Origin of the sequence: Vandammella animalimorsus (genome assembly GCF_002285285.1) — a bacterium.
In the GTDB taxonomy this organism is placed as follows: domain Bacteria; phylum Pseudomonadota; class Gammaproteobacteria; order Burkholderiales; family Burkholderiaceae_C; genus Lampropedia; species Lampropedia animalimorsus.
Genome location: NZ_NSJF01000002.1, coordinates 450,816 through 508,486 on the forward strand (window position 1 = coordinate 450,816; position 57,671 = coordinate 508,486).

A 57,671-nucleotide genomic window follows, 5' to 3' on the forward strand; every position below is an offset into this window, starting at 1 on the left:
AGAGCACGCACAGGCTGCGCGGCCCGCTGGAGTGAGGTGAAGCTGTTGCGGTACTGGCCTGTGGCAGCAGTTGTTGTTGCGCCAGCCATTGCGCCAGCGGCGTGGCGTCCGGCGCCAGACTGAGCAGCAGGCGCGTGCCAGGCAGGGCAGGGTCACGCAGCAGCTGGGCCAGCGTGGTGGGCTCGGCAATGGCGGGCACGCGGTTGCGGCCGCATTGCTCACAGGCGGCGATGGCGATGCCTTGCCAGTGGGCGCGTTTTTTGTCGGCGCGCTCGCCCTTGAGGCGCAGCACGCTGCGCTCGGTCATCACCGGCAGGATGCTGGCCACGCCCAGCTCGGTGGCTTTTTCTATCAGCCAGTCCATGCGTTCGTTGCTGGGCATGCCCACGGCCAGGTGCAGGGCCAGGGCGTTTTCGCGCGGGCGCTGGGTCTGGCCGTCGATGCGCACCTGTACGTGGCTGCGGCCCATGGCGGTGATGGTGGCCTGGTATTCGCTGTGGCTGTCCGCGTCGGCGCCGGGGAACAGGCACAGTGCTTGGCCGGGCTGCATGCGCAGCACCTGTACGTGGCGCACGGCGCGCGCGGGCAGGGTCAGCTCGGCGCCGGGCGTCAGCGGCTCGGGCACGTGGATGCGTGGGGCGGTGGCGCTCATGGGCGGTTCGAATAGGTTCTTACATCCGACCGAAGGAAAAGGCCTCGGTCTGTGGCGTTTGCTCGATGGCGTCGACCAAGCGCAGCAGCGGTCGCAGTTCGCGGTAGCGGCTGGCGGTGCTGCGGATGTAGTGGATGAAGCGCGGCGTGTCGGCCAGGTACTGGGGCTTGCCGTCACGCAGCGTCAGCCGCGCAAAGATGCCGGCGACCTTGAGGTGGCGTTGCAGGCCCATCCACTCCACGGCGCGGTAGAACTCGCCAAAGTCGCTGGCCCAGTCCGGCCGCGCGGCCAGCAGGCCGGCCTGGCGCGCGCGCTCCCAGTAGCGCACGGCCAGGTCGATGACGAAGTCCTCCTCCCAACTGTGGAAGGCATCGCGCAGCAGGCTGGCCAGGTCGTAGGTCAGAGGGCCGCGCAGCGCGTCCTGGAAGTCCAGCAGCCCGCTCAGGCGCGCGGGCGCGCCGGCCTCGGCCGGGGCCACCATCAGATTGCGCAGCATGTAGTCGCGGTGCACGAACACGCTGGGCGCCTGCAGGTTGTGCGCCACCAGGGTGTCGAACACGCCCTGCAGCTGCTGGCGCTGCGCATCGCTGAGCTGCACCTGGCGGTGTGCGGCGATGTACCAGTCGGGGAACAGTTGCAGCTCGCGCTGCAGCACGGCGGCGTCGTAGGCGGGCAGGGCATCGGGCCGGGCGCGGGTTTGCATTTGCACCAGCCAGTCCAGCGCCTGCAGCATCAGCGGCTGGGCGCGCTCGGGGGCGTAGTCCGGCGCGAGGTGTTGCAAGGCGGTGTGTTGGCCCAGGTCGTTCATCAGCAAAAAGCCGGCGGCTTCGTCCACGGCCAGCAGCTCGGGCACGGCCAGGCCGGCCTCGCACAGCAGCGCGGCGCTGGCCAGAAAGGGCGCCAACGGCTCCTTGTCCGGCGGGGCGTCCATGATGACGCGGCTGCGCCCGGCGGCGTCCTGCACGCGCAGATAGCGCCGGAAGCTGGCATCGGCCGAGGCGTGCCGCAGGCTGGCGGGCAGCAGTTGGTGCTCGGCGGCGGCGCGCTCCAGCCATTGTTCGAACAGGGCCTGGCGGGCCGGATCGGGCCAGGCGATGGGGGTGCTGGTGGCAGTCATGGGCGGCGATTGTAGGGATGCTGGGCATGCGCCGCAGCGCTGATGTCGCGCCGCTTCGTGCAAGGCGTGCACAGGCCCTGCTGGTATATTCGCGCCTTTGTTTTTGACGCTGCAACGCCGGGCTGCGGCCCGCACGGGATACAGGGGATTTTTGTGACACACGCCGCCGTGCCTGCGCGGCAGCGCCTGCGAGGCGTTGCTGGCGCCTTGTCTGCCGCTGCTGCGGTGCTGACATCTGCGGCCCATGCGCAGGCCGTATCGCCACAGCCGGCCGGGGCGGGCGATTGGAATGGCCCGCTGCGTGCGCCGCTGCAATTGCAGGGCACGGCGCAGCTGCAGGAGCAGGTGCCGCCCGAGCAGGCTGCGCGCCGCCCGGTGCATCTGAGCGGTCAGTCCATCGAAGGCAGCCAGAGCGGGCCAGTGCGCGTGCGCGGCAATGCCCGGCTGCGGCGCGCCGATGCGCTGATCCAGGCCGATGAGCTGCATTACGACCAGGCCAGCCAGACGGCCACGGCCAGCGGCCAGGTGCAGATCGAGGCCGACAGCGGCAGCTACCGGGGCAGCGCCTTGCAGCTGAACGTGCAGACCTATCAGGGGCATTTCGACGATGTGCGCTACCAGCTGCGCGAAAACCGGGCCCACGGCCAGGCGCGGCGCGTGGATTTCCTCGACCGCGAGCGCTACGTGGTGCACGAGGGCGACTACACCACCTGCCAGCGCAGCGAGTACGACCCCGACTGGCGCCCGGCCTGGCGCATCCGCGCGCGCGAGCTGCGCCTGGATCGCGTGGCCGATGTGGGCGTGGCGCGCGGCGCGGCGCTGGAGTTCATGGGCGTGCCGGTGCTGCCCGTGCCTTATTTGAGCTTTCCGCTGTCGGATCGGCGCAAGACCGGCCTGCTGCCGCCCACGCTGGGGCTGGACAGCGTTTCGGGCCTGCAGTACACGCAGCCCTTTTACTGGAACATCGCCCCCAACCGCGATGCCACGCTGAGCCCGACGCTGATGGCGCGTCGCGGCATCGACCTGGGCGGGCAGTTTCGCTATCTGGAGCGCAGCTTCAGCGGCGAGCTGGCGGCGCGCTACATGCCCAGCGACCGGCTGCGCGATCGCGACCGCTGGAGCATGGCCGCGCGCCACCGGCACACGCTGCATTCGCCGCTGGGCGACATCCAGCTGGGCGCGCAGCTCAACCGCGTCAGCGACAACGACTATTGGCGTGACTTCCCGCGCAGCGGCTACGGCCTCAACGAGCGCCTGCTGCCCAGCGAACTCAACGCCCACTGGCAGCGGGGCGATTGGCAGCTGAGGCTGCGCGCGCTCAAGTGGCAAACGCTGCAGGATGCGGACGCCATCATCCTGCCGCCCTACGACATGCTGCCGCAGCTGAACCTGCGCTACCAGCCCTGGGCGCTGGGCCACGGTCTGGATCTGCATGTGGAGCTCGACAGCACGCGCTTTCGCGCCGACCGCAACTTTGCCACCCAGCTGACCGATGGCCAGCGCAGCTACGCGCTGGCGCGCCTGAGCCGGCCCTGGGTGGCGCCGCAGGGCTTCATCACGCCGGCCGTGCAGTTGCACGCCAGCCAGTACCGCTTCGATGCGCCGCTGAGCGGGGGGCTGCGCCGCCACAGCCGAGTGCTGCCCACTTACAGCCTGGATGCAGGGCTGGTGTTCGAGCGCGAGCTGCGCTGGCTGGGGCGCGATCTGCTGCAGACGCTGGAGCCGCGCGCCTTCTACACCTATACGCCTTACCGCGACCAAAGCATGCTGCCGATGTACGACACGGCAGAGCTGGACTTCACCTTCGCCAGCATCTATGCGCCCAACTCCTTCGTCGGCCACGACCGCATAGCCGACGACAACGTGCTGACGCTGGGCCTGAGCTCGCGCTTTCTGGGCGCTGGCGATGGCGCCGAGCTGGCGCGGCTGAGCATCGCCCAGCGCCTGCGCTTTGAAGACCAGCGCGTGACCGCGCCGGGCGTGGCGCCCTACACCGCGCGCTGGTCCGACATCCTGCTGGGCGGCGCGGTCAACTGGTCGCCGCGCTGGGCCAGCAGCGGCATCATCCAGTACAACCTGGACGAGCGCCGTACGGCGCGCTACACGCTCACCGGCCACTACAAGCCCGGCGATTACCGTGTGCTGAGCATGGGCTACCGCATGAAGGCCGACGCCAGCAAGCACGCCGAGCTGGGCTGGCAATGGCCGCTGGCCTGGTGGGGCGATGCGCCCGGCCAGGGCGGGCGCTGGTACAGCGTGGGCCGGCTCAACTACAGCATGCGCGACAAAAAGCTCGTCGATACCGTGGTTGGCGTGGAATACAACGGTTGCTGCTGGATTGGCCGCGTGGTCGTCGAGCGTCTGCAAAACAGCGCGCGCAACGCCAATACCCGCTTGCTGCTGCAGCTGGAGCTGGCCGGCATCTCGCGCATCAACATTGGCTCCAACCCGTTAAACTCGCTGCGCAATCACGTGCCCTACTACCAGGAAATCCGCCCGCAAAGCCTGCCGCCAGCGAGCCGCTTCAGCGAGTACGGCCAGTGATTCGGGCCGCGCCGCCATCGCGTCTGCCACTGCCTGCCGCTGCCCGCTACTGTGACCGCCAGCCGGCGCTGAGCGCACTTTGCACCGCCGCATGCGCCGCCCCGGTCTTTCCCCCATCTCCTCTTGCCATGGCCTGTTGATGATGACCGACCAGCCCCGCTCCCTGCCGCGCCTTGCCCCTCCCCGCGTACACCATGCCCCCGCCAGGGCGCGCCTTCTGCCCAGGCTGCTGAGCTTGGCTGCGTGCTGGCTGGGCGCAGCGGCTTTGCTGCTGCCCAGCGCCCAGGCCCAGGGCCTGCGCATGCCGGGCGCCAGCGGCAGCGGCTTGCAAATGGGCGGCATGGCCGGAAGCGCCAGCGCTGGCCGCCAAAGCGGGCCGGTGCCATTTGCCAATGATTTGCGCGATGCCGCCTCCAACGCAGTGGCCTCCTCGGCTGGCCAGGCATCGGGCGGCCAGCGCCAGGCCGACTTCATCGTGGCCCTGGTCAACTCCGAGCCCATCACGCACGTGGAGCTGCAAAACCGCATGCAGCGCGCGCGCGCCGTGCTGGCCCAGCAGGGCCAGGCGCCCAGCGAATCGGTGCTGCGTCAGGAAGTGCTCAACCTGCTGATTGCCGAGCGCCTGCAATTGCAGGAAGCCAAGGAAAGCAAGCTGCAGGTCGATGACTACACGCTCGACCAGGCCGAGCAAAACGTGGCCGAGCAAAACGGCGTCAGCCTGGCTGCCATGCACCAAGAACTGGCCGCAGCCGGCATTGGACGGGCGCAGTTCCGCAACCAGCTGCGCAACCAGATCATGCTCATGCGCGTGCGCGAACGCGCCGTCGAAGCGCGCGTGCGCGTCAGCGACCAGGAGCTGGATCGCTACCTGCGCGAGCACCCCATCGACGCCGGCCAGCAGCTGCCAGATGCCATCAACCTTGGCCATGTGCTGGTGATCGTGCCTGAAAAGGCCACGCCCGCGCAGCAGGCCCAGTACAAGCAGCGCATCGAGCAGGCCGCCAGCCAGCTGGCCCAGGGGCGTGACTTTGCCGAGGTCGCGCGCGAGTTCTCCGACGCAGGCGAGGCCAGCCGTGGCGGCGAGCTGGGCCTGCGCCCGGTGACGCAATACCCGGAACTGTTCCTGCAGGCCACCGAAGGCCGCGCCATTGGCGAAGTGGCCGGGCCGATCCGCTCGGGCGCGGGCTACCACCTGCTCAAGGTGCTCGAACGCCAGGCCGGCGGCGCGGGCATGGTGGTGCAAAACCATGCAAGCCACATCCTCATCAAGCCCGCGCCAGGCCGCAGCGCGCAAAGCGCCGGGCAGATGCTGCAGGAAATCCGCCAGCGCGTCGTGCAAGGCGGGGAGGACTTTGCCGTACTGGCGCGCGAATACTCCGAAGACGGCAGCGCCGCCCAGGGGGGCGATCTGGGCTGGGCCGGGCCGGGCATGTTCGTGCCCGAGTTCCAGGCCGTGCTCGACGAGCTGCAGCCCGGCGACATCAGCCAGCCCGTGGTCTCGCGCTTTGGCCTGCACCTGATCCAGCTGCTCGACCGGCGCCAGCGCAAGGTCAGCCAAAGCGAGCTGCGCGAAATGGTGCGCGGCGAAGTGCGCGAGCAAAAAGTGCAGGAGGCCTTCGTCAAATGGATCGACGGCTTGCGTGCGCGCGCCTTCATCGAAATGCGCGACGAGCCCGTGCGCGACTAGGGCAGCAGCAACTTGTCCCCAAAGGAGCGCTCCATGCGCCACATCCCTCGCAAGCGCTTTGGCCAGCACTTTTTGATCGACGACGCCGTCATCGCGCGCATCGTCTCGGCCATCGACCCGCAGCCCCAGCAGGCCGTGGTCGAAATCGGCCCGGGCATGGCTGCGCTGACGGCGCCACTGCTCGAGCGTCTGCCGCGCCTGACCGTCATCGAACTCGATCGTGACCTGGTGGTGCGCCTGCGCCTGAACCCGCGCCTGCACGTTGTGGCCAGCGACGTGCTGCAGGTGAACTTCACCGCGCTGGCCCAGCAGCTGGGTCAACCGCAGCAGCCAGCGCGGCTGCGCGTGGTGGGCAACCTGCCCTACAACATCTCCTCGCCGCTGCTGTTTCACCTGCTGGGCGCCATCGATGTGGTGCAGGACCAGCACTTCATGCTGCAAAAGGAAGTCATCGACCGCATGCTGGCCCAGCCCGGCAGCTCCGCCTTTGGCCGCCTCTCGGTGATGCTGCAATGGCGCTATGCCATGGAGCGCATCCTGGACGTGCCGCCGGCGGCCTTTGACCCGCCGCCCAAGGTAGACAGCGCCGTGGTGCGCATGGTGCCGCGCAGCGACTGGGCACGCGTGCCCCAACCTCTGCTGGAGGAGCTGGTCAAGACCGCCTTCAGCCAAAAGCGCAAGCTGGTGCGCCACACCCTGGGCAAATGGTTGCAGGCGCGCGGCTTTGCCGGGCAATTCGACCTGCAGCGCCGCGCTGAGGAAATTCCGGTGCATGAATACACCGCATTGGCCGCGCAGTTGGCCGCACAACAGGCCGATCCGCAGCCTGGCGCCGCCGGGCAGACATGAAAAAGCCCTGCCAAGGCAGACCTTGGCAGGGCTTGAGGCAAAAGACTTGAAGCAGCCTTGCTGCGGCCTTACTGCGCGGGCGGAATGCGCAGCTTCTGGCCCGGATAAATCTTGTCCGGATGGCTGAGCATGGGCTTGTTGGCCTCGAAGATTTGCGGGTACTTGTTGGCATCGCCGTAGTACTTCTTGGCAATGGCCGAGAGCGTATCGCCCTTGACCACGTCGTGGTACTGCGCTTCGGGTTCGGGGTTGAGCACCGTCATCTGGTTGTCCACCTCCGTAACCTGGGCCACGTTGCCGCAGCACAGCGTGACCTTCTCCAGATCCTGCTGAGTCTGTGCCTGGCCCTTGACCGTGACCTTGCCCGAGGCGCTGTCGAACGCCACCTGCACATCGCTGACGTTGAGCTTCTGCGAGGCAATATAGGCCTCGATGGCCTTGGCCGCCGTGGCGTCGAGCGTGCCCTGGGCTGCATTGCCGCTGTCAGCGGTTTCGGCCTTGGCAGCCTGGCCGCCAAACAGCCTCTCGCCAGCCTCTTTGATGAATTTGAACAGACCCATGGTGTTCACTCCTTGAATAACGAAAAGAAACGGCCCGCACTGGGCAAAAGCCAAACCCGCCGCCAAGGCGGCGGGCAACAACTGCCGTATGCGGGGCTGGGGGCAGTGTAGCGTTTTTGCTAAGCCCCGTGTTTTCGGGGCGCGGTTATGATCGGCGCCCGCTGCTGCCTGCCCCCTGGGCGGGTTTTTTCTGGCCCTGCGCCTGCGCCAAGTCTTGGCCGTGTTGGCCTGTTTGTTTTTTTCCCATGCCCTTTCTTGCAATCGATATTGGCAACACCCGGCTCAAATGGGCGCTGTACAGCCAGGCGCGCTGGGGCGCCAGCCTGTTGGCGCAGGGCGTGGAGTTCCTCGACCATGTGGACCGCCTGTCCGAAAACCACTGGGCCAGCCTGCCTGCGCCCAGCATGATGCTGGGCTGCGCCGTGGCCGGTGATGCGGTGCGCTACCGCGTCATGGAGCAGTTGGAAATCTGGGACGTGGAGCCCGCCTGGGTGCACGCCAGCCGCGAAATGGCCGGCCTGGTCAACGGCTACGACCACCCAGGCCGCCTGGGCGCAGACCGCTGGGTGGCCATGATCGGCGCGCGCAACCGCATGCTGGCGCGCGGCCAGTGCAGGCCGCTGATCGTGGTCATGGTTGGCACGGCTGTGACGGTCGAGGCCATCGACGAGCGCGGCCACTTTCTTGGCGGCCTGATCCTGCCCGGCCACGGCATCATGCTGCGCGCGCTGGAATCGGGCACGGCCGGGCTGCACGTGCCCACGGGCGAGGTCTGCCCCTTCCCGACCAACACCAGCGATGCGCTGACCAGCGGCGGCACCTATGCCATTGCCGGCGCAGTCGAGCGCATGATCCAGCATTTGCAGCAGCGCACCGGCCAGGAGCCGCTGTGCATCATGACCGGCGGCGCAGGCTGGAAGATGGCGCCCAGCATGACGCGCCCCTTCGAGCTGGTCGAAAGCCTGATCTTCGACGGCCTGTTGGCCATCGCCCAGCAGCGCGCCGAGGCAGCGCGCGGGGCGGCTGGTTGACAAACCCGGCGGCAGGGCAACAATGCCCGCCATGAACCGCTGGCTCCACCTCACTCCGCGTCGCGCCGCAGCCGCCGCTCTGGCGGCCTGCGCCCTGTGCACGGCCACGCTGGCCCAGGCTCAAGCGCGCGCGCCCATCAAGACCATCGACATCTACGTCAGCCCCTATTACGAGGCGGCTGCGCAGCAGGGCGGGCGCCCGCGCGTGGCGGTGTTTGCGCCGCTGGATGCGCTGCTTTCCTCCAGCGCGCGCAAGGATGTTGAGCGCGCTCGCGATGCCATTGCCAAGGAGCCAGGCAGCCTGACGCCCATGACCTTGATGGTGCTGGCCATCCGCCTGTACGACGTGGGCCTGCGCGATGAGGCGGTGTTTTGGTTCTACGCGGCCAAGTACCGCTACGTGACGCTGGAGGAGGTGCTGGATTTGGATCACCCGAGCCTGTCGCAAGCCGGCCACGCCTCGCGCAGCTTCATGTCGCTGGCTGGTCCCTACATCAACAGCTACGCCTTTTGCGACCTGGACAAGCAGCAGCGCCTGCTGCGCCAGAGCATCGCCTGGACGCAGCAGCACCCCTATGCCGCACTGTGGATGGAGCAGCTGCCGGCGCGGCCTGGCGATCGCCGGCAGAACTTCGCCAAAAGCCTGCAAGGCATCCGCGACGCGGCCCAGCAGGAGCAGGATTACCTGGCCGACCCCAAGCGCCGGGCCGAGTACCAGGCCCAGCGCAAGGCCCGGCATGTGAACGAGCAGTTCTGCTGGAAGGATTGAGGGCTCAGCCTGGCCGCATCTGCAAAAGCAAGTCACTGCTGCAGCACGCTGCGCAGCGCCTCGAAGGCGCTGTCCGAGCCTTTGAAGGCATTGACTGGCGAGAGAGAGAACGGGTTGGCGCGGCGCTCGACGGGCCGCTGCTGCCAGACGGGCTCCAGGAAGAACGAGAAGAACGCCGCGCCGCTGCGCCGGTGCAGCTCCAGCGTCTCGTGCATTTGCCCGGCGCTGATGGGCTTGAGCGGGTGGAACTCGGTGATGCCGTAGCTGCGATGGCCTTGCAGCAGCAGGCCGTCGATGAAGTCGCGGCGCATGCCTGGCTCGCCGTACAGGCTCACGCCCAGTTGCAGGCCGGGCAGGGCCTGCAGGCTGTGCTGGATGGCGAATTTCTGCGGATCCCAGCCGGGGTTGGTGTGCGGCACGATCTGGTGCAGGTACAGCGGCGTGTCGGCCAGGCAGCGGTGCTGGCGCAGCTGCGTGGCGAAATGGCGCAGGTAGCGCACCACCTGTTGCTGACGGAAGGCGTGCCATTGCTCGGCCAGTGGGTTGTACAGGTAGTGGCGCTGGCCCAGGGGCAGATCCACATAGGCCTGCAGCTGCGTGGCCGGGGCGGCTGCGGCCGGGATGCTGCGCGGCAGTGCGCCGCCATCGGGGCGGCTGGCGTCCGCTTCGCTGTGGGGGGCGTGGCGGGTGTGGACGTGGATGTGGCGCGTGTCCAGGTGGCGCAGTGCTTGGCCGGGCGTGTGCAGGTAGAAGTCCAGCCGCTGCGGGCCGCTGGGCCAGTGGCGGTAGTCCAGCTGGGCCTGCCAGCCGACGGCGCGGCCGGCAAACTCGGGCCGGGCTTCGAGCACGTCCTGCCGGCCCTGGGTGATGGGCAGGCGCGCCAGCTGCCGGCCATTGGCATAGACGAGGATGCGGCTTTGGGCGTGCTGCGCCTCGTCGGCCAGGTAGGCCCAGCCGCTGACGGGCAGCTGGCCGTGGGCGTAGGCGTCGATGTGGCTGTGCAGGCGCGCGGGCCATTGCGTGGCCCATTGCGCGCGCGGCAGGGTCAGCAGATCGCTGCGCGGCGCGTCGATCTGCGCCCAATCGGTATAGGCCGAGTGCAGGGCGCGGTTGAGCGCGCGCAGGCTGCCAAAGCGCTGCTGCAGGAACTGACGGAACTGGGCGACGGAGGCGTCGCTGTAGTCGCTGATGCGGTAGGGCTGGGCGTAACCAGGGTTGGTCTCGAAGTCCGGAAAGAGCTGGTGCACCTCGCCCAGCAGGGTGATGCCGCGCAGCTTGCGCAGCGCTGGCTCGCCCGCTTCGCACAGGGCCTGGGCAACGGCGTCGATGGCCTGGGCGCGGTAATGGCTCAGCGCGTTGTCGGTGCGCGCCACCGACCAGGGGTACAGCGGGCTGCCCAGGTATTGGCTGGCAGGCAGCGGGCCGTCCTGGGCGTGGGCGAGGTTGGCGCTGTCCTGCGCCAGGGCTTGCTCCAGCGGGGCGTGGGCGCTGAAGTGGGTGGAGAACAGGTACAGAATGGCCGGTTGCGGCGCATCGCGCAGGGTATGCACGAAGCGCTGCACGCGCTCGGGCTGGATGCGCCACTGGCCTTGCGCGTCCTGCGCGAACAGTTGCAGCAGCGGGATGGGCAGCGTGTAGCCCAGCGTGTAGCGCTGGCCTGCGGCTGTGCCGGGCTGTGGTTGGGGCAGTTGGGCCAGGGTTTGCTCCACCAGCGCGGCGGCCGAGGGTGCAGCGCCACGGGTGCAGGCCGCTTGCAGGCTTTGCGGCACCGTGGCCTGGGCGCTGCCCGGCAGCACGCAGGTGTCGGTCAGCTCCAGCATTGGCGCCAGCAGCAGCGTCTGGGGCGGCTGGGCCTGCCGGGCCGAGGCCAGCAGGGCGGCTGCGCCCAGCACCAAGGCGCAGCCAAGGCCTGTGCTCAGCAGGGCAAGTGCGCGCATGGGCAATGAATGCCGGCCGGGGCAGCCTCAGGATGTCAGAAGGTCAAAACTCGAAACCGCTGGGTTCGGCAAAGCCCTGCAGGCGCGGCAGGTTGAAGTCCCAGGGCGTGCTGCTGTGCAGGCGGCCCTGTTCCTTGCGGATGAGCTGCATGCGCATCACAGGCTCCTGGCCGACGCAGGCCAGCAGGCGGCCGCCTTCGTTGAGCGCGCCCAGCAGTTGCTGCGGCACTTCGGCCACGGAGCCGCTGAGCACGATGACATCAAAGCCGCCGGCGGGCAGGCTTTGTGCGCCATTGGCGTGCAGCACCTGCACGTTGGCGCTGCGCTGCTGTTGCAGGTTGGCGCGGGCCAGCTCGGCCATGTCCGGCGCGATCTCCAGCGTCACCACCTCATGGCCCAGCGCGCCCAGCAGTGCGGCCATGTAGCCCGAGCCGGCGCCGATTTCCAACACGCGCTCGTGGGCCTGCACGTCCAGGGTGTTGAGCATGCGCGCCTCGATCTTGGGCGGCAGCATGCAGCAGTCCGGGCGCGCCAGGGCCTGCTGCTCGGGCAGCAGCGGCACGCTGATGTCCATGAAGGCCAGGCTGCGGTAGGCCTCGGGCACGAAATGCTCGCGCTTGATGCGCGCCAGCGTGGCCAGCACCACGGGGTTGTCCACGTTCCAGGGGCGGATTTGCTGCTCGATCATGTTGAAGCGCGCGGCTTCGTCAGGGTGGGTGAATTCGTGCAGGCGGTTCAGGGGCAGGGTCATCGTGTACTCCGGGCGTGCTGTAGTGGCGCCGCGTTGGGGCGGCGCGGGCCGCCTGGCGCTGGACAGCCCGGCATTTTAGAGCGTGTTGGCCAGCTTTCCGGGGCCTGTGGCGCTGCGGCGATCAGGTGCGGCTGAGCGGGCTATTTGAACAGGCTCTTACAAATGCGTGCGCTGCCACAGGCGCTGGCACCAGGCGCTCAGGTCGTCGAGGTAGCCGTAGACCACGGGCACGACCACCAGCGTCAGCACCGAGGAGGTGATGACGCCGCCGATGACCGACTGGCCCAGCGGGCCCATGGCCTCGGAGCCTTCGCCGCTGGACAGAGCCAGCGGCAGCATGCCGAAGACCATGGCCAGCGTGGTCATCAGGATGGGGCGCAGGCGCACGCGCGCGGCCTTGAGCAGGGCCTGATCGCGCGGCAGGCCGGGCACGCGCCTGCCGTCCTCGTCGTCGTGCGGCTGGCGGGCGCGGTTGGCGAAGTCCACCAGCAAGATGGCGTTCTTGGTCACCAGGCCCATGAGCATGACGATGCCGATGACCGAGATCATGGAAATGCGCGAGCCGAACACCAGCAGGGCCGCGGCTACGCCGATGAGCGTCAGCGGCAGCGACATCATCAGCGTGATGGGCTGCAAAAAGCTCTGGAACTGGCTGGCCAGCACCATGTAGATGAAGACCACGGCCAGCGCCAGGGCCATCAGCGCGTACTGGAAGGATTCGGCCATGTCCTTGGCGGCGCCGCCAAAGCTGTAGCCGTAGCCCGGTGGCATGGGTGTGGCCTGCAGCACGCGCTCGACGTCGGCGGAGACTTCGCCCAGCGAGCGCAGCGCGGTGTTGGCGGTGATGCGCACTTCGCGCTGCATGCTGTGGCGGTCGATGACGTTGGGCGCGCTGCTTTCGTGCAGTTGCGCCACCTGGCCGAGCGTGACGACCTGGGGCTGGTCGCCAGCGGTGGCGCTGCGCACGTTCAGCGGCAGCTGGGCCAGGTCTTGCAGGTGCTGGCGCGCCTGTGGCGCCAGGCCCAGGCGCAAGTCGTAGGTCTGGCCGTCGGGGGCGCGCCAGTTGCCCACGCTCTGGCCGGCCAGCAGCACGCGCAGTGGCGCGGCAATGTCCTGCAGGTGCAGGCCCAGGGCGGAGGAGGCCTGGCGCTGCACCTGCACGCTGACGATGGGCACGCGCTGCTGGGTGCGCGCGTCCAGATCGACCAGGCCGGGGATGCCTTCGAGCTCGCGCTGCAGCTGCGCGGTGATGCGGCCGAGCTCGCCCAGATCGGGCCCCTTGAGGGAGAACTCCAGCTCTTTTTGCCCGCCCACGGGGTCGAGCAGGCCCACGTGCGTGACGCGGATGCCGGCGACTTCAGCCAGCTGGCGGCGCAGCACCAGCGCCATGTCGTTGACGCTGCGCGTGCGCTGCTGGCGCTCGACCAGCCGCACGTACATGCTGGCCTGGTGCTTGCCCGAAGTGTTGCCGATGCGGGTGACGGTGTAGCGCACCTCGGGCAGGGCGCGCACGATGGCGTCCACCTGGCGCGCCTTGGCCTGGGTGTGCTCGATGGACGAGCCCATTGGGGTGTGGAACTCGATGGTGGCCTCGGAGTAATCCGAGGCGGGCACGAACTCCGTGCCCAGCAGGCGCAGCATGAACAGGCTGAGCGCGAACACCAGCGCCGCCAGCGCCAGCGTCAGCAGGCGGTGGCCCAGCGCCCAGCGCAGCGCATCCTGGTAGAGCTGCGAGAGGGCTTCGGTAACGCGCGCAAACCAGCGCGTCAGCCGCCCCAGCGTGGCCTGGTACAGCCGCGCGATGCGGCCGGTGACCGGGCCGTGGCGCTGCGGCGGCAGGCTGCGGCGCAGCGCGGGGCTGACTTGCGGATCGTGCCAGACGGAGGAGAGCATCGGGTCGAGCGTGAAGGCCACGAACATGGAGATCAGCACCGCTGCGGCGATGGTCAGGCCAAACTCGTGGAAGAACTTGCCGATGATGCCGCCCATGAAGCCGATGGGCAGGAACACGGCCACGATGCACAGCGTGGTGGCCAGCACCGCCAGGCCGATCTCCTGCGTGCCCTGCAGCGCCGCGTCGTAGGCGCTCTTGCCCATTTGCAGGTGGCGCACGATGTTCTCGCGCACCACGATGGCATCGTCGATCAGCAGGCCCACGCTCAGGCTCAGCGCCATCAGCGTGAGCATGTTGATGGAAAAGCCCAGCAGGCCCATGAACATGAAGGTGCCCACCAGCGCGATGGGCAGGGTCAGGCCGGTGATGATGGTCGAGCGCCAGGAGTTGAGAAACAGATAGACGATCAGCACCGTCAGCAGCGCGCCTTCGAGCAGCGTGCGCTGCACGCTGGCCACGGCCACGCGGATGGGGCGCGAGTCGTCGCTGACGGCCTGCAGGCGCAGCCCGGCGGGCAGCTGCGCCTGCAGCTCGGCCACGGCGGCGTTCAGGCCATCGACCACTTCGATGGTGTTCTCGTCCTGGGCCTTTTGCACGCTCAGCAGCAGCGTGCGCTGGCCGTTGAACAGCGCCAGAGAATCGAGCTCGGCGGCGCCGTCGCGCACCTGGGCCAGCTGGCGCAGGTACACGGGCGCGCCGCCACGGCGCGCGACGATCAGCTCGCCAAAGTCGGCCGGCCAGGCCACGCGCGCGTCCAGCTGCACCAGGCGCTCGCGCTCGGGCGAGCGCAGGCTGCCCAGCGGCAAGTCCTGGTTTTCGCCTTCGAGGGCGTCGGCCACCTGCTGCGCGCTGATGCCCCAGGCGCGCAAGGCCTGCGGCTGCAGCTCTATGTGGATGCGCCGCTGCACGCCGCCCAGGACCTGCACCGCGCCCACGCCGCGCACGTTTTCCAGCCGGCGCTTGAGCACCTGCTCGGCCCAGTTGGTCAGGGCCACAGGGTCGTGCAGCGCCAGCGCGGCATGGGCGCTGGCGGCGTGTTCTGCGCCCGCCCCCGCTGGCCCATCGGCGGCGGCGCTGGGCGCTGCCGGCTCGGCCACCAGCGCCAGCGACCAGATCGGCCGATCCTCGGGGTCGAAGCGCTGCACGGCCGGGTCCTCGACCTCCTCGCGCAGCTGGCTGCGCATGCCGGCGATCTTCTCGCGCACGTCCTCAGTGGCGCGCCGTCCGTCCATGCTCAGCGCGAACTGCACGATGACCACCGAGACGTTGTCGTAGCTGCGCGAGCTCAGCTGGCTGATGCCGGCAATGGTGTTGACCGCCTGCTCGATTTTTTCCGTGACCTCGCTCTCGACGATCTCGGCCGAGGCGCCGGGGTAGCGCGTGACCACCACCACGACCGGAAACTCGATGCTGGGGAACTGATCGACCTTGAGCCGCTGGTAGGAAAAGCCGCCCAGCACGATGAAGGCCAGCATGACCATGGTGGCCATGACCGGGTTGTGCAGGCTGACGCGCGTGAACCACATGGCGCGTCACGGCCCGGGCTGCGAGGCGGCGTGGCCGGGCGCATCGGCGCTGGCAGCAGCCCCAGCCTCGGCTTCGGCCTGGGCATCGGCGCTGGCCTCGATCTGCACCAGCGTGCCATCGGCCAGCAGGCCGGCCGCGCCACTGAGGATGGGCGTGCCAGCGGCCACGCCCTCTATGGCCTGCCAGGGCTGGCCGTCCAGCAGCGCGCGCGGGCCGAGCGTGACGCTGCGCTGCTGCACGCGCTGGCCCTGCAGCACCAGCACATAGGGCTGGGGCCGCTCGGTGCGGATGGCCGTCTGCGGCACGGCCAGCACCTGCTGCGCGCCCGTGCGGATGTGGCCGTGCGCGAACAGGCCATCGCGCAGCAGGGCGGCATCGCCCGCCTGAGCGCCTTGGGCCGCGTCGGGCGCGGCTTGGCCTGGAGCTTCGCCTGCGCTTTCACCCGTACCTTCACCACCCGCCCCGGGCGGCAGCAGGCGCAGAAAGACCGCCACATTGCGGCTGCCGGCCTGCGTGGCCGGGCCGATGCGCTCCAGCTCTGCCTGCCAGGGCGCGCCTCCGCCTTCGATCCACAGCTGCGCGCGCTGGCCGGGGGCCAGGTGGCGGGCATCGGCGGCGGCCACCTCGGCCTGCCACTCAAAGGCCTGCGGCGCGACAATCTCCAGCACCGCCTGGCCAGGCGCGACCACCTCGCCCGGTTGCACGTGGCGCGCCGCCACCAGTCCATCGATGGGGCTGTGCGCCTGGGTGTCGCCCAGGCCCTTGCGCGCCACCTCGACCGCCGCCAGCGCCGCCTGGTGCTGGGCGCGCGCGGCCTGCAGCTGCGCGGCGCTGCTGGCCCGCGCCGTGGGCGAGACAAAGCCCTGCTCGGCCAGGGCGCTGTCGCTGTCGGCTGTGCGCTGCGCCATGCTCAGCTGCGCCTGCGCGGCGCGCGCCTGTTGCTGGGCCTGCTGCACGCGCGCGGCGGCATCGGGCGCGGCGATGACGAACAGCCGCTGCCCGGCGCGCACCGCCTGGCCCTCGCGCAGCTGCAGCTGCTGCACCCGGCCGCCGGCCTGGGCCTTAATGCTCAGGCGCTGCGCGGGCCGCAGCGTGCCGCTGGCGGGCACCTGCTGCGGCAGCGCCAGGGCCTGCACGGTGGTGATCTCGCTGGGCAACAGGCGCACGCGCAGCGCCTGGCGCTGCTGCATCTCCTGCTGCAGGGCCTGGGCCCGGGCCTGCTCGCGCTGCCAGGCCCGCGTGCCGCCCCAGGCCAGCAGCGCCAGCGTGGTCAGCACCAGGAACCAGAGCAGGGGTTTTTTCATGGCATCAATGGGGGCAGGGCGGGCGGCGCAAGCGGCCGGGCGCGGGCAGTGTAGTGCAGCGGTTGAGAGTCTGTTCAGAATCTTGGCGCGCGAGTGGGCAAGAAGCAGTTTGGGATGGCCTTGCAACGTCGCAGGCCTCCCAAATCCGATTCATTGCCTGCGGTGCAGCGATTGTGAACGGTTCGGGGCGTGCAGCCCCCTGTGGGCAGCCACTGGCAGGCCAGGCCCCAGGCTGGGCGCGGATGGTTTGCCGCTAGAATGGGGCGCTTTTTTGTTCGCGCAGGGCATGGCCTGCGCATCGTTTGCGTTCCACCGCCGCCGCGCCGCGCTTGATTTTGTTTTGCACGTGCGAGCGGCCTGCGGCATCGGGCGCGGTCACTGGAGACGTTCACACATGACTTACCAGCACATCAAAGTGCCTGCCGAAGGCCAGAAAATCACCGTCAACGCCGACAACTCGCTGAATGTTCCGGACAACCCCATCATCCCCTACATCGAGGGCGACGGCACCGGCATGGACATCACCCCGGTGATGATCAAGGTGGTGGACGCGGCCGTGGAAAAAGCCTACGGCGGCAAGCGCAAGATCCACTGGATGGAGGTGTACGCTGGCGAGAAGTCCACCAAGGTCTATGGCCCGGACGTCTGGCTGCCCGATGAGACCCTGGACGCCGTGCGCGATTACGTGGTCTCCATCAAGGGCCCGCTGACCACGCCCGTGGGCGGCGGCATCCGCAGCCTGAACGTGGCGCTGCGCCAGCAGCTCGACCTGTACGTCTGCCTGCGCCCGGTGCAGTACTTTGCCGGCGTGCCCTCGCCCGTGAAGGAGCCGCACAAGACCGACATGGTGATCTTCCGTGAGAACAGCGAAGACATCTACGCCGGTATCGAGTTCGAGGCCGAGAGCGACAAGGCCAAGAAGCTCATCAAGATCCTGCAGGACGATTTTGGCGTCAACAAGATCCGCTTCCCCGAGACCTCGGGCATCGGCGTCAAGCCCGTCTCGCGCGAAGGCACCGAGCGCCTGGTGCGCAAGGCCATCCAGTACGCCATCGACAACGACAAGCCCAGCGTCACCCTGGTGCACAAGGGCAACATCATGAAGTTCACCGAAGGGGGCTTCCGCGACTGGGGCTATGCCCTGGCCAAGAAGGAGTTCGGCGGCGAGGAGATCGACGGCGGCCCATGGCTGAAGGTCAAGAACCCCAAGACCGGCAAGGACATCGTCATCAAGGACAGCATTGCCGACGCCTTCCTGCAGCAAATCCTGCTGCGCCCGGCCGAGTACAGCGTGATCGCCACGCTCAACCTCAACGGTGACTACATCTCCGATGCGCTGGCCGCGCAGGTCGGCGGCATCGGCATCGCCCCGGGCGCCAACCTCTCGGACACCGTGGCCATGTTCGAGGCCACGCACGGCACCGCGCCCAAGTACGCCGGCAAGGACTACGTCAACCCCGGCAGCGAAATCCTCAGCGCCGAGATGATGCTGCGCCACATGGGCTGGACCGAGGCCGCCGACATCATCATCAGCGCCATGGGCAAGGCCATCTCCAGCAAGAAAGTCACCTACGACTTCGCCCGCCTGATGGAAGGCGCCACCCAGGTCAGCTGCTCGGGCTTTGGCCAGGTGATGATCGATCACATGTGATCGCGACAGGGCCGCGCGCAGCTGGCGCGGCTTCCTAGATCGTGACTGCCGGGGCAGCCCGGCAATGCAAAACCCCCGCACTGGCGCATGCCAGGCGGGGGTTTTGTCGTGTGGGGCGTGTAGCTGTTGGGCCTCTCGGGCCTCTTTTATCTTGAGCATCTTCTCTCTTGAGCCTCTCTCTTGGGCGTGATGCACATGCGCCCTGCGCAACATGGCGCGCGGCTGCTGCGGCCTGCGTCGGTGAAGGGCCTGGGCGGGGCAGAGAAAGGGGCGTTGGCCAGACCATTGCTGCGCCCGGCCCTTGGTCAGGCCGCAGGCCCAGGGTTTTCCTGAGGCAAATTGTGAAAAAAATGCGCTGTCGCGCAAATTACAACTGATTGCACCTGGCTACAATTTCCGCCCTATGAATACTTGGGGAACTTTTTTTGCTGCAGCACGTAACGCAGCCCGTCTATGCGGGCGGCGAGATACACCCTGCCGGGCGCGGTTTTTGCGCCCTGGCCCCAGCCCGGCAGGCGGCTTGCCGCCGCCTGCGTCTGCTTTGCATCGTTTTCTTCGCCAGCCCGGCAGTGCCTCGTGCACTGGCCGGGCTGTTTGCATGCGGCCTGCGCCATGCAAGGGCCGCGTGCTGCGCCACCGTTCTGCCATCGAACTTCAACAACAAGGAGCTGAGCTATGTCATCCACCCTGCGCCAGCGCGCCCTGCGCTGGTTGAGTGCCACCGCGCTGGGCGCGGCCCTGGCCCTGCCGCTGGCAGCCCAGGCCGCGCCCATGCAGCTTGATTTCTATTTCGACCTGGACAACAGCGCCAGCAGCGGCTGCAGCACCCACGCCGCAGGGCAGAACATCCAGGGCTTCGAGCGCGCCGTGCGCATCCGCTACGACGACGCGGCCCACACCGTGGACGCCGCCAGCGTGGCGCAGTGCAGCGGCGGCAGCCTGCAGGCGCCCAGCGCGCTGGACGTCAGCCTGTGGCGCGTGGCCCCCGACCCAGGCAATGCGGCGCAGGTCGTGCTCAGTGGCAGCATCCCCGCTGCGGTGTTCCCCGCCGCGCCCAGCGGCGTGGTCGTCACCAGCTCGGCCAGCGGCAGCGTGCTCAGCGTGCTGGGCGGCAACCCCGGCTTTGCCAGCCTGCGCGGCCTGCACGGCATCGCGGTGCCCAGCAGCGGCCCCGTGCCCGTGCCCACGCTGGGCCACTGGGCGCTGCTGGCCCTGGCCCTGGCCCTGGCCGCGCTGGCCTGGCGCAGACGCCAGGCCGCCGGCCAACTGCTGGGGCTGACGGGCGCATCGCTGCTGGGCCTGCTGATGCTGGGCAGCCCAGGCCAGGCCCAGGCCGGCAGCGTCACCATCACCCCGCCTGCAGGCGGCACGGCCCAGCCAGGGCAGGTGCTGCGGGCCGAATTCCAGCAGGACAGCCCGCAATCGGATATGCGGGTGAAAGTGGTGATTCAAAAAGCAGAAAAACCTATGCTCAAAGGGCGGTTTATTGATGCGCCCGTTGAAAACCTGCACTACGTCACGGCCAGTGGTCACAAAGGGGTCACCGGGAAAAATGGGGAGTTTCACTACGCCAAGAGTGGCGAAATCGTTAATTTCATGCTTTCCGGGAAACAGCCGGTCGGCTTTGCTCCGGCAGCCCCTGAGATTCATGTTTTCGATTTGAAAAACCCATTGACATTGCAAGCCAAGTCGCACGAGCTGTACGCCAACCGCGTTGCGCAGCTGCTGCAATCGCTGGATTTGGATAAAAACCCGGAAAATGGCATTCAACTTGCGCCGCGCGCCCTGAGCGTGTTTGAGCAAGGGGAAACATTGGATTTTTCAATCACCCAAGAGCAATGGGATGAAAAGCTCAAGGCCGTTGCCAGCCGGAGCCAGACCGGCTTTCGCACCATCGAACAGTCCCATGAGCATGCCAAGAAAACACTGCGCAGGCGGGAAAATTCGTGCAGCAGCTTCCCCGATGTGACTTATTTGCACATTTTTGGCAGCCGGACTTCTGTGGCCAACCGGACTTGTCAGCAAAAAGCGGAAGCCCTGGCCTTTTATGAGTATACGCTGCCAGAGATGCTCAATGGCGCGCAGCAAGTTCTGGATAATGAGTTGCTGACCCGTGGGGATCAAATCTTCAAGGAAGATTTGGAGGAATTGAAGAAAAACAATTTTGCCAGCCGGGTTGCAGGCGCTGTAGCAGATTTTGCCGAGGTCTTGAGCAAGGCCCCGGAAAATGCCCTTGAACACCGCAGTCAAATGGCCAAAATTTCGGCGGCGGTGCTTTCCCTGGAGTTGCCAGTCAAAGGGCATTTGCAGACTTGCAAGAATCACGACGCGGCATGCAGGGCTGCACAGGAAGAAATCAACAGCAACGCATTGTTGGCTGTTGTCAGTGCGCGGGGGGATGTGCTGGAGTGTGCACAGCAAAAGTACGCTGCATGCATGAATGCCGTCGTGCGCATTCTGGAAGAAGGCCCTTACAAAGAGCAACCTGATGCCTTTATCAGGCAAGCGGCCAATCAAATCACGGATTTTCTGAAGGCGGCTGACGCAATCGGCGAGGCAATCAGCGAGTCAACCAGCAATCCGGAGCTGGCCGACTCTGCCGTAGGCGACTTCATCACGGCTTTGACACGGGTAGGCGTGGGGGAGCACTTTGTGCGTGAAGGGGAGATGATTGGATACGCTGCCAATGCAGCCCTGATTGCCTCAGAAGCCATCGATGTGGTATTGAGCTGCAGAAAGGCAACCGTCTCCCCGACGACTACCTCCCTGCAGGGATTTGCCAAATGCGCCAAAAAAACCACCGACTATGTCGTTGCCCGGGCTGGAGAGATTGTGCTTTCCGTCGGGGTCATGATTGCTGCCGAGGACATGAAGCGTGATGCCTATGCAGCCACCATTGCCGCTGCCTATATGCACAAGCGCCTGGCGGCAGGAAATGAACATGCGATGATTGCTGGTTACTCGGGCGTAGCCGTGCGCCAACCTCCCCGTGATTTTTTGAGCGATCAAGAGTACCGCGCGATGCGTGCAATAGCGATCAAGAAAATCGCAGACGAAATTGATATGCCGTTGGCCACCATTTTTGGCACCAAGCTGGACCAGGTGATCGATACTCTGGAGCGTTTTGAGTTGTACCTGAAAACGACAACCAGGCAAGTTCTGGAAGGCAAGATCAGCTCTTGCAGTCTGGTCGATGTGGGCAAGCTCAAGTCGCTGGAAATCCAGATGCTGGATGATGTGCCCGTGTTGAGTTTGGGCAAGCCAGCCAATTTCACGGCCGATTACAAAATCAGAAATGGTTTGAGCGGATTTGTGTTTGACTTTGGCGATGGCTCTGACTTCGTGCCTTCCGATATTTCTGCAGCCCGCCACACTTACAGCAAGGAGGGGGTTTACACCGCGCGCGTCATTCCCCTGGCCCAGGGCTATGGGCGCAATAATCTGCGCGTGTGCACTGGGCGCGGCCAGTCTTTGACGTTCCGCGTGCAGGATACGGTGGTCAAAGTCGATGAAATCGCCCCGACGAGCGTGGAAATCGGCCAGCGCACGAAAATCACCGTCAAGGGCAAGAATCTGCCCAAAACCGCGCTCATGGTCATCGACAACGCCAGTTGTGACGAGCCCGCGCCCCTTCGGTATGGGAAAGGGTTTACCCAATACTGCACCTTCTCCGGCGATGCGGGCCTGCGACCGGTGAAGGTCAAGGCCAGTGCCAACGGGCTGGTCATCGATGCCAGCCGCAAGATCAAGGTGCTGGAATCGGGCAATCCTGCCAAGGCCACGGCCTTGGCCCCTGCCATCGTCAATCGGGATGAATCGACGCTGTTCACCGTCATCGGCCAGGACTTGCCGGCCACTGCGGGCATCGTCTTTGGCGGCAGCGAAAACCATTGCGGCAATGTGGCGTCCTTGGTGCCTGCGGGGTCTGGCTTCAAGCAGGCTTGCCGCATCCGCAGCAGCGGCGACGAGAAAGTGGCCGTGGTGGTCGATTCGGCAACCAATGAGGTATTGGGCCGCTTCCAGGTGCAGGTGCTTGATGGCACGGCGCCCAAGGTCACGGCGCTGACGCCCGCCGAGGCGGTGATTGGCCAATCAGTGCAGTTCACCGTCAAGGGGCAAGGGCTGACCCCTGCCGTGCTGATCATTGAGGGCGTGCAGGAGTGCAGCGGCCGCAGCCCCAATGCCGAGGGCTTTACGCAAACCTGCACGCTGGGCGGCAGCGCAGGCACGCGCACGGTGCGCGTGCAATTGCCTGGGCAAAAACTGGTCGATCTGCGCCGCATCCAGGCCCTGCCCGCCGCCCCGGCGCCCGTGGGCATCGGCAAGATTCCGCACACCGGCGTCACGGCCCAGCAGTGTTACAAAAAAGGCAGCGATGCCCTGGTGGCCTGCAACAGCGCCGAGGCCATTGCGCTCAGCAATCCCGGCAAGCAAGACGGCATGCGCGGGCACATCAATGCGATGAGCTACAGCGAAGTGCCCGGCTTTGCCCGCACGGAATGCGTGAAGGACAACCTCACCGGCCTGATGTGGGAAGGCAAGACCAGCGATGGCGGCTTGCGCGATGGCGGCAAGCGTTACACCAACCATGGTGATGGCCGTGCGGGTGATGCCAGCGAATACGTGAACCAGGTCAATGCCCAGGGCCTGTGCGGCCACCACGACTGGCGCCTGCCCACGGTGGATGAGCTGCACAGCCTGGTGGATTTCAGCAAGCCCTATCCTGGCCCCACCATCGATACGGCATGGTTCCCGAATACGCCTGGCGCGGATTTCTGGAGCGGAACGCCGTATGCGGGCAATCCCGCCTACGCCTGGGTCGTCCATTTCGGCGACGGCGTCGCCGGCGACCTCAGCCGCAACCTCCAGCGTGCGGTGCGGTTGGTGCGAGCCAGTCAGTGATTGGAGCGCGAAGCGCATAGGGCATTGATATGGGTACGCCACTGCCGCCGATTTACCGCGACTGCCGCCGCCTGCTGGCGCACACGCAGGACTTGGTGAGAAGCACAAGAAGCGGTGCGCGGCCTCTGCGCGGCGTGCAAAAACGTGGACTTGGGCGGTCTGCGGCGTTGCAAAGCCTCGCCGGGTTGCCTGGCCCGGCTGCGTTTTGCGCCTTGCAGCCCATCCCCACCCACGTTGTGCCCGCTTGCGCCGAGACCGCGCACAGCTTCCTGGCCGCTACCACCAATACACCGTGGGCACCGACTTGCGGCGCGCCGCCATGCAGAGGATGCGCACCGTCAGTCAGGCCAGGGGCAGCCGCCCATGCAGGCGCGGCAAGCGCCGCCTTGCCCCCTCCAAAGGGGGGGAGGGCAGGGGCGGGCCAGCGCCCGATGGGGCGCCAACCCCTGAACCCTTGCCCCGCACAACCCCTTCAACCTGCTTCTTCAACCCTCGGCCCCCAGGCCCCATCCCTTTCCAAAGTGAGACTGCCATGCCTATCCCATCACACCCCTTGCCTCGCCCCGCCGCCCAGCCCCGCCTGCGCTGGCGCACGGCCCCCGCTGCCCTGGCCCTGGCCCTGGGCGCAGCCGCCATGCCCGCCCTGGGCGCCTGCCCCAGTCAACCAGACCGTTTCGTGCCCAATGGCGCGGAAGTCACCGATAGCCAAACCGGCCTGGTCTGGGCGCGGTGCAGCGCAGGCCAAAACTGGGACGGCAACGCCTGTGCCGGCCATGCGAGCCGCTATACCCACGAGCAGGCCCTGGAATACGCCGCCAGCCAAAGCGGCTGGCGCCTGCCCAGCGTGAAAGAGCTGTTCAGCCTGGTGGACAAAGGGTGCGCAGATCCGGCTATCGATGCCACGGTGTTTCCCAACACGGTGACGGATGTCCGTTATTGGTCGGCAACGCCGTCTGCGGGTTATCCCGCCTACGCCTGGAACGTCCTTTTCGACTTCGGCAACGCCAACTACGGCGGCGACCGCTACACCCAGCGTGCGGTGCGGTTGGTGCGAGCCAGTCAGTGATTGGGGGCGGTGCAACCGCCTTGGGATTTTTGTTTCGGGCTGGCACTGGGTCGATCAAAACGATGCGCCCGGCCAGGGCGCATTGCCATGTCGGCATTGCGCAGGCCCTGCCGTGCCGCCGGGCCTGGGCGCGGCGCAAGGCTTGGGAGGGCCGGCGCTCACATCCTGCCCGGCAGCCAGGTGACGATGGCCGGGAAGAACCAGAGGATGGCCAGGGCCAGCACCATCAGCAGGAAGTAGGGCGCGCAGGCCTTGCCGATGGTGGTGATTTGCTTGCCGGTCATGCCCTGCAGCACGAACAGGTTGAAGCCCACGGGCGGGGTGATCTGGGCGGTCTCGACGGTGATGACCAGGAAGATGCCGAACCACAGCGGGTCGATGCCGGCGGCCTGGATGATGGGCAGCACCACGGCCATGGTGAGCACGATGGTGGAGATGCCGTCCAGAAAGCAGCCGATGAGGATGTAGAACAGGCCCAGCACGAGGATCAGCATGCCCGGCGACAGGCCCAGGCCGCCGACGTACTCAGCCAGCTGGCGTGGCAGGCCGATGTAGCCCATGGCCAGGGTCATGAAGGAGGCGCCGGCCAGGATCAGCGCGATCATGCAGTACAGCCGCGTGGCGCCCAGCAGGGCGTCACGGAAGGTGCGCCAGTTCAGCGCGCCCTGCAGGGCCGAGAGGATGAGCGCGCCGAGCACGCCCACGGCGGCGGCCTCGGTGGCGGTGGCGATGCCGCTGTAAATGCTGGCGATGACGCTGAGGATGAGCAGCACCACGGGGATGAGGTGGCGCGATTGGCGCAGCTTGTGCGCCAGGCTGCTGGGCCCGTCGGCGCGCGGCACGCGCCTTGGGTGGCGCAGCGCCCAGAGCATGATCCAGCCGGAGAACAGCGCCGCCAGCAGCAGGCCGGGCAGCACGCCGGCCATGAACAGCTTGGCGATGGAGACATCGGCGGCCACGCCATAGACGATGAGGATGATCGAGGGCGGGATCAGCAGGCCGAGCGTGGCCGGCCCGCCCAGCGAGCCGATGATTTGCATCTCCGGGTAGCCGCGGCGGCGCAGCTCGGGGATGTTCATCTTGCCGACGGTGGCGCAGGTGGCGGCCGAGGAGCCCGAGACCGAGGCGAAGATGGTGCAGCCGATGACGTTGGTGTGCAGCAGCCGCCCGGGCAGGCGCTCGACCCAGGGGGCCAGGCCGCGGAACATGTTTTCCGAGAGGTTGGTGCGGTAGAGGATTTCGCCCATCCAGACGAACAGCGGCAAGGCGGTGAGCGTCCAGCTGCTCGATGAGCCCCAGATGGTCAGCGCCATGGCGTCGCCCGCGGGGCGACCGCTGAGCACCTGCATGCCGAACCAGGCCACGCCAGCGAGCGTGAGCCCGACCCAGACGCCGCCGGCCAGCAGCGCGAACAGCACGGTCAGCAGCGTGATGCTGGCGGCGATTTCACTCATGGTGGCGCTCCTCCTGCAGGCTGGCTGGGCGGCTTTGGCCGCGCAGCGCCAGCAGCAGCTCGTCGATGAAGGCAATGCTCAGCACCAGCGTGCCCGCGGCCATGAGCAGCTGCGGGATCCACATCGGTGTGGCGTCGCTGGCGGTGGAGATGTCGTTGAACTGGTAGGACTGCCACACCAGCCGCGCAGAGTAATAGGCCAGAAAGGCCGAGAGCAGGCTGGCGATGGCCAGCGCGGCAATTTCCAGCGCGCGCCGCGCGCGGCCGCGCAGCATGCCCAGCACCAGCGTGACGCGGATGTGCTCGCCGCTTTTGAGCGTGCCTGCCAGGGCCAGAAAGCCGGCGCCGGCCATGGCATAGCCGGCATAGGCATCGCTGCCGGCGGCGGAAAAGCCCAGCAGGCGGCTGGCGATGCTCAGCAGCACCATGAGCAGCACGCCGATCATGGACAGGCCAGCCAGCCACAGGCTGGCGGCGTAGAGGGCATCGAGTGTCTTGCGCATGGCCTTGGCTTAGGGGTGTGGGTGGGAAGAAATGAACAAGGGGGCAAAACGCTGCGCCCGGCAGACTGGGCGCATCTGGTGGGCGCACCCGGGCGGCAGGGCAAGGCCAGACGCGGGCGATCAGGCGCAGCGTTTTGCCAAGGGCATTGCCCTCCCACTGGCTGTATTGAGGGCGAGGGGGCGATGCTCAGGCCTTGGGTTACTGGCCTTTCTTGTAGGCGTCCAGCAGGGTCTGGCCGTCCGCGCCGGCGCTCTTGAGCCATTCGGCCTGCATGGTCTCGCCCACCTTGGCCAGATCGGCCTTGAGCTGGGCGCTGGGTTCGAGCACTTGCATGCCTTCTTGCTTGAGCTTTTCCATGGACTGCTGCGTGACCTCCTTGGAGCGTGCCCAGCCGCGCTCCTCGGCGGCGGCGGCGGCCTTTTTCACGGCCTCTTGCGCAGCGGCGTCCAGGCCCTTGAAGGCGCGTGCATTGGCCACGACGATGTTCTTGGGCAGCCAGGCCTGCACGTCGTAGTAGTACTTCATGCTCTCGTAGAGCTTTTTGTCGGTGCCGGTGGAGCCCGAGGTCATCAGCGTCTCGACCGCGCCGGTGGCCAGGGCCTGCGACAGCTCGGCCTCCTGGATGGTCACCGGCTGCGCGCCGACCAGCTCGGCAATGCGCGAGGTGGCCGGGCTGTAGGCGCGCATCTTCATGCCCTTGAGTTCGGCGGCCGATTCAATGGGCTTTTTCGAGAACAGGCCCTGCGGCGGCCAGGGCACGGCGTACAGCAGCACCATGCCTTGCTCGCCGAGCTTTTTCTCCAGCAGCGGCTTTTGCGCCTGGTAGAGCTGCTGGGCTTGCTCATAGCTGGTGGCCAGGAAGGGCAGGCCATCGGCGCCGAACAGCGGCCACTCGTTCTGGTGGCCCACGAGCAGGAACTCACCGGCCTGCACCTGGCCGCCCTGCAGCGCGCGCTTGATCTCCGGGCCCTTGAACAGCGAGGCGCCGGGGTGTGGCGTGATGCGCAGCTGCCCGCCGGTGGCGCTTTCCACGTCCTTGGCGAACTGGGCGATGTTTTCCGAGTGGAAGTTGAAAGCCGGGTAGGGCGAGGGCAGATCCCACTTGGTCTGGGCCTGGGCGGGAAGGGCGGCAAGGGCGCTGCTGAGCACAGCAGCGGCGGCAATGAAGGAACGGCGTTGCATGGACAAGGCTCCTGACTGGTTGGGCAAGGGGGTCGGCGGGCTCTATCCCCCTAGGGGTTGGCAAAAAACAGGCCTGTGTCGTGCCGCCGGTGGCCTGTGCGTGGTTGAAATTCCGACTGGGTGTTGATCTAATGGCCAAGATTGTTCAACAATGTGCATCCTACTCTGCTTTGGTCTGTCATTCTGTCCCGTAGATTCCCCAATGCCTGCCGACGCGGCGCTGGCATCGCCTCAAAGACTGCAGCGCCCGTACACGGCCAGCACCATGCGTTCGGATTGCACCAGGTACTCCTGCAGCATCTGCGCCGCAGCGGCGGGCTGGCCGTCCTCGAAGCGTTGCAGGATTTGCGCATTCAGCTCCACGTAGGGCGCGTGCAGATACTGCTCGTCGCCCAGCAGGCCAAAGGCCAGGCGCAATTCGGCGGCAACGTTGGCAAACAGGGTCGAGAGCCGCTGGCTGTCGGCCAGCGCCACGATGGCAGCGTGAAAGGCCATGTTGGCCGTGCCGGCGGCCTGCCAGTCGCCGGCATCGCGCGCCTGGCGGGCCCGCTGCAACGCCTGGCACATCAGCTGGTGCGCCGGGTGGCGCGGCCAGGCCTGGGCCAGCGCCGGGCACTCGATGAAGCGGCGCACGCGGTAGATGTCGATGATGTCGGCCATGCGCGGCACCGCCACGGAGACGCCGCGGTTGGGCTCGTGGTGCAGCAGCCCTTCCTTGGTGAGGATGCGGAACACCTCGCGCAGCGTGTTGCGCGAGATGTCCAGCTGCTCACACATGGCGGCCTCCGACAGGTGCTGCCCGGCGCGCAACTGGCCGCAGATGAGCTGCTGGCGGATGACGTCGGCCACGGTCTCGGTCAGGCTGGGCGCGGCGGGGTGGTCGGAGGTCGTGCTGGACAAAGTGGTCGAGCGGGGCATATCGGGGCAGGGCGGTCAGTAGCGGCGCAGTCAATGGCAGCGCAGTCAATGGCGGCGCAGTCAATGGCAGCGCGCAATCATATCGACAGGAGAAGTGCATGGACTTGAACAGTGACCTCGGCGAAGGCTTTGGCGCCTGGCGCATGGGCGATGACGCGCAGATGCTGCGCATCGTCACCAGCGCCAACGTGGCCTGCGGCTTTCACGCCGGCGACGCCGCAGGCATTCTGGAGACGCTGCGCCTGGCCGCAGCCCAGGGCGTGGCCATTGGCGCGCACGTGGCCTACCCCGATCTGGTGGGTTTTGGGCGGCGCAACATGAGCCCCAGCAGCCGCGAGCTGGTGGCCGACGTGATCTACCAGATCGGCGCCCTGCAGGGCCTGGCGCGCGCCGCAGGCACTTGCGTGCGCTACGTCAAGCCCCACGGCGCGCTGTACAACACCATCGCGCACGATCGGCGCCAGGCCGAGGACGTGATCGAGGCCATACTGGCCGTGGATCCGCAACTGGTGCTGATGGGCCTGGCCGGCTCGCCGCTGCTGGGCTGGGCCCAGGCGCGCGGCCTGCGCACTGTGGCGGAAATCTTTGCCGACCGCGCCTACACCGCGCAAGGCGCGCTGGTGCCGCGCGGCACGCCCGGTGCGGTGCTGCACGATGCGCAGCAGGCGGCGCAGCGCATGCTCGACTGGGTGCACACCGGCTGCCTGCCCAGCATCGATGGCCAGCGCATTCGCCTGCAGGCAGACTCCATCTGCGTGCATGGCGACAGCCCGGCGGCCGTGGCCATGGCGCAGCAGCTGCGCCAGCAGTTGCAGGCCGCTGGCGTGGCGCTGCAGCCGTTTGCGCCGCTGCCTGCCGAGCCTGCGCCAACGACCGCTGCCACGGCCACGCCCATTGCCGGAGGCACAGCGTGATGCATTGGCGCGCACTGCCCGCGGGCGATCAGGCCCTGCTGCTGGAGCTGGAGGATCTGCCCCAGACCCTGGCGCTGCTGGCGCGACTGCAGGCCGCCCAGGCGCAGGGCCTGCTGCCCGGCCTGGGCGAGATGGTGCCGGCGGCGCGCACGCTGCTGCTGCAGTTCGACCCGCACCAATGCACGGCGGCGCAGCTGCTGGCGAGCCTGCAGCCGCTGCTGCAGACGCTGACGCAGCCGCTGCAAGGGGCGCAGGAGGGTGCGGCGCGCTGCGTGCCCATCCCGGTGCGCTACGACGGCGAAGATCTGGACGCCCTGGCCGAGCTGCTGGGGCTGAGCCGCAGCGAGCTCATCGAGCGCCACACCGGCTGCGACTATCTGGCCGCCTTTGCCGGCTTTGCGCCGGGCTTCGTCTACCTGGCCGGCGGCCATGATTGCTTTGCGCAAGTGCCGCGTCGCGCCACGCCGCGCACCCGTGTGCCGGCCGGGGCCGTGGCGCTGGCCGGCCACTTCAGCGCCATCTACCCCAAGGCCAGCCCGGGCGGCTGGCAGCTCATCGGCAGCACGCCCTGCGTGATGTGGGATTTGCAGCGCCCCGAGCCGGCGCTGATCCAGCCCGGCTGGCGCGTGCGCTTTCACGACCTGGAGCGCCCCGGCGCCAGTATCAGCTTGCCGCCCGCGCCGCCCGCGGTACCCCCGGCGCCAGCGCGGCAAGCATCGATGGCGCCGCCGCCCCAGCCTGGCGCCTGCCTGGAGGTGCGCTCGCCCGGCCTGCAAACGCTGCTGCAAGATGGCGGTCGCTCGGGCCAGACGGCCCTGGGCGTGGGGCGCAGCGGCGCGCTCGATGGCTGGGCCATGCGCGCAGCCAACCGCTGCGTGGGCAACCCGCCGGGCACGCCCGTGCTGGAAAACCTGCTGGGCCAGCTGGTGCTGGTGGCCACCGGGCCTGCCGTGCTGGCCGTCACCGGGGCCGACGTGCCGCTGCGCATCCGCAGCGCCGATGGCCGTAGCCGCCAGGCCGCCACCGGCTGCGCGCTGACCCTGGATGCGGGCGATGAGCTGCAGCTGGGCAGCCCGCGCGCCGGCGCGCGTTGCTATGTGGCCGTGCGCGGCGGCCTGCAGGCGCCGCTGGTGCTGGGCAGCGCCGCCACCGACACGCTGGCCGGCATCGGCCCCGAGCCGCTGGCCGCCGGTGCGCGCCTGCCGCTGTTGCCAGCGGGCGCGCTGGGGCCCTTGCAAGCCGTTGATGCCGATGGCCTGACCTGGGGCGCGGCGGCCCGCGCGCTGCCACGGCCCGGCCAGACCGTGGTGCTGGACGTGCTGCCCGGCCCGCGCGCCGATTGGTTCGGCCCCCAGGCCCTGCAGCTGCTGCAGGGTCAGCCCTGGCAGGTCACGCCGCAGTCCAACCGCGTGGGCATGCGCCTGGCCGGGGCTCAGCCCTTGCAGCGCGCGCCGCAATGGGCCGGGCAAGAGCTGCCCAGCGAGGCCACCGTGGCCGGCGCGCTGCAGGTGCCCGCCAGCGGCCAGCCGGTGCTGTTTTTGGCCGATCATCCGCTCACCGGCGGCTACCCGGTGCTGGCCGTGCTGGCCAGCCACCATCTGGACCTGGCGGCGCAAATCCCCGCCGATGTCCAGCTGCGCTTTCGCCCCATAGGCCGCTGGCCGCAGGGCGACGCGGCCTTGCCCGCAGCGCAGGCCGACGCTCCAATTTCCACCACCACCATGAAAGAACCCCCGCGATGATTCGCAAGGTCCTGATCGCCAACCGAGGCGAGATCGCCGTGCGCGTGGCACGCGCCTGCGCAGACTACGGCGTGCAGTCCGTGGCCGTTTATGCCGACGCCGATGCCGACGCGCTGCACGTGCGCCTGGCCGACGAAGCCTGGGCGCTGCCCGGCCAGAGTCCGGCCGACACCTATCTGAACATTGACCAGCTGCTGGACGTGGCGCGGCGCAGTGGCGCCGATGCCGTGCACCCGGGCTACGGCTTCTTGTCCGAGCGCGCCGAATTTGCGCGCGCCGTGCTGCAGGCCGGGCTGGTGTGGATCGGCCCGCGGCCCGAGACCATCGAGGCGCTGGGCGACAAGGTCGCGGCGCGGCGCATCGCCCGCCAGGTCGGCGCGCCGCTGGCCGCCGGCAGCGACGGCCCGGTGCATAGCGCCCAGCAGGTGCTGGACTTTGCCCGCGAGCACGGCCTGCCCATCGCCATCAAGGCGGCCTTTGGCGGCGGCGGGCGCGGCCTGAAGATCGCCTGGCGCATGGAGGAAGTGGCCGAGCTGTACGAATCGGCCGTGCGCGAGGCCACGGCCGCCTTTGGCCGGGGCGAATGCTTCGTCGAGCAATTCCTGCACCAGCCGCGCCACATCGAGGCCCAGGTGCTGGCCGATGCGCACGGCCAGGTCGTTGTGGTGGGCACGCGCGATTGCTCGCTGCAGCGGCGCAACCAAAAGCTGGTGGAAGAAGCGCCTGCGCCTTTCCTCAGCGATGCGCAGCGCCAGCAAATCCACAGCGCCGCGCAGGCCATCTGCCAGGCCGCGGGCTACGTGGGCGCGGGTACGGTGGAGTTCTTGCTCGGCCAGGGCGGGCAGCTGTCCTTTCTGGAGGTCAACACCCGCTTGCAGGTCGAACACCCGGTGACCGAGGAAACCACCGGCCTGGATCTGGTGCTGGAGCAGCTGCGCATTGCCGACGGCCAGCCGCTGGCCATCACGCACACGCCCGAGCCGCGCGGCCACAGCATGGAATTTCGCATCAACGCCGAGGACGTGGCGCGCGGCTACCTGCCCACGCCAGGCACCATCGCCGTGTTCGAGGCCCCGGCCGGCCCGGGCGTGCGCCTCGATGCCGGGGTGCAGGCCGGCTCGCCCGTGCCGGGCCAGTTCGATTCGCTGATCGCCAAGCTCATCGTCAGCGGCAGCAGCCGCGCCCAGGTGCTGGCGCGCGCGCGCCGGGCGCTGCGCGAGTTCCGCATCGCTGGCGTGGCCAGCACGCTGCCCTTTCACCAGGCCGTGCTGCAGGAGCCGGACTTCACCGCCGAGCACAGCCCCTTTGCCGTGCATACCCGCTGGATCGAAACCCAGTTCAAGGCCCCCTGGCCCATGACCGAGCGCCCCGAGCCGCCCGCGCCGGCGCTGCAGCGCAGCTTCATCGAGATTGACGGGCGACGCGTGGCGCTGGGCCTGCCAGCGCACTGGCTGGGCGCGGCCGCCGCGCAAAGCCTGGCTGCCGCCAGCGGCCAGCCGCTGCAGCAGCTGCAGCAGGCGGCAGAAGCCCCGGCCACGGCCGCGCAGGACCGGATGCTGCTGGCGCCGCTGACGGGCACCTTGCTGCGCTGGCTGGTGGCCGATGGCCAGGCCGTGCAGGCTGGCGAGGTGGTGGCCGTGATGGAGGCCATGAAGATGGAAGCGCCGATCACCGCCCCGGCCGCGGGCATGCTGCGCCTGCACGCCCAGCAGGGCAGCAGCGTGGCCGCGGGCGGTTTGCTGGCAGTGCTGGAGTAAGGTGCCCTGCTGATTGGCGAGGGCATGCGCGTGTGGCGCTGGCTGCCCGCTTGCGCAGAAGGGTGTGTGGATTGGGCCGCTGCGTGTCAGCGTCCATCAAGGGCCGAGCGAAGCGATGGCCCGTGTAGAGCCCCCTTCTGCCAGCGCCTGGGCCGTTGGCCTGACAGGGCGGGCAGGCCCACACACAGTGGGCCTGCATCGTTCATCAAATTTCGCTGCGGCTGTTTGAGCGTAGCGGCAAAGCCGCGCAGCGAGTTTCCGCAGCATCCGCCCTGGCAGGTCATCGGCACAGGTCGCCCTGGCGCGCAGCGCCGGGGTCGCGGGCAGTGGGGTCGCCTTCTTTTGCCTCCTTTTCTTGGCGAGACAAGAAAAGGAGGTGCGCCGCCGGGCGCATATCCCGGCCTCTGCACTGCCCATTCGCACGGGCCGAAGCTACCGGGCGCCATCGCATTGCATCTGCTCAAAGAGACAGCACGATCTTGTCGCCCACGGCGCGGGAGCAGCAGGCCATCATGCGGGTGTTGGCGGCGCGTTCGGTTTTGGTCAGCACCTTGTCGCGGTGGTCGATCTGGCCTTGGGCGACGGCCACTTCGCAGGTGCCGCACAGGCCCTCGCCGCAGTCGCAAGGGATGTCGAAGCCCGCAGCCTGCAGGGCCTGCAGCAGGGTTTGGTCGGCGGCCACGGGGATGTCCAGGCCCGAATCCTTGAGGTGGGCCGTGAAGCCGTGCTCCTTGGCCGGGTCGAGCACGGCGCTGTCGGTGTGGAAATGCTCGAAATGCAGCACGCCTTCGGGCCAGTTCTCGGCCATGGTTTCCAGCGCCTCGATCAGCCGCGCCGGGCCGCAGGCGTAGACGCGGGTGCCGGCGTCCACGTCGGCCAGCAGCGCGGCCAGGTCCATGCGCTGGCCCTGGTCCTTGGCGTAAAGCCGCAGCGCGGGGGCGTGATCGCGCTCAAGCCGCGCCAGCAGCGCCATGTGCGCGCGCGAGCGCGCGGCGTAGTGCAGGGTGTAGGGCTTGCCCAGGGCCTTGAGGCGGTCGGCCATGGCCATCATGGGCGTGATGCCGATGCCGCCGGCGATGAGCACGAAGCGCTGCCCCTCCTCGTCGAGCCGGAACAGGTTTTTCGGCCCGGACAGTTGCAGCTGGCTGCCCGGCTGCAGCGTGTCGCAGAAAAAGCGCGAGCCGCCGCGGCCTTCGTCCTCGCGCTGCACGACGACCTGCAGGGTGTCGCACGCGCCGTTCGGGTTGTTTGGGCCGTTCTTGTCGTTCGGGCCGGCCGGGCCGCACAGCGAGTATTTGCGGCGAAAGCCGCCGGCGATCAAGTCCACGTGGGCGCCGGCGCTCCAGGCCGGCAGAGGCTCGCCCGTGGCGCTGGCCAGCACCAGGCGCCACAGGCCCTGGCCTTCCTGGTGCTTTTCACGCACCACGACGGGGCGGGCGATGCTGTCCTTGGCGGGTGGGCCGATGTAGAACGGCGCGGGCTCGGGCATGGCTTGCGCCAGGCGCTCGGGGTTGCGCGCCGGATCCCATTCGACCCACAGTGCGTCGGGGCCGCGAAACGAGGTGTTGGGCAGGTAGCCGGGCGTCTGGCCGGGCACCAGGCGCATGTGCGGCAGGCGGCGCACGAATTCTTCGAGGAAGACGCGCATTTGCATGCGGCCGATGTTCTTGCCCATGCACTGGTGCGCGCCGTAGCCAAAGCTCAGGTGCTCGACGGCGGCCTCGCGGTACAGATCGACCTCGCCAGGGTTTTCAAAGTGGCGCGGGTCGAAGTTGGCCGAGGCCTGCAGCAGCAGCAGCTTGCCGCCCTTGGGAATGGGCACGCCGCCGACGACGGCGTCGGCCGTGGCCACGCGCCGCCAGGCGATGATGGAGCCGGCCACGCGCAGGCATTCCTCGACGGCGTTGGGGATCAGCGCCGGGTTGTCGCACAGGGCCTGCCAGGCGCTGCGCTGCGTGAGCAGCGTCATGAAGGCGTTGGCTGTGGCGTTGGAGGTGGTCTCGTGCGCGGCGGCCAGGATGGCCATCATCATCGAACGCAGGTAGGACATGGGCACCACGTCCGGGTGCTTGCGGTGCTGGGCGATGGTTTCGTACATCCAGCCCTGGCCCTGGCCTTCGGGCTGGGCCAGCATGTCGTCGAGGATGCGCTGCGCCGTGGCCCAGAACTGGCCGACGTTTTCGGCGATGTCGATTTGCTCCTGGGGCGTGGGCCGCCCCCAGGTGTTGAGCGTGTGCGCGGCGGCAAATTGCTGCAGCTGCTGCACGCCTTCGTCGGACACGCCCAGGAACTTGAGCGCCACGGCCAGCGGGATTTCATAGAACATCTCGCCGACCAGATCGGCGCGGCCCTTGTCGATGAAGCGATCCATGTACTGGCGCGCCAGCGAGCGCACCATGGGCTCGAAATGGATCAACCGCTCCGGCAGGAAGGCGTCGAGCAGCAGGCGGCGGCGCTCCATGTGGTCGGGTTCGTCCTCGTTGACCATTGTGCGGCTCATGGCGTAGCCATAGCGCTGCAGGATGGCGCTGACCTCGGGCGTGGGCGGGGTGATTTTCTCCAGCGCATTGGCCGGGGAGAACAGCAGGTTGTCGCGGAACACGGCCTTGACGTCCGCATAGCGCGTGACCACCCAATAGCCCAGTTGGGGGCTCCAGAACACGGGCTCTTGCTCGCGGGCCCAGCGCACGTAATCGGCCGGGTGCTGCTGGTAGGCGGCGCTGAAGGGGTCAAACTGTGCGGCCTGGGCACTGACGGGGCAGCCATTGGGCGCCAGTGTGGCAGTGTGGGCAGCGCCACTTGCGCCACTCAATGGGCAGCCGGTGGCTGCCTGGGGTTGGGAGGTGCTGGGCATGGGCGTGGGGCGTGGGTCGTTGTGGCGTTCTCTGGGGCGCTGGCATGGCCATGTGGGCCTGCCAGCGCCATCCAGCGCAATCCATCAGTCCAGCGAGATGCCCAGATCGCGGATCAGCTGGTGCCAGCGCGTGGTTTCGCTTTCCAGCAAGGCGGCATATTCCTCGGGCGTGTTGCCCACCGGCTCGATGCCGAACTCGATGAGCTTTTTCTCAACCTGGGGGTCGCGAATGGTTTCGACCACGGCGCGGTTGAGCGCGGCGATGGTGTCCTTGGGCGTGGCAGCGGGCACGGCCAGGCCGACCAGTGCGGCGGCCTCAACGCCTTGCAGGCCCAGCTCGGCGAAGGTCGGCACCTCGGGCAGCTGGGCCAGGCGCTGCGAGTGCGCCACGGCCAGCGGGCGCACTTTGCCGCTGCGGATGAAGCCCGCGCCAGCGGCCAGGTCCACCATCATCGCCGGCACCTGGCCGCTGGCCACGTCCGACAGGGCGGGGGCAGCGCCACGGTAGGGCGCGTGCGTCATGTCCAGTTTGGCCTGGGTGCGAAACAGCTCCATGGCCAGATGGTGCGGGCTGCCCGCGCCAGCGGAGGCGTAGTTGAAGCCATTGGCGCTGTTCTTGACCAACGCGGTGAATTCGGCCAAGTCCTTGGCGGGCAGCTCGGGCGAGGTCACCAGAATCATCGGGAAGCGCCCCATCAGCGTGACCGGGGCCAGATCCTTCACGTCGTAGACCAGCTTTTGGTAGAGCGCGGGGTTGAACACCAGCGTGCCGTTGTCGGCCGAGACCATGGTGTGGCCATCGGCCGCAGCGCGTGCGGCCTCGGACGCGGCAATGCCGGTGTTGCCGCCGGGCTTGTTCTCTACCACCACGGCTTGGTCGATGCGGGTAGAGAGGCTTTGCCCGATGGTGCGGGCCAGGAAGTCCGAGCCGCCGCCGGCCGGGTAGGGCACCAGCCAGCGCAGCGACTGGCTGGGCCAGTCAGCGGCGGCCGAGGGCATCGGCTGAAGCAAGGGGGCGGCCAGGCAAAGGGCGGCAAACAGTTTTTTCATGGTGTTTTTCCTTGTGGTGAAGCAGGTGGGGGGGACGCCGGCAGGGCGCTTGGCCTGCAAGCGGGGCACAGCCTTTGCAGGTGTGTGCAAGCATCAAGAAGGCTTGGTCGAAGCGGGCGCGCCGGCACCGAAAACCCCTCGCCATGGCAATGCCCTGGCGAGGGGTTGGAGTGCATCTGGGCTGTGCGTGGCTGTCGCAATCGGCCCTTTGCCCTTTGAACAGGTTCTTATGCTTTGCGTAAAGCATATACGCAAGGCGTAATTTTTGCCTGCGTGTTTACCCCGATAGAATGGCCTGCGCCTTGCGTTGATTTGGCCCTTTTGCCCTGCCATGCCAGCTTCTTCATCCCCTCGCAATCCAGCGGCCGCAGCGCCAACGGCGCGCCATCGGCGCCAGCGCGTGCAGGCTGCGCAGACCGGCATGGATGTGCTCAAGGGCCTGGCCGAGCTTGATGGCCGCGCCAGCCTGACGGCGCTGTCGCAGCATGTGCAGTTGCCGCTGGCCAAGGTGCACCGCTATCTGATGAGCATGGTCGAGGCCGAGTTGGTGGCCCAGGATCCGGCCTCGCAGCAGTACTACCTGGGCACGCAGGCCATCCGCATCGGCCTGGCTGCCATGCGCCAGGCCGAGCCCATCCGCCTGGCCGAGCCGGCCTTGCTGCGCCTGCGCGAATCGCTGGCTGTGACCTGCTTCATCGCCGTGATGGGCAACCAGGGCCCGACCATTGTGCGCTTTGAGGAACCCAGCCTGCCGGTGACCGTGAACGTGCGCGCCGGCTCGGTGCTGTCGCTGCTGTGGTCGGCCACGGGGCGGGTATTTCTGTCGCATCTGGACGATGCCGCCATGGATCGCATGGCCGAGGCAGAGCTGCGCCGCTGCACGCCACAGCAACGCAGCCAGCTGGCGCCCAGTCGCCCGCTGCAGGCGCTGCGCGCCGAGCTGGGCCGAGCGCCGTGCTTGGCGGTGCGCGACACCAATCTGCCAGGCATCAGCGCCGTGGCTGCGCCGATCCGCGACCACTCCGGCAAGGTCGTGGCTGTGCTCACGGCGCTGGGCGCCAGTGGCGGCTTCGATGCCGGGCTGGACGGCCCCATCGCTCAGGCCGTGCAGCGCGAGGCCCAGGCCGTCAGCCGCGCGCTGGGCTGGATCTGAGAACCTGTTCAAAATCTCTGCGCGGAGGGCAACGAATCGGATTTGGGCGGTCTGCCGCGTTGCAAAGCCTCGCCATAGCCCAACTATGGCTGCGTTTTGCGCCTTGCAGCCCATCCCAAACCGCTTCTTGCCCATTCGCACCGAGATTTTGAACAGGTTCTGAAGGCCGGCTCCGAGCACGCGCCGAAGGGCTTGACAGGCTCGCTAAACTGATTCTTTTGGCTTTTGGCGGCTGCCGGTTTTGGCGGCCGTTGTTTCTAGGACTTGTGTACCCATGGCGTTGATTCCCACCACCATCCTGACCGGCTTTCTTGGCGCGGGCAAAACCACGTTGCTCAATCGCGTGCTGCAGGAGTCTCATGGCCAGCGCATTGCCGTGATCGAGAACGAGTTCGGCGAGGAAAACATCGACAACGAAATTCTGGTGCGCGAGGGGGACGAGCAAATCGTGCAGATGAGCAATGGCTGTATTTGCTGCACGATCCGTGAGGACTTGCGCAGCACCCTCAGCGAACTGGCGGCCAAGCGGCGCAGTGGGGCGTTGGCGTTCGATCGCGTCATCATCGAAACCACGGGCGTGGCCGATCCCGGGCCGGTGATCCAGACCTTTTTCATGGACGATGAGGTGGCCGAGCAGTACCTGGTTGACAGTGTGATCACCCTGGTCGATGCCAAGCATGCGCAGCAGCAACTCGACGACCGTCAGGAGGCGCGCCGCCAGGTCGGCTTTGCCGACCGCATCTTTCTGAGCAAGACCGACTTGATCGACGCGCCGCAGCGCCAGGCGTTGGTGCAACGCTTGCAGCGCATCAACCCGCGCGCGCAGATCAGCGTGGCGCACTTTGGCCAGGTGCCGCTGGAGCAGGTGCTGGATGTGCGCGGCTTCAACCTCAATGCCAAGCTGGATCTGGAGCCGGCGCTGCTGGAGCCTGGCGCGTCAGAGCATGCGCATGAGCACAGTCACGGGCACCACCATTGCGATGGGCACGGCCATGAACACGACGGGCACGAGTGCTGCGACGGACACGCGCACCATGAGCACGGTCATGACGCGCAGTGCAGCCACCCCAGCCACCACCACCACGATGACGACGTCAAGAGCTTCGTCTACCGCGCCACGCGGCCTTTCGACCCCGCGCGGCTGGAGGATTTTCTGGGCGCCATCGTCAACGTCTACGGCCCCAAGATGCTGCGCTACAAGGGCGTGCTGGACATGGCCGGCACGCAGCGCAAGGTGATCTTCCAGGGCGTGCACCAGCTCATGGGCAGTGACCTGGGGCCTGTCTGGGCCGAGGGCGAGCCGCGCGAGAGCAAGATGGTGTTCATCGGCATTGATCTGCCGCGCGACATCCTCGTGCAAGGTCTTGAGCAATGCCTTGTGCCGCAGTAAAACGCAGGGCAATGCGCTACATTCCAGGGCAGCGCAAAGCGGGCGATTGTGGCTACAATCCGCGCCCGTTCCCAGCCGCACCAACCAGGCGTGGCTGGGGTAAGAAGATCAATGGAGACCAGTGCGGCACTGGCGCCATCGGCCTTCCGGATAGTGCTTGCAGGATGACGGTGTTTTGTGTCCGGTCCGTGTGCCCAGGCGGCAATGCCGTGCAGGGCCTGGCGCCGAGCCATTCCTGACAGGCGCAAACCGGCAGGCTGCCCGGCGCGCAGCGCGCGGCACCAGAGTTAGAAGAGAGAGGCGGTTGAGAAATCATGGCAACTAAAACCACTGCGCGTACATCAGCAGCGCGGGCCAAGCCGGCCCAAACCAACGGCAAGACCGCGGCAGGCAAAGCCGCCAGCGATGTGCAGATGCTCACCGACCAGGACGTGCTGGCCATGCCGGAGAAGGACTACATGAATGCCGTGCAACTGGCGTTCTTCCGCAACAAGCTGGTGCAGCTCAAAGAAGACATGCTGCGCAAGGCTGGCGCGACCACTGAATATCTGCGTGAAGAAGTCTCCGTGGTGCCCGATCCGGCCGACCGCGCCACGATCGAGGAAGAGCACGCGCTGGAGTTGCGCACCCGCGACCGCGAGCGCAAGCTGCTCAAGAAAATCGAGCAGTCGATTGCCAGCATCGATGCTGGTGAATACGGCTACTGCGATGAAACGGGTGAGCCCATAGGCATTGGCCGCCTGCTGGCCCGCCCAACGGCCACGCTGTCGCTGGAAGCGCAGCAGCGTCGCGAGCTCAAGCAAAAAATGTTCGGGGACTGAAGGGCCCCACCGAGGTCTGCCCATGACCACCCAGAGCACGCCGCCGCCAGCAGGAGGAGCTCCGGCGACGGGGTTCTTATCCAAGATGGTCAGGTTTGTCAGCAATCCGACCAAGGACTGGAAGGAGCTCGACAGCCTGGGCCAGGCAGAGTCCAGCCCCGAAGACGACGTCAATGCGCAGGAGTTGCGCGAACGCATCGAGCGCAAGCGCCGCAACGACTTCATCCGCAAAGAAGAGTTTGCGCACTGGCGCAAAATCATCAATGCGCGCAAGAAGCGCCAGCCGCAGGCGCAGGTGCCGCCCAGCGTGTTGGCCAGGCTGGCGGCCAACAAGAGCGCCTCGGAAGAGGCGCGTGCCCAACCGACGACCACGCTGGGCAGCCGGCTGGGCACGCTGAAGAAGATCAACGAGATCGAGGAGCAGATTTCCAAGCAATGGTGGCAACAGGGCCGGCGTCAAGGCGCCGCGCAAGCGCCATCGGACCTGCAGCAGGAGGAGACGGAGTTTTTGTTTGCCAGCGACAGCCTGTTCTTTGCCGACATGGTGGCCAGGCAGGTGCGCCAGGCGCGCAGGTACTTGCAGGATCCGCAGGCCGAGCATCTGCCGCAGGATCCGGCGCAACAGCAGGCTTGCCGGGACATGGCGGTCAAGTTACAGCGCATGGACGAGGTGTTGGCATTTTTTGAATTGCAGGAGGAGTTTGTGCATCAGGCAGATCTCGAAGAGGCCTCGATACTGTTTGCCAGCAATCGTGTCGCAGAGGCGGAAAAGATTCTGGTTGACGTGATTCGCAAGCACGTCAACGATCCGCCGCAGGAGCAGGTGGACATTTGGATGGCCCTGTTCGACTTGTATCGCGCCGTGGGCGCGCAGGATCGCTTCGACGCCGTGGCGCTGGATTTCGCGCGGCGCTTCGACCGCTCTGCGCCGGTGTGGTTTTCGTTGCCTGAGCAGCTGGGCACTGAGCTGGCGCAGCAGCGCGAGTCCAAGCGCCCTTTCTCATGGACCAGTGCGGCCGATGTGAGCGTGCAAACGGTGGCTGCGGCCTCGGCCCTGCGCCAGCGTGCGGCCTCGCCCTACCAGTTCAACTGGAGCAGGCTCAAGAACATTCAGCCCGATGCCGTGGCCTCACTGGTGCAGCTCATTGGCGAGCTTGCCAGCTTGCAGGGCGTGGTGCAGTTCACCGGCGGCGATGTGCTGGTCAATCTGGTGCAGGAGCGCACGGTGGCCAACGATGCCAGCGTGGCGCGCGATTGGTGGTTGCTGCGTCTGGCGCTGCACCGGCTGATGAACGAGGCCGAGCAGTTCGAGCTGGCTGCGCTGGATTACACCATCACCTATGAGGAATCGCCCCCGGCCTGGGTTGCGCCCAAAGTTCAGTACCGTGATGGCTCGGCCCAGCCCGATGCAGTGAGCGCGGTCGCAGCCACGGCGGGCGAAGAGTCCGCACATTTGGACATGCAGAAATCCCGCTTGCAGGGGCGCATCGAAGACGATGCCACCGCCTTGCTCGATGAGGCCGTGGCGGCATTGCCGGCTGGCGCTCCGCTGGACATCGACTGCGGCAAGCTCATCGCGATGGACTTCAGCGCTGCAGGCTCGGTGCTGAACTGGGCGGCGCAGCAGCAAAGCGAAGGCCGCGTCGTGGTGTTCAGCAACCTGCACCGGCTGGTGGCGGTGTTCTTCAACGTCATCGGCATCAACGAGCACGCGCGTGTGCTGCCGCGCAAGAATTGAAGCCTTGAACGGGCTCTGAACAGGCTTTGAGCCGCTTTTGCCGCCGCGCCCTTGAAGTTCTGCGGGCCGCCCCTACGTGGCGGCGATGCAAGAACAATTTCATGGCACGACGATTCTGAGCGTGCGCCGCCGCGATGCGGCAGGCAAGATGCAGGTGGCCATTGGCGGCGATGGCCAGGTGACCCTGGGCAACATCGTCGTCAAGGGCACGGCGCGCAAAGTACGCAAGCTCTACCACGGCAAGGTGCTGGCCGGCTTTGCCGGGGCCACGGCCGATGCCTTCACGCTGTTTGAGCGCTTCGAAGCCAAGCTGGAAAAGCACCAGGGTCATCTGGCCCGCGCCGCGATCGAGCTGACCAAGGAATGGCGCACCGATCGCGTGCTGCGTCGTCTGGAGGCCATGCTGGCCGTGGCCGACAAGAACGTCTCCCTGATCATCACCGGCAACGGCGATGTGCTCGAGCCTGAGCAAGGCATCGTTGCCATCGGCTCGGGCGGCGCCTTTGCCCATTCGGCGGCCAAGGCGCTGTTGGCGCACTCGGAGCTTTCGGCCGAGCAGATCGTGCGCCAATCGTTGCAAATCGCCGGCGAGCTGTGCATCTACACCAACCTCAGCCACACCATCGAAGTGCTGGACTGATCTTGACCCTGCCCGCCTGCGCCCTGGCTGCGCTGCCCATGCCTTTTCGCCCCGCCAGGCTGGCCTGCGCGCCGGGCCTGCCAGGCGACGATCCAGACCCGAAGAAAGTGCATTTATGTCCTCGATGACACCCCAGGAAATCGTCTCTGAGCTCGACCGCCATGTGGTGGGCCAGCAAGCAGCTAAGCGCTCTGTGGCCATTGCCATGCGCAATCGTTGGCGTCGCCAGCAGGTGGCCGAGAGCCTGCGCGCCGAGATCACGCCCAAAAATATCTTGATGATTGGCCCCACCGGCGTGGGCAAGACCGAGCTGGCGCGGCGTTTGGCCAAGCTGGCCGATGCGCCTTTCATCAAGGTCGAGGCCACCAAGTTCACCGAGGTGGGCTATGTTGGCAAGGACGTGGACTCCATCGTGCGCGATTTGGTCGAAGTGGCCGTCAAGCTCGAGCGTGAAAGCGAAATGCGCCGCCTGCGCACCCGCGCCGAGGATGCGGCCGAAGACCGCATTCTTGATGTGCTGATCCCCACGGCCTCGGGCGACAGCGCAGCCTCCGACAGTACGGCGCGCCAGGTGTTTCGCAAGAAGCTGCGCGAGGGTCAGCTCGACGACAAGGAAATCGAGCTGGAATTGCTGGAGCAAAAGCCTCAGCTGGAAATCCTTGGGCCAGCCGGCATGCAGGACATGGCCGAAAGCCTGCGCGACTGGATGGGCCAGATGCAGCAGGGCCGCAGGAAAAAGCGCAAACTGCGCATCGACCAGGCGCGCAAGCTGCTGATCGACGAAGAAGCCGCTGGCCTGGTCAATGAGGAGGAGCTGCGCAGCCGCGCCCTGAATAACGCCGAGCAAAACGGCATCGTGTTCATCGATGAGATCGACAAGGTGGCCGTGCGCAGCGAGGCCTCCGGCACTGATGTGTCGCGCCAGGGCGTGCAGCGCGACCTGCTGCCGCTGGTCGAGGGCACGACGGTGCAAACCAAGTACGGCCTGATCAAGACCGATCACATGCTGTTCGTGGCCTCAGGCGCTTTCCACCTGAGCAAGCCCAGCGACTTGATCCCCGAGTTGCAAGGGCGCTTCCCGATCCGCGTTGAACTCGCTTCGCTGTCGGTGCAGGACTTCGTGGCCATCCTGGCCAATACCCAGGCCTCCATCGTCAAGCAGTACCAGGCGTTGTTGGCCACCGAGGGCGTGCAGCTGCAGTTTCAACCCGATGGCATCGAGCGCATTGCGCAAATCGCCCATGAGGTCAACGAGCGCACGGAAAACATCGGCGCGCGCCGCCTGGCCACGGTGATGGAGCGTCTGCTGGAGGAAATCAGTTTCGATGCCGCACGCCTGAGTGGTCAGAACATCCTCATCGACACCGCCTTCGTCGATGCTCGGCTGGGCGATCTCAGCCGCGACGAGGATCTCTCTCGTTACATCTTGTGAGCGCTGCCGCAAAGGGTTGCTTGAATCTCATAAGGATTTTCTAATACCCTTCTAACTCGTTAATTTTCCAAAAGATTTAGGCCGCCATCCTCGTCAGGGGTTGGCGGCTAACTTATTGATTCCATTGAAAGTAATTGTTTGCCAGACGGCGTCGCCAGAAAATCCTGTTAAAGTGTAATTAAGTGACGTAATCCAGTCATAAAGTGGGCTAGAGTGGGTTGCGTCAGTTCATTTTGGGGTGAGGGTGCGCATACCCGGCGCGGCTAGCAATCATGCTTTTCCAGGGGATTTCGTCGGTGACCATTGATGCCAAGGGTCGGCTTTCCGTGCCGACCCGGCATCGTGACGCCATCTCGAACCAGTTCGAGGGGCGGCTGACCATCACCCGGCATCCCGATGGCTGTCTGATGATCTTCCCGCGCCCGGAGTGGGAGAAATACCGCGAAAAAGTGCTGGCCCTGCCCGAGTCGGTGCGCTGGTGGAAGCGCATCCTGGTGGGCAATGCCATGGACGTGGAGATGGACGGCGCCGGTCGTCTGCTGGTGCCGCCCGAGCTGCGCCAGGCCGTCGGCCTGAGCAAGGAGGCCGTGCTGCTGGGCCTGGGCAATGTGTTCGAGCTGTGGGACAAGGCCAGCTACGAGGCCAAAGAGGCCGAGACTCTGCAGCAGCAGGCCATGCCCGATGCGATCAAGGACATCACGCTGTGAGCAAGACCTTGCCTTCAACTGCCATGCCCCCGCCAGCGGCTCCCGGCGCGCCCGAGGCCTGCGCCGCCGCGCAGCAGGCCGCAGCGGCGCTGGGCCACACCACGGTGCTGTTGCACGAGGCGGTGCAGGCCCTGCTGGGCGGGCCGGCTGCGCCCGGGCCGCGCTGCTGGGTCGATGGCACTTTCGGGCGTGGCGGGCACAGCCGCGCCATCCTGGCGCGCATGGCGGCCGAGGACCGTCTGGTGGTGTTCGACAAAGATCCCGAGGCCATCGCCCACGCCCAGTCGCTGGGCGATGGTCGCCTGCAGATTCGCCACGAGGGCTTTGCCCAGCTGGCTGGGTTGGAGCCCGCCAGTGTGGATGGCATTTTGATGGATCTGGGGGTTAGCTCCCCGCAGATTGACGACGCGCGCCGAGGTTTTAGCTTCCGCATGGACGGCCCGCTGGACATGCGCATGGACAGCAGCCGTGGGCAGACCGTGGCGCAATGGTTGGAACACGCCGAGCAAGGCGAGATTGCAGAGGTGATTCGTGAATACGGGCAAGAGCGGTATGCTGGCAGCGTTGCAAAGGCGATTGTTGCTCGCCGACAGGAGCGGGGGCCTATCACAGGCACCGCAGAACTCGCCGCACTCGTGGCTGGTGCGGTCAAAAGCCGTGAGCCGGGTCAGAACCCCGCGACGCGCACCTTTCAGGCTTTACGGATTTTCATCAATGCAGAGCTTGAAGAGCTGCAGCAAGCGCTGACGGCCAGCCTGCGGGTGCTCAAGAGCGGTGGGCGGCTGGTGGTGATCAGCTTCCATTCGCTGGAGGATCGCATCGTCAAGCGCTTCATTGAGCAGCACTCGCGCCAGCACTACGACCGGCGCATGCCACTGGCCCAGGAGCGCCCGATGCTGCTGCGCGCTGTGGCGCGCATCAAGCCCACGCAGGCCGAGGTGGAGGCCAACCCGCGCGCGCGCAGCGCCATCATGCGCGTGGCTGAAAGAACGGAGGCGCCATGATCGTGCGCCTGAATCTCGTGCTGCTGCTGCTCGTGGTGGGTTCTGCGCTGGCGCTGGTGCGCGTTCAGTACGAGTCGCGCCGCCTGTATTCCGAGCTGGACCGCGAAGTGGTGCAGGCCCGCCAGCTGGAGACCGAATCCGAAACGCTGCAAGTGGCCGTGCGCGCCCAGGCTGCGGCCGCGCGCGTGGAACAGTTTGCGCGCACTGAGCTGAAGATGACGCCTGCCATGCCGGCCACGACGCGCTACGTGCGCGAGCCGGCCGGGCGCAGCGCGCGCCTGGCCGAGCAACAGCGCCAGGCTTTGCTGCCGCAGGTGCAGGAGGGCGCGCCAGCGGCCCCGGCGCAGCAAGGGGGTGGGCAATGAAGCCGAGCGGCAACAGCAACAAGCGCGTGCGCGCCAGCCGCCCTGTGGCTTACGCCACCAGCCCCTTGCTGGCCAGCAAGGCGCCGGTCTGGCGCAGCCGCGTAGTGGTTGTCACCCTGGCGCTGGCCTTCATGGGCCTGGTGGCGCGCGCCGCGCATGTGCAGGTGTTTGGCAATGACTTCTTTCTGCGCCAGGGCGAGGTGCGCTATGCGCGCACGCTGGATTTGCCTGCTAATCGCGGCAAGATCGTCGATCGCAATGGCCTGATTCTGGCCTCCAGCGTACCTGCGGCCAGCATTTGGGCCATCCCGGAAGATGTGCGCCAGGGTGACGACGGGGCCGATGTGCAAAAGCAGCTGGCACAACTGGCGCGGCTGTTGAATATGCCGCTCAAGGATTTGCAGGCGCGCCTGTCCGATGAGGACAAGACCTTCGTCTGGCTGCGCCGCCAGCTCGACTGGGAGCTTGGGCAGGAGATCATGGCGCTGAAGATCAATGGCATCCATCTGCGCAAGGAGTACAAGCGCCAATACCCTGAGGGCGAGGCCGCGGCGCACATCGTCGGCTTCACCAACGTCGAGGACCAGGGCCAGGAAGGCGTGGAGCTGGCCTATAACCAGACGCTGGGCGGCAAGGCCGGCTCGCGCCGCGTGATCCGCAACCGCCTGGGGCAGATCGTCGAGAGCGTGGGCGACACGGTTGCGCCGGTGGACGGCCAGGACGTGCAGCTTTCCATCGACAGCAAGGTGCAGTTCTTCGCCAGCCAGAAACTGGCCGAGCAGGTGGCTGCGCACAAGGCCAAGGCAGGCAGCGTGGTGGTGCTCGATGCCCGCAGCGGCGAAATTCTGGCGCTGGCCAACTACCCCAGCTTCGATCCTTCCGCGCGCCGCAACCTCACGGGCGACCAACTGCGCAACCGCGCGCTGACCGATGTGTTCGAGCCCGGCTCGGTGATGAAGCCCATCACCGTGGCCATGGCGCTCGAAGCTGGCTTGGTCGGCCCCAAGACGCCCATCAACACCAGCCCCGGCTTTATCACCGTCACTGGCGCCAAGCTCTCGGACGTGCGCAACTTCGGCACGCTGACCGTGGAGGGCATCATCCAGAAGTCCAGCAACGTGGGCACCACCAAACTGGCGCAAATGATGGAGTCGCGCTACATGTGGGACGTGTTCGCCGCCACTGGCTTTGGCGAGCGCCCGCAGATTGGCTTTCCCGGCGTGGCCAGCGGCAACCTGCGGCCCTGGAAGACCTGGCGCCCGGTGGAGAAGGCCACCATGTCCTACGGCTACGGCCTATCGGCCAGCCTGCTGCAGATGGCGCGCTCCTACACCGTGTTCGCCAACGATGGCGTGCTGCTGCCAGCGACGCTGCTCAAGCGCAGCCAGCCGCCCGTGGGCGTGCAGGTGTTTTCCTCCAAGACGGCGCGGGCCGTGCGCCACATGCTGATGCTGGCGGCTGCGCCGGGCGGCTCGGGCCAGCGCGCGCAGACCGTGGGCTATTCCGTAGGCGGCAAGTCCGGCACGGCGCGCAAGCAGATCGGGCGCCACTATGCGGCCAACAAATACCGCTCCTGGTTCGTCGGCATGGCGCCGATGGAGAACCCGCGCATCATCGTTGCGGTGATGATCGACGAGCCCAGCGCCGGCCAGTATTACGGCGGCGCTGTGGCTGCGCCCGTGTTCAGCCAGGTGGTGCAGCAAAGCCTGCGCCTGCTGGGCGTCCAGCCGGACATGGACGTCAAGCCGCAGATCATTGCCACCGGCGTGGACGAGGAGGTGCTGCAATGAGCCAGCCGCCCATCCTGCAACAGCCCAGCCAAGCGCTGGCCTGGCTGCAACAGCACCTGGCGCCCGGCGCCAGCCTGCGCGACGACAGCCGGGCCGTGCAGCCCGGCGACGCCTTCTTCGCGCTGCCCAGCCAGTCTGCCCAAGGTCGCCCACTGGCGCGCCCTGCGCAACTGGCCGCGCACATTGAGGCCGCCAGCGCCGCTGGCGCTGCTGCGCTGCTGGTCGATGCCCAGGCCGCACAGGCCTGGTTGGCCGCACGCGCGGCCGGGCAAGCCCAGGCCCAGGCATTGCCTGCGCTGGCGCTGTACCCGCAACTGCGCCAGGCCAGCGGCGAGATCGCTGCGCTTTGGCACGGCCAGCCCAGCCAGGCGCTGGATGTGGTGGCCGTCACCGGCACCAACGGCAAAACCACGCTGGCCTGGTGGCTGGCCCATGTGCTGGGTTTGGCCGGGCGCCCCTGCGGCTACGTCGGCACGCTGGGCGTGGGCATGCCGCCGCAGGCTTTGCGCGACACCGGCCTGACTTCGCCCGGGCCGTTGCTGCTGCAAGCGGCGCTGCACGACATGCAGCGCCAGGGCGCCAGCGCCTGTGCCATCGAGGCCTCGTCGATCGGGCTGGAGCAGGCGCGCCTGGCCGGCACGCGCATCTGCGTGGCCGCCTTCACCAATTTCACCCAGGACCACCTGGACTACCACGGCAGCATGCAGGCCTACGGCGCAGCCAAGCGCCTGCTGTTCGACTGGCCCGGCCTGCAAGCTGCGGTGCTCAATGCCCAGGATGCTTACGGTCAAAGCCTGCGCCAGGCGCTGCTGGCGCGGCCTGGACTGGCCCTTTGGGATTACGCCGTGCAGGCCGATGGTCTGCCGGCGGCCACGGCGCGCCTGTGTGCCCAGGGTGTGCAGTTCGATGGCGACAGCGTGCGCTTCGAGGTGCTCGAATACGCCCCTGCCGCCCAGAGCGCAGCCCAGGGCGAAGTCAGTGCGCCGCTGCGCCAGGCGCAAGTGCGCGCGCGCGTTACTGGGCTTTACAGCGTGCAGAACCTGATGGCCTTGCTTGGCATGCTGCGCGCCATGGGGCTGGAGTTGGAGCAGGCCGCGCAGCTGTGCCGCCAGGTGCCGGCTGTGCCCGGTCGCATGCAGATGCTGGCGCAGCCGGGCAAGCCGCTGGTGGTGGTGGACTATGCCCACACCAGCGACGCGCTGCGCGCCGTGCTGCAGGCGCTGCGCCCGGTGGCGGCGCAGCGTGGCGGCCGGCTGAGCGTGCTGTTTGGCTGCGGCGGCGACCGCGACGCAGGCAAGCGCCCGCTGATGGCCATGGCCGCTGCGCAGACCGCCGATGCGCTGTGGATCACCAGCGACAACCCGCGCAGCGAAGATCCGCTGGCCATCATCGCGCAGATCGAAACCGGGCTGACACCAGCGCAGCGCGCCGCTGCCAAGGTGTTGCCTGAGCGCCGCGCGGCCATTGCCGCCGCCGTGGCCGCCGCGGCCGCGCACGACGTCCTGCTGCTGGCCGGCAAGGGCCACGAGGCCTACCAGGAGATCAAAGGGGTGCGTCACCCCTTCTCCGATCTGGATGAAGCCCAGCAAGCCTTGGCCAACTGGGGCAGCGCCAAGAACAAGCAAGAAGAAGGCAATGACGAGAACGACAAACGGGGCCAGGCCCCATCTGGGGTGGCCGCATGATGATGCAGTTGCAACAGGCCGCTGAGTGGCTCGGCCAGCAAGGGCTGGCGCCCGAGCTGCGCGCTGCGACCGGCCAGGAGCAGGTGGCGATCGAGCGCGTGCACACCGACAGCCGCAGCCTGCGCGCGGGCGATTTGTTCGTTGCGCTGGTCGGCGAGCGCTTCGATGGCCACGACTTCCTGGCCCAGGCGCAGGCCAGTGGCGCGGCCGCGGCGCTGGTGCAGCGCGGCCGCGCTGCAGAGCAGCTGCCCTGCCTGGAAGTGGCCGATACGCGCCAGGCCCTGCTGGCGCTGGCTGGGCAGTGGCGCAGCCAGCTGGCGCTGCCCGTCATCGCCGTCACCGGCAGCAACGGCAAGACCACGGTCACGCAAATGCTCGCCAGCATCCTGTGCGCCGCGCATGGCCAGGCTGCGCTGGCCACCCAGGGCAATCTGAACAACGACATCGGCCTGCCGCTGATGGTGCTGCGGCTGCGCGCGGCGCACCGCATGGCGGTGTTCGAGCTGGGCATGAACCATCCGGGCGAGATCGCCGCGCTGGCGGCCGTGGCCCAGCCCACGGTGGCGCTGGTCAACAACGCGCAGCGCGAGCACCAGGAGTTCATGCACAGCGTCGAGGCCGTGGCGCAGGAAAACGGCGCCGTGCTGGCGGCGTTGCCGGCCGATGGCGTGGCCGTGTTCCCCGCCGATGATGCTTTTGCGCCGCTGTGGCGCGGGCTGGCGCAGGGCCGGCGCATCGTGGATTTCGGCGCGCCCGGCAGCGCCGTGCAGTTGCGCCGCGCCCAGTGGGGCGAGGCCGGCTGGGCCATGGAGCTGGACATCGAAGGCCAGGCGCTGGAGCTGCAGCTTGGTGTGCTGGGGCGGCACAACGTGCGCAACGCCATGGCCGCCGCCGCTGCGGCCTGGGCTGCTGGCGTGCCGTTGGCGGCCATCGCCCAGGGTTTACAGGATTTCCGCCCAGTGCAGGGCAGGGGCGTTCTGCACCGTTTCTGCCACGACGATGGCACGCAGCAGTGGCTGATCGACGACAGCTACAACGCCAACCCGGATTCGGTGCGCGCGGCCATCGACACGCTGGCGGCGCTGCCCGCACCGCGCCTGTTGGTGCTGGGCGACATGGCAGAAGTTGGTGCACAGGGGCCGCAGTTCCATGCCGAGGTGGGTGAATACGCCCGCGCCCGTGGCATCGACGGGCTGTGGACGCTGGGCGCGCTGGCCGCACACGCGGCCAGCGCCTTCGGCGCGCAGGCGCGGCATTTCGAGTCGCGCGAGGCGCTGCTGCAAACGACGGCGCAGCAGGCGCACCTGCCCACCAGCATGCTGGTCAAGGGCTCGCGCTGCATGGCCATGGAGCAGGTGGTGCAGGCTGTGCTGGCGCTCGACGGCGCAGCCAGCGGGAGGGTCAGCCTATGATGCTGTGGCTCTCGCAATGGCTGCTGAACCTGAGCCCGGAGGGGCTGAGCTTTCTGCGCGTGGTGCAGTACCTGACCTTCCGCGCCATGATGGGCGCCATGACGGCGCTGGTCATCGGCTGGGTGGCCGGCCCGCGCGTGATCCGCTACCTGGTCTCGCTCAAGATCGGCCAGCCGGTGCGCGAATACGGGGTGCAAACCCATCTGGTCAAAAGCGGCACGCCCACCATGGGCGGCGTGCTGATCCTGATCGCCATAGCCGTGTCCACCCTGCTGTGGGCCGATCTGAGCAACCGCTTCGTCTGGGTCGTGCTCTGGGTCACGCTGGGCTTTGGCGCCATCGGCTGGGTCGATGATTGGCGCAAAGTGGTCTACAAGGATCCAGAGGGCATGCGTTCGCGCCAGAAGTTTCTGCTGCAGACCATCATCGGCCTGGTGGCGGCGCTGTACCTGGCCTTCAGCATTTCTGAAGTCAACAACATGCGCGTGCTGGCGCTGTTTGTGGATTGGGTGGCCTCGGGCTTCTCGCCCAGCTTCGAGCTCAACACCCAGCTGACCGTGCCGTTCTTCAAGGGCGTGGCCTATCCCCTGGGCGTGCTGGGCTTTGTCATCCTGAGTTTTCTGGTCATCGTCGGCGCCAGCAATGCGGTGAACTTCACCGACGGCCTGGACGGCCTGGCCATCATGCCGGTGGTGATGGTCGGCTCGGCGCTGGGCGTGTTTGCCTACGTCACCGGCAATGCCGTGTTCTCGCGCTATCTGCTGTTCCCGCACATTCCGGGCACGGGCGAGCTGCTGGTGTTTTGCGCCGCCATGTCCGGCGCGGGCCTGGCCTTTCTGTGGTTCAACGCCCACCCGGCCCAGGTCTTCATGGGCGACGTGGGCGCGCTGGCGCTGGGCGGCGCGCTGGGCACCATCGCTGTGATCGTGCGCCAGGAGTTCGTGCTGGCCATCATGGGCGGCGTGTTCGTGGCCGAGGCGCTTTCGGTCATCGCCCAGGTGGGCTGGTTCAAGTACACGCGCCGACGCTACGGCCAGGGCCGTCGCCTGCTGCTGATGGCGCCGCTGCACCACCACTTCGAGAAAAAGGGCTGGAAGGAAACCCAGGTCGTGGTGCGCTTCTGGATCATCACCATGTTTCTGTGCCTGGCGGGCCTGGCCACGCTGAAGCTGAGGTAAGCCATGCCTGCGCACATGCCGACAACGACAACCAATGCCTCGCCCCTGGTGCTGATCCTGGGGCTGGGCATTTCTGGCCTGGCCATGGCGCGCTGGTGCGCCAGCCAGGGCCAGCGCGTGCGCGTGGCCGATACGCGCTCGGCCCCGCCTGGGCAGCAGGCGCTGCAACAGCTGCCAGGCGTGGAGTGCCGCTTCGGCCAGCCGCTGCAGGCCCAGTTGCTGTGCAGCAGCGTGGGCCACGTCGAAGTTTCGGCTGTGTATTGTTCGCCCGGCCTGGCCCCAGCTGAAGTGGCCGCAGTGCGTGAGGCGGCAGCGCGCAGCGGCGTGTTCTTCGGTGGCGAGTTGGATCTGTTCACCCAGGCGCTGCGCCGCTTGCGCCAGCAGCACCACTACCAGCCCCAGGTGCTGGCCATCACCGGCACCAATGGCAAAACCACAGTGACGTCGTTGACGGCCCAGCTGCTCGAGCGCGCTGGCCAGCGCGTGGCCGTGGCCGGCAACATCGGCCCCTCGCTGCTCGACACCTTGGCGCAATGCCTGGCCCAGGCCGAGGCCGCAGCGCAACAAGCCGACTTGCAAAGCGAGGTGCTGCCAGCGCCCGCTGCCGAGCAGGAGGCCGGCGCCGACTTGGACGCCGGCCCCGAGGCTGAAGCCGACACCGACACCGATACCGAAACCGACGCTGACGGCAAGGCACAGCCGCCCGCCGCAGCCGCGCAGGCCGGGCCCGATGCCCTGGCGCGCGCCCTGCCACAGACCTGGGTGCTGGAGCTGTCGAGCTTCCAGCTGGACTACAGCAGCGGCTTCGAGCCCACGGCCGGCGTGATTCTGAACATCAGCCAGGACCATCTGGACTGGCACGGCAGCCAACAGGCCTATGTGCAGGCCAAGGCCAAGGTGTATGGCCAGCAGGGCGTGGTCGTCATGAACCGTGACGACGCCACCTTGATGGCCTTGTTGCCCGAGCTGACGCCCGCGCCCGCGGCCAAATCGCCCAGGGGCGGGCGGGCTGCGGCACAGCGCCAGGTGCTGCACTTCGGCCTGCAGGCGCCGCAGCAATGGGGCGACTGGGGCGTGGTTGTGGAGCACGGCATGCCTTGGCTGGCAACCACCGTGGGCGAGGCGCCGCCCGCAGGCCGCAGCGGCCAGGGCCGCAAGGCCCAGGCGGGCGAGTGGTTCGTGCAGCGGCTCATGCCGGCCGATGCGATGCGCATCCGCGGCCAGCACAACGTGGCCAACGCCCTGGCGGCGCTGGCGCTGGCCAGCACTACGGGCGCGGCCCTGGCCCCCATGCTGCACGGCTTGCGCGAATACCGTGGCGAGCCGCACCGCGTGCAGTCGCTGGGCCTGGTGCAGGGCGTGGAGTACATCGACGACAGCAAGGGCACCAACGTGGGCGCCACCGCTGCGGCGCTGTGCGGCCTGGTGCCCGATGGCCGCGCCAGCCGCCGGCTGGTGGTGATTCTGGGCGGCCTGGGTAAGGGACAGGATTTCGCGCCGCTGCGCGAGCCGGTGCGCCAAGCGGCGCGTGCGGTGCTGCTCATCGGCCAGGATGCGCCGGCCATTGCCCAGGCGCTGCAGGACTGTGGCGTGCCGCTGGTGCACGCCGATGGCCTGCCCGAAGCCGTGGCCCAGGCGGCGGCGTTGGCGCAGCCGGGCGATGCCGTGCTGCTCTCGCCGGCCTGCGCCAGCATGGACATGTTTCGCGACTACGCGCACCGCGCCCAGGTATTCGCCGACAGCGTACAGGCGCTGGCGTTGGACGCTGGGCAAAGCCTGGAGGCCTGGACATGAGCATGGCCACACCGAACAAGAAAAGCGGCTGGTTGGGCCGCCTGGGTCTGCGCGGGCGCGAGCCCGATGGCGCGCTGGAGCTGCCGGTGCGCTCGGCCGGGCTGGAGTACCGCTACACCACTTCGCCCAGGCCGGTGACCATCCAAAGCGTCGATCAGACCTTGCTGGGCGTGCTGGCGGGCATTCTGGCCTGGAGTCTGGTGATGGTGTATTCGGCCTCGATCGCGCTGGCCGACAACCCGCGCTTTGGCGGCATCAGCAACGAGTTTTTCCTGATCCGCCACGCCGTCTCGATGGCCGTGGCGCTGGTGGCCGCCATCGCGGTGTTTCAGATCTCGATGGAAACCTGGCGCGCCAGCGCCATCTGGCTGCTGCTGGGCACGCTGGCGCTGCTGGTGCTGGTGCTGGTGCCGGGGCTGGGCATTTCCGTCAACGGCGCGCGGCGCTGGCTGCCGCTGGGCGTGATGCGTTTTCAGCCCTCGGAGCTGGCCAAGCTGGCCGTGGTGATCTACGCGGCCGACTACATGGTGCGGCGCATGGACGTGCGCGAAGACTTCTTTCGCGCCGTCGCGCCCATTGGCGCGGCCGTGGGGCTGATTGGCTTTTTGCTGCTGGCCGAGCCGGACATGGGCGCCTTCGTGGTCGTGGCGGTGATTGCCGTGGGCATTTTGTTCCTGGGCGGCGTGAACCTGCGCGGCTTCTTGCTGATGCTGCTGGTGCTGGGCCTGGCCTTCATGTTCATCATCTGGACTTCGCCCTGGCGGCGCGACCGCATTTTTGCCTACCTCGACCCCTGGGCCGAGGAGCACAGGCTCGGGCGCGGTTACCAGCTCACGCACTCGCTGATCGCCTTTGGCCGTGGCGAGGGCTGGGGCGTGGGCCTGGGCGGCAGCGTGGAAAAGCTGCATTGGCTGCCCGAGGCGCACACCGACTTCATCCTGGCTGTGATCGGCGAGGAGTTCGGCCTGCTGGGCGTGGCGGTGCTGATTGCCGTGTTCTTCTGGCTCACGCGGCGCATCATGGTCATCGGCCGCCAGGCCGTGGCGCTGGACCGCATCTTCGCCGGCCTGGTCGCGCAGGGCATCGGGCTGTGGATCGGCTTTCAGTCGGTCATCAACATTGGCGTGAACCTGGGCGCGCTGCCCACCAAAGGGCTGACGCTGCCGCTGATGAGCTTTGGCGGCTCGGCCGTGCTGCTGAACCTGGTGGCCATGGCCGTGGTGCTGCGGGTGGATTACGAAAACAGGCTTTTGATGCAGGGCAGAAGACTCGACGCAGAAGGCCGGGGGGAGAGGGCAACATGAGTGAAGCGGGCAAAAGGGTACTGATCATGGCCGGCGGCACGGGCGGGCACATCTTCCCCGGCATTGCCGTGGCCCAGGCACTGCAGGCCAGCGGCTGGCAGGTGGCCTGGCTGGGCGGCACCGGCGGCATGGAGCACCAACTGGTGCCCGGCTACGGGCTGGAGCTGCACACCGTGGCCTTTGCCGGCGTGCGCGGCAAGGGCGTCAAGCCCTTGCTGCTGCTGCCCTGGCGGCTGGGCTCGGCCTGGCTGCAGGCGCGGCGCCTGATGGCGCAGCTGCAGCCGCAGCTGGTGCTGGGCTTTGGCGGTTACATCAGCGTGCCCGGCGGGCTGGCCGCAGTCAGCCGCCGCATCCCGCTGGTGCTGCATGAGCAAAACGCCGTGCCCGGCCTGGCCAACCGCCTGCTGGCGCACGTGGCGCGCCTGACGTTCACGGCCTTTCCCAAGGCGCTGCGCGGCGCGCAGTGGGTGGGCAACCCCTTGCGCGCGGAGTTCGCCCAGCAGGCCTCGCCGCGCAAGCGCTTTGCCCACCGCGAAGGGCCGCTGCGCCTGCTGGTGATCGGCGGCAGCCTGGGCGCGCAGGCGCTCAACGACATCGTGCCGCGCGCGCTGGCGCTGATCCCCGCGCAGCAGCGCCCGCAGGTCACGCACCAAAGCGGCGCCAAGCAGCTCGAGGCGCTCAAGGCCAATTACGCCCAGGCGGGCGTCGAGGCCGAGTTGACAGCCTTCATCAAGAACACCGCGCGCGCCTATGCCGAGGCCGATCTGGTGCTGTGCCGCGCCGGCGCCAGCACCGTCACCGAGATCGCCGCTGTGGGCGCGGCAGCCTGCTTCGTGCCCTATCCGCACGCGGTGGACGACCACCAGACGGTCAATGCCAACTACCTGGTGACCGAGGACGCGGCCTGGCTGGTACAGCAAAACGCGCTCACGCCTCAGGCCCTGGCCGAGTTCATCCAGCGCCTGACGCGCGATGAATTGTGCGCGCGCGCCGCCAAGGCCCAGGCGCTGGCAAAAATGGATGCAGTCGAGCAGATCGTGCAGGCTTGCGAGGAGTTGGTCGAATGAAGCACGCCGTGCGCCAGATTCACTTCGTGGGCATCGGCGGCGCGGGCATGAGCCCGATCGCCGAGGTGTTGCACAACCAGGGCTATATCGTCAGCGGCTCGGATCTGCAGGACAGCGCCACCGTGCGACGTCTGCAGTCGTTGGGCATCCGCACCTTCATCGGCCACGATGCCGCACAGGTGGCGCAGGCCGATGCCGTGGTTACCTCCACCGCCGTCAAGGCCGACAACCCCGAAGTCGTGGCCGCGCGTCAACGCGGCATCCCGGTGGTGCCGCGCGCCATGATGCTCGCTGAGCTGATGCGCCAGCGCCAGGGCATTGCGGTGGCCGGCACGCATGGCAAGACCACCACCACCAGCCTGGTCACCAGCATTCTGATTGAGGCTGGGTTGGACCCGACCTTCGTCATTGGCGGGCGACTGCACAGCGCTGGCGCCAACGCCTGCCTGGGGCAGGGCGATTACATCGTGGTCGAGGCCGATGAGTCCGATGCCTCCTTCCTGTGCCTGACGCCGGTGATGGCCGTCATCACCAACATCGACGCGGACCACATGGAAACCTACGGCCACGACCTGGGCCGCCTGCACCAGGCATTCGTGGACTTTTTGCACCGCATGCCCTTTTATGGCACGGCCGTGCTGTGCAGCGACAACGAAGGCGTGCGCGCCATCCTGCCCCAGGTCAACTGCGCCGTGACCACCTATGGCTTGGGCGAGGGGGCGCAGGTGCGCGGCGTCGATCTGCGCGCCGAGGGCACGCGCATGCACTTCACCGTACAGCGCGGCCACGGCACGGCCCGCGCCATGCCGGATTTGCCTGTTTGCCTGAATCTGCCGGGCGAGCACAACGTGCGCAATGCGCTGGCGGCCATCGCCATTGCCACGCAGCTGGGTGCGGACGATGCGGCCATGCAGCGGGCGCTGGCGCAGTTCCAGGGCGTGGGCCGGCGCTTTCAGCAGTACGGCGCGTTGCCCACCGGGCGCGGCGGCGAGTTCGAGCTGGTGCAGGACTACGGCCACCACCCGGTGGAAGTGGCCGCCACCATTGCCGCAGCGCGCGGCGCATTCCCGGGGCGGCGCCTGCTGGTGGCCTTTCAGCCGCACCGCTATTCGCGCACGCGCGATTGCTTTGAGGATTTCGTGCAAGCCCTGAGCGCTGCCGATGGCGTGTTCCTGACCGAGGTGTACGCCGCAGGCGAGCCTCCCATTGTTGCTGCCGATGGGCGCTCGCTGGCGCGCGCCATCCGTGTGGCTGGCAAGGTCGAGCCGGTGTTCGTCGAATCGGTGGCGGCGCTGGGCGAGGCCATCGAGGCCACGTTGGCCGATGGCGATGTGGTGGTGTTCATGGGCGCGGGCAACATTGGCGCGGCCGCCGACGACTGGGCCCAGCGCTTGCGTGCCAGGGCGGCGCAAGGCATTGAAGTGGAGTCGAAACAATGAACAAGGATTTGGAGCTGAGCGTGGCCGAGCTGGGCAAGGTGGCGGTGCTGATGGGCGGCACCTCGGCCGAGCGCGAGGTTTCGTTGATGTCAGGCCAGGGCGTGCTAAAGGCCCTGCGCACGCATGGCGTGGACGCA

42 protein-coding genes and 1 pseudogene (2 of these 43 cut by a window edge) are annotated in these 57,671 nt (G+C 67.6%); 30 read left to right on the plus strand and 13 right to left on the minus strand.

Annotated features, from left to right (window positions below; translation table 11 throughout):
* Together CK620_RS05475 and CK620_RS05480 are read right to left on the minus strand one after the other, a co-directional pair.
* On the minus strand, positions 1-652 hold the 5' portion of the coding sequence (locus CK620_RS05475; protein WP_095549436.1) for a 16S rRNA (uracil(1498)-N(3))-methyltransferase. The gene continues 176 nt to the left of window position 1, outside the view; 652 of the gene's 828 nt are visible here — the first part of the coding sequence; its start codon is at positions 650-652; the stop codon falls past the left edge of the window.
* 19 nt (positions 653-671) lie between these two features.
* Entirely contained in the window at positions 672-1,769 is a 1,098-nt protein-coding gene (locus CK620_RS05480) for an aminoglycoside phosphotransferase family protein (protein WP_095549437.1), read from the minus strand.
* A 153-nt stretch (positions 1,770-1,922) separates the two neighbouring features.
* On the opposite strand from CK620_RS05480, the gene CK620_RS05485 reads away from it, so the two are divergent.
* From CK620_RS05485 to rsmA, 3 genes are all read left to right on the plus strand, one after another.
* Positions 1,923-4,313, plus strand: a complete 2,391-nt coding sequence (locus tag CK620_RS05485) for an LPS-assembly protein LptD (RefSeq protein ID WP_238946028.1) — start codon at positions 1,923-1,925, stop codon at positions 4,311-4,313.
* 235 nt (positions 4,314-4,548) lie between these two features.
* A complete protein-coding gene (locus tag CK620_RS05490) occupies positions 4,549-6,000 on the plus strand; it encodes a peptidylprolyl isomerase (protein WP_238946029.1) in 1,452 nt (483 codons plus the stop codon).
* Positions 6,001-6,033: 33 nt separating this feature from the next.
* Positions 6,034-6,849 carry a 16S rRNA (adenine(1518)-N(6)/adenine(1519)-N(6))-dimethyltransferase RsmA gene (gene rsmA / locus CK620_RS05495; RefSeq protein WP_095549439.1) on the plus strand — a complete coding sequence of 272 codons (816 nt, stop codon included), beginning with the start codon at positions 6,034-6,036 and terminating at the stop codon, positions 6,847-6,849.
* Positions 6,850-6,917: 68 nt separating this feature from the next.
* On the opposite strand, the gene lysM is transcribed toward rsmA, so the two are convergent.
* Positions 6,918-7,409, minus strand: a complete 492-nt coding sequence (gene lysM, locus CK620_RS05500; protein WP_095541832.1) for a peptidoglycan-binding protein LysM — start codon at positions 7,407-7,409, stop codon at positions 6,918-6,920.
* A gap of 245 nt (positions 7,410-7,654) precedes the next feature.
* Between lysM and CK620_RS05505 the strand changes: the two genes are divergently transcribed.
* Positions 7,655-8,440 carry a type III pantothenate kinase gene (locus tag CK620_RS05505; protein WP_095539637.1) on the plus strand — a complete coding sequence of 262 codons (786 nt, stop codon included), beginning with the start codon at positions 7,655-7,657 and terminating at the stop codon, positions 8,438-8,440.
* 31 nt (positions 8,441-8,471) lie between these two features.
* Positions 8,472-9,209 (plus strand): hypothetical protein, encoded by a 738-nt coding sequence (locus CK620_RS05510; protein ID WP_095549440.1) that lies wholly within the window; start codon positions 8,472-8,474, stop codon positions 9,207-9,209.
* A gap of 32 nt (positions 9,210-9,241) precedes the next feature.
* Here the strand turns inward: CK620_RS05510 and CK620_RS05515 are convergent, their stop codons facing one another.
* The 4 genes from CK620_RS05515 to CK620_RS05530 form a co-directional block, all read right to left on the minus strand.
* The gene (locus tag CK620_RS05515) at positions 9,242-11,146 is read right to left on the minus strand and encodes a hypothetical protein (RefSeq protein WP_095549441.1); all 1,905 of its coding nucleotides are present in this window, start codon (positions 11,144-11,146) and stop codon (positions 9,242-9,244) included.
* Between the two features lie 43 nt (positions 11,147-11,189).
* Positions 11,190-11,897 (minus strand): protein-L-isoaspartate O-methyltransferase family protein, encoded by a 708-nt coding sequence (locus CK620_RS05520; protein WP_095549442.1) that lies wholly within the window; start codon positions 11,895-11,897, stop codon positions 11,190-11,192.
* Between the two features lie 156 nt (positions 11,898-12,053).
* Positions 12,054-15,317, minus strand: a complete 3,264-nt coding sequence (locus tag CK620_RS05525) for an efflux RND transporter permease subunit (protein ID WP_095549443.1) — start codon at positions 15,315-15,317, stop codon at positions 12,054-12,056.
* A 6-nt stretch (positions 15,318-15,323) separates the two neighbouring features.
* On the minus strand, positions 15,324-16,622 hold the full coding sequence (locus CK620_RS05530) for an efflux RND transporter periplasmic adaptor subunit (protein WP_095549444.1): 1,299 nt from the start codon (positions 16,620-16,622) through the stop codon (positions 15,324-15,326).
* Positions 16,623-17,016: 394 nt separating this feature from the next.
* Here CK620_RS05530 and icd point away from each other — a divergent pair, with 394 nt between their 5' ends.
* From icd to CK620_RS14020, 4 genes and pseudogenes are all read left to right on the plus strand, one after another.
* A complete protein-coding gene (icd, locus tag CK620_RS05535; protein WP_095543688.1) occupies positions 17,017-18,273 on the plus strand; it encodes an NADP-dependent isocitrate dehydrogenase in 1,257 nt (418 codons plus the stop codon).
* 771 nt (positions 18,274-19,044) lie between these two features.
* Positions 19,045-19,491: pseudogene (locus CK620_RS14460) on the plus strand (hypothetical protein); the annotation flags it as partial.
* A 168-nt stretch (positions 19,492-19,659) separates the two neighbouring features.
* Positions 19,660-23,175 (plus strand): Lcl domain-containing protein, encoded by a 3,516-nt coding sequence (locus CK620_RS05545; RefSeq protein WP_238946031.1) that lies wholly within the window; start codon positions 19,660-19,662, stop codon positions 23,173-23,175.
* A 532-nt stretch (positions 23,176-23,707) separates the two neighbouring features.
* Entirely contained in the window at positions 23,708-24,241 is a 534-nt protein-coding gene (locus tag CK620_RS14020) for an Lcl C-terminal domain-containing protein (RefSeq protein ID WP_179290579.1), read from the plus strand.
* Positions 24,242-24,399: 158 nt separating this feature from the next.
* On the opposite strand, the gene CK620_RS05555 is transcribed toward CK620_RS14020, so the two are convergent.
* From CK620_RS05555 to CK620_RS05570, 4 genes are all read right to left on the minus strand, one after another.
* Entirely contained in the window at positions 24,400-25,695 is a 1,296-nt protein-coding gene (locus tag CK620_RS05555) for a TRAP transporter large permease (protein ID WP_095549448.1), read from the minus strand.
* The gene (locus CK620_RS05560; protein WP_095539628.1) at positions 25,688-26,197 is read right to left on the minus strand and encodes a TRAP transporter small permease; all 510 of its coding nucleotides are present in this window, start codon (positions 26,195-26,197) and stop codon (positions 25,688-25,690) included. Before CK620_RS05560 ends, CK620_RS05555 begins: the two co-directional genes overlap by 8 nt.
* Before the next feature lie 199 nt (positions 26,198-26,396).
* Complete coding sequence (locus CK620_RS05565; RefSeq protein ID WP_095549449.1) at positions 26,397-27,380, minus strand: TRAP transporter substrate-binding protein; 984 nt, start codon at positions 27,378-27,380, stop codon at positions 26,397-26,399.
* A gap of 231 nt (positions 27,381-27,611) precedes the next feature.
* Positions 27,612-28,298 (minus strand): GntR family transcriptional regulator, encoded by a 687-nt coding sequence (locus CK620_RS05570; RefSeq protein ID WP_095549450.1) that lies wholly within the window; start codon positions 28,296-28,298, stop codon positions 27,612-27,614.
* Between the two features lie 98 nt (positions 28,299-28,396).
* Between CK620_RS05570 and CK620_RS05575 the strand changes: the two genes are divergently transcribed.
* The 3 genes from CK620_RS05575 to CK620_RS05585 are packed head-to-tail and all read left to right on the plus strand — an operon-like array spanning position 28,397 to position 32,711.
* Complete coding sequence (locus CK620_RS05575) at positions 28,397-29,212, plus strand: LamB/YcsF family protein (RefSeq protein WP_095549451.1); 816 nt, start codon at positions 28,397-28,399, stop codon at positions 29,210-29,212.
* A complete protein-coding gene (locus tag CK620_RS05580; RefSeq protein WP_095549452.1) occupies positions 29,212-30,954 on the plus strand; it encodes a 5-oxoprolinase subunit B/C family protein in 1,743 nt (580 codons plus the stop codon). The genes CK620_RS05575 and CK620_RS05580 overlap by 1 nt, the downstream gene beginning before the upstream one ends.
* Positions 30,954-32,711: an acetyl/propionyl/methylcrotonyl-CoA carboxylase subunit alpha gene (locus tag CK620_RS05585; protein WP_095549610.1), complete on the plus strand. Its 1,758-nt coding sequence runs from the start codon at positions 30,954-30,956 to the stop codon at positions 32,709-32,711. The genes CK620_RS05580 and CK620_RS05585 overlap by 1 nt, the downstream gene beginning before the upstream one ends.
* Positions 32,712-33,171: 460 nt before the next feature.
* Here the strand turns inward: CK620_RS05585 and CK620_RS05590 are convergent, their stop codons facing one another.
* Together CK620_RS05590 and CK620_RS05595 are read right to left on the minus strand one after the other, a co-directional pair.
* A complete protein-coding gene (locus tag CK620_RS05590) occupies positions 33,172-35,565 on the minus strand; it encodes a cytochrome P450/oxidoreductase (RefSeq protein WP_095549453.1) in 2,394 nt (797 codons plus the stop codon).
* An 84-nt stretch (positions 35,566-35,649) separates the two neighbouring features.
* Positions 35,650-36,615 carry a Bug family tripartite tricarboxylate transporter substrate binding protein gene (locus CK620_RS05595; protein WP_095542504.1) on the minus strand — a complete coding sequence of 322 codons (966 nt, stop codon included), beginning with the start codon at positions 36,613-36,615 and terminating at the stop codon, positions 35,650-35,652.
* 331 nt (positions 36,616-36,946) lie between these two features.
* On the opposite strand from CK620_RS05595, the gene CK620_RS05600 reads away from it, so the two are divergent.
* The 18 genes from CK620_RS05600 to CK620_RS05685 form a co-directional block, all read left to right on the plus strand.
* A complete protein-coding gene (locus CK620_RS05600) occupies positions 36,947-37,768 on the plus strand; it encodes an IclR family transcriptional regulator (RefSeq protein WP_095549454.1) in 822 nt (273 codons plus the stop codon).
* 274 nt (positions 37,769-38,042) lie between these two features.
* Entirely contained in the window at positions 38,043-39,158 is a 1,116-nt protein-coding gene (locus CK620_RS05605) for a CobW family GTP-binding protein (RefSeq protein WP_095549455.1), read from the plus strand.
* A 413-nt stretch (positions 39,159-39,571) separates the two neighbouring features.
* Positions 39,572-39,979, plus strand: a complete 408-nt coding sequence (dksA, locus tag CK620_RS05610) for an RNA polymerase-binding protein DksA (protein WP_420894208.1) — start codon at positions 39,572-39,574, stop codon at positions 39,977-39,979.
* 22 nt (positions 39,980-40,001) lie between these two features.
* Positions 40,002-41,717, plus strand: coding sequence for an STAS domain-containing protein (locus tag CK620_RS05615; protein WP_095549457.1), 1,716 nt, complete (start codon positions 40,002-40,004; stop codon positions 41,715-41,717).
* An 85-nt stretch (positions 41,718-41,802) separates the two neighbouring features.
* Entirely contained in the window at positions 41,803-42,357 is a 555-nt protein-coding gene (gene hslV, locus CK620_RS05620; RefSeq protein WP_095549458.1) for an ATP-dependent protease subunit HslV, read from the plus strand.
* A 115-nt stretch (positions 42,358-42,472) separates the two neighbouring features.
* Positions 42,473-43,789: an ATP-dependent protease ATPase subunit HslU gene (gene hslU / locus CK620_RS05625; protein WP_095549459.1), complete on the plus strand. Its 1,317-nt coding sequence runs from the start codon at positions 42,473-42,475 to the stop codon at positions 43,787-43,789.
* A gap of 272 nt (positions 43,790-44,061) precedes the next feature.
* A complete protein-coding gene (gene mraZ / locus CK620_RS05630; RefSeq protein WP_095549460.1) occupies positions 44,062-44,496 on the plus strand; it encodes a division/cell wall cluster transcriptional repressor MraZ in 435 nt (144 codons plus the stop codon).
* Positions 44,493-45,500 carry a 16S rRNA (cytosine(1402)-N(4))-methyltransferase RsmH gene (rsmH, locus tag CK620_RS05635; RefSeq protein WP_420894203.1) on the plus strand — a complete coding sequence of 336 codons (1,008 nt, stop codon included), beginning with the start codon at positions 44,493-44,495 and terminating at the stop codon, positions 45,498-45,500. The genes mraZ and rsmH overlap by 4 nt, the downstream gene beginning before the upstream one ends.
* Positions 45,497-45,865, plus strand: coding sequence for a cell division protein FtsL (gene ftsL / locus CK620_RS05640; protein ID WP_338062600.1), 369 nt, complete (start codon positions 45,497-45,499; stop codon positions 45,863-45,865). Before rsmH ends, ftsL begins: the two co-directional genes overlap by 4 nt.
* Positions 45,862-47,655 (plus strand): peptidoglycan D,D-transpeptidase FtsI family protein, encoded by a 1,794-nt coding sequence (locus tag CK620_RS05645; protein ID WP_095549462.1) that lies wholly within the window; start codon positions 45,862-45,864, stop codon positions 47,653-47,655. Before ftsL ends, CK620_RS05645 begins: the two co-directional genes overlap by 4 nt.
* Complete coding sequence (locus CK620_RS05650; RefSeq protein WP_095549463.1) at positions 47,652-49,340, plus strand: Mur ligase family protein; 1,689 nt, start codon at positions 47,652-47,654, stop codon at positions 49,338-49,340. The genes CK620_RS05645 and CK620_RS05650 overlap by 4 nt, the downstream gene beginning before the upstream one ends.
* Positions 49,340-50,752, plus strand: coding sequence for a UDP-N-acetylmuramoyl-tripeptide--D-alanyl-D-alanine ligase (locus tag CK620_RS05655; protein ID WP_095549464.1), 1,413 nt, complete (start codon positions 49,340-49,342; stop codon positions 50,750-50,752). The genes CK620_RS05650 and CK620_RS05655 overlap by 1 nt, the downstream gene beginning before the upstream one ends.
* Positions 50,749-51,930: a phospho-N-acetylmuramoyl-pentapeptide-transferase gene (gene mraY / locus CK620_RS05660; protein WP_095542496.1), complete on the plus strand. Its 1,182-nt coding sequence runs from the start codon at positions 50,749-50,751 to the stop codon at positions 51,928-51,930. Before CK620_RS05655 ends, mraY begins: the two co-directional genes overlap by 4 nt.
* Positions 51,931-51,933: 3 nt before the next feature.
* Positions 51,934-53,724, plus strand: a complete 1,791-nt coding sequence (locus CK620_RS05665; RefSeq protein WP_095549465.1) for a Mur ligase family protein — start codon at positions 51,934-51,936, stop codon at positions 53,722-53,724.
* The gene (gene ftsW, locus CK620_RS05670; protein WP_238944819.1) at positions 53,721-55,028 is read left to right on the plus strand and encodes a putative lipid II flippase FtsW; all 1,308 of its coding nucleotides are present in this window, start codon (positions 53,721-53,723) and stop codon (positions 55,026-55,028) included. Before CK620_RS05665 ends, ftsW begins: the two co-directional genes overlap by 4 nt.
* Positions 55,025-56,095 (plus strand): undecaprenyldiphospho-muramoylpentapeptide beta-N-acetylglucosaminyltransferase, encoded by a 1,071-nt coding sequence (gene murG / locus CK620_RS05675; protein ID WP_095549466.1) that lies wholly within the window; start codon positions 55,025-55,027, stop codon positions 56,093-56,095. The genes ftsW and murG overlap by 4 nt, the downstream gene beginning before the upstream one ends.
* Positions 56,092-57,534 (plus strand): UDP-N-acetylmuramate--L-alanine ligase, encoded by a 1,443-nt coding sequence (gene murC / locus CK620_RS05680; protein ID WP_095549467.1) that lies wholly within the window; start codon positions 56,092-56,094, stop codon positions 57,532-57,534. Before murG ends, murC begins: the two co-directional genes overlap by 4 nt.
* Positions 57,531-57,671, plus strand: partial view of a D-alanine--D-alanine ligase gene (locus CK620_RS05685; RefSeq protein ID WP_095549468.1) — the 5' portion only. The gene runs 858 nt beyond the window's last position; only the first 141 of its 999 coding nucleotides appear in the window; the start codon lies at positions 57,531-57,533; its stop codon lies off the right edge, out of view. The genes murC and CK620_RS05685 overlap by 4 nt, the downstream gene beginning before the upstream one ends.

Excerpts from the sequence above, each read along its gene's own strand:
- CK620_RS05515 (WP_095549441.1), bottom strand. The coding sequence starts at position 11,146 with ATGCGCGCACTTGCCCTGCTGAGCACAGGCCTTGGCTGCGCCTTGGTG.
- CK620_RS05570 (WP_095549450.1), bottom strand. The coding sequence starts at position 28,298 with ATGCCCCGCTCGACCACTTTGTCCAGCACGACCTCCGACCACCCCGCC.
- CK620_RS05650 (WP_095549463.1), top strand. The coding sequence starts at position 47,652 with ATGAGCCAGCCGCCCATCCTGCAACAGCCCAGCCAAGCGCTGGCCTGG.
- CK620_RS05665 (WP_095549465.1), top strand. The coding sequence starts at position 51,934 with ATGCCTGCGCACATGCCGACAACGACAACCAATGCCTCGCCCCTGGTG.
- hslV (WP_095549458.1), top strand. The coding sequence starts at position 41,803 with ATGCAAGAACAATTTCATGGCACGACGATTCTGAGCGTGCGCCGCCGC.
- CK620_RS05645 (WP_095549462.1), top strand. The coding sequence starts at position 45,862 with ATGAAGCCGAGCGGCAACAGCAACAAGCGCGTGCGCGCCAGCCGCCCT.
- CK620_RS05565 (WP_095549449.1), bottom strand. The coding sequence starts at position 27,380 with ATGCAACGCCGTTCCTTCATTGCCGCCGCTGCTGTGCTCAGCAGCGCC.
- CK620_RS05655 (WP_095549464.1), top strand. The coding sequence starts at position 49,340 with ATGATGCAGTTGCAACAGGCCGCTGAGTGGCTCGGCCAGCAAGGGCTG.
- dksA (WP_420894208.1), top strand. The coding sequence starts at position 39,572 with ATGCTCACCGACCAGGACGTGCTGGCCATGCCGGAGAAGGACTACATG.
- CK620_RS05555 (WP_095549448.1), bottom strand. The coding sequence starts at position 25,695 with ATGAGTGAAATCGCCGCCAGCATCACGCTGCTGACCGTGCTGTTCGCG.
- CK620_RS14020 (WP_179290579.1), top strand. The coding sequence starts at position 23,708 with ATGCCTATCCCATCACACCCCTTGCCTCGCCCCGCCGCCCAGCCCCGC.
- CK620_RS05525 (WP_095549443.1), bottom strand. The coding sequence starts at position 15,317 with ATGTGGTTCACGCGCGTCAGCCTGCACAACCCGGTCATGGCCACCATG.
- rsmA (WP_095549439.1), top strand. The coding sequence starts at position 6,034 with ATGCGCCACATCCCTCGCAAGCGCTTTGGCCAGCACTTTTTGATCGAC.
- CK620_RS05530 (WP_095549444.1), bottom strand. The coding sequence starts at position 16,622 with ATGAAAAAACCCCTGCTCTGGTTCCTGGTGCTGACCACGCTGGCGCTG.
- CK620_RS05520 (WP_095549442.1), bottom strand. The coding sequence starts at position 11,897 with ATGACCCTGCCCCTGAACCGCCTGCACGAATTCACCCACCCTGACGAA.
- icd (WP_095543688.1), top strand. The coding sequence starts at position 17,017 with ATGACTTACCAGCACATCAAAGTGCCTGCCGAAGGCCAGAAAATCACC.
- CK620_RS05575 (WP_095549451.1), top strand. The coding sequence starts at position 28,397 with ATGGACTTGAACAGTGACCTCGGCGAAGGCTTTGGCGCCTGGCGCATG.
- ftsW (WP_238944819.1), top strand. The coding sequence starts at position 53,721 with ATGAGCATGGCCACACCGAACAAGAAAAGCGGCTGGTTGGGCCGCCTG.
- ftsL (WP_338062600.1), top strand. The coding sequence starts at position 45,497 with ATGATCGTGCGCCTGAATCTCGTGCTGCTGCTGCTCGTGGTGGGTTCT.
- mraY (WP_095542496.1), top strand. The coding sequence starts at position 50,749 with ATGATGCTGTGGCTCTCGCAATGGCTGCTGAACCTGAGCCCGGAGGGG.
- CK620_RS05590 (WP_095549453.1), bottom strand. The coding sequence starts at position 35,565 with ATGCCCAGCACCTCCCAACCCCAGGCAGCCACCGGCTGCCCATTGAGT.
- CK620_RS05615 (WP_095549457.1), top strand. The coding sequence starts at position 40,002 with ATGACCACCCAGAGCACGCCGCCGCCAGCAGGAGGAGCTCCGGCGACG.
- CK620_RS05595 (WP_095542504.1), bottom strand. The coding sequence starts at position 36,615 with ATGAAAAAACTGTTTGCCGCCCTTTGCCTGGCCGCCCCCTTGCTTCAG.
- mraZ (WP_095549460.1), top strand. The coding sequence starts at position 44,062 with ATGCTTTTCCAGGGGATTTCGTCGGTGACCATTGATGCCAAGGGTCGG.
- CK620_RS05480 (WP_095549437.1), bottom strand. The coding sequence starts at position 1,769 with ATGACTGCCACCAGCACCCCCATCGCCTGGCCCGATCCGGCCCGCCAG.
- CK620_RS05505 (WP_095539637.1), top strand. The coding sequence starts at position 7,655 with ATGCCCTTTCTTGCAATCGATATTGGCAACACCCGGCTCAAATGGGCG.
- CK620_RS05510 (WP_095549440.1), top strand. The coding sequence starts at position 8,472 with ATGAACCGCTGGCTCCACCTCACTCCGCGTCGCGCCGCAGCCGCCGCT.
- CK620_RS05580 (WP_095549452.1), top strand. The coding sequence starts at position 29,212 with ATGCATTGGCGCGCACTGCCCGCGGGCGATCAGGCCCTGCTGCTGGAG.
- hslU (WP_095549459.1), top strand. The coding sequence starts at position 42,473 with ATGTCCTCGATGACACCCCAGGAAATCGTCTCTGAGCTCGACCGCCAT.
- CK620_RS05600 (WP_095549454.1), top strand. The coding sequence starts at position 36,947 with ATGCCAGCTTCTTCATCCCCTCGCAATCCAGCGGCCGCAGCGCCAACG.
- CK620_RS05605 (WP_095549455.1), top strand. The coding sequence starts at position 38,043 with ATGGCGTTGATTCCCACCACCATCCTGACCGGCTTTCTTGGCGCGGGC.
- murC (WP_095549467.1), top strand. The coding sequence starts at position 56,092 with ATGAAGCACGCCGTGCGCCAGATTCACTTCGTGGGCATCGGCGGCGCG.
- lysM (WP_095541832.1), bottom strand. The coding sequence starts at position 7,409 with ATGGGTCTGTTCAAATTCATCAAAGAGGCTGGCGAGAGGCTGTTTGGC.
- CK620_RS05560 (WP_095539628.1), bottom strand. The coding sequence starts at position 26,197 with ATGCGCAAGACACTCGATGCCCTCTACGCCGCCAGCCTGTGGCTGGCT.
- murG (WP_095549466.1), top strand. The coding sequence starts at position 55,025 with ATGAGTGAAGCGGGCAAAAGGGTACTGATCATGGCCGGCGGCACGGGC.